At 68.2% G+C, this 57,406-nt stretch carries 48 protein-coding genes and 1 pseudogene (1 of these 49 cut by a window edge); 26 read left to right on the plus strand and 23 right to left on the minus strand.

Going from position 1 to position 57,406, the window contains the following annotated elements; translation table 11 throughout:
* The 9 genes from JYK02_RS00450 to JYK02_RS00490 all read right to left on the minus strand — a co-directional run.
* A partial coding sequence (locus tag JYK02_RS00450) for a serine/threonine-protein kinase (protein ID WP_207047883.1) occupies positions 1-806 on the minus strand: 806 nt, incomplete at its 3' end.
* A 137-nt stretch (positions 807-943) separates the two neighbouring features.
* On the minus strand, positions 944-3,940 hold the full coding sequence (locus JYK02_RS00455) for a choice-of-anchor D domain-containing protein (RefSeq protein ID WP_207047884.1): 2,997 nt from the start codon (positions 3,938-3,940) through the stop codon (positions 944-946).
* Between the two features lie 237 nt (positions 3,941-4,177).
* Positions 4,178-5,065 carry an alpha/beta fold hydrolase gene (locus JYK02_RS00460; RefSeq protein WP_207047885.1) on the minus strand — a complete coding sequence of 296 codons (888 nt, stop codon included), beginning with the start codon at positions 5,063-5,065 and terminating at the stop codon, positions 4,178-4,180.
* Between the two features lie 54 nt (positions 5,066-5,119).
* The gene (locus tag JYK02_RS00465) at positions 5,120-5,311 is read right to left on the minus strand and encodes a hypothetical protein (protein WP_207047886.1); all 192 of its coding nucleotides are present in this window, start codon (positions 5,309-5,311) and stop codon (positions 5,120-5,122) included.
* Between the two features lie 201 nt (positions 5,312-5,512).
* Positions 5,513-7,432 (minus strand): AAA domain-containing protein, encoded by a 1,920-nt coding sequence (locus tag JYK02_RS00470; RefSeq protein WP_207047887.1) that lies wholly within the window; start codon positions 7,430-7,432, stop codon positions 5,513-5,515.
* A 66-nt stretch (positions 7,433-7,498) separates the two neighbouring features.
* A complete protein-coding gene (locus JYK02_RS00475; RefSeq protein ID WP_207047888.1) occupies positions 7,499-8,782 on the minus strand; it encodes a chitosanase in 1,284 nt (427 codons plus the stop codon).
* 65 nt (positions 8,783-8,847) lie between these two features.
* Entirely contained in the window at positions 8,848-9,726 is an 879-nt protein-coding gene (locus JYK02_RS00480) for a hypothetical protein (protein ID WP_207047889.1), read from the minus strand.
* Between the two features lie 8 nt (positions 9,727-9,734).
* Positions 9,735-10,277 (minus strand): DUF350 domain-containing protein, encoded by a 543-nt coding sequence (locus JYK02_RS00485; RefSeq protein ID WP_207047890.1) that lies wholly within the window; start codon positions 10,275-10,277, stop codon positions 9,735-9,737.
* A 55-nt stretch (positions 10,278-10,332) separates the two neighbouring features.
* Positions 10,333-12,864 (minus strand): ELWxxDGT repeat protein, encoded by a 2,532-nt coding sequence (locus JYK02_RS00490; protein ID WP_207047891.1) that lies wholly within the window; start codon positions 12,862-12,864, stop codon positions 10,333-10,335.
* A 269-nt stretch (positions 12,865-13,133) separates the two neighbouring features.
* Here JYK02_RS00490 and JYK02_RS00495 point away from each other — a divergent pair, with 269 nt between their 5' ends.
* The 12 genes from JYK02_RS00495 (at position 13,134) to JYK02_RS00550 (ending at position 26,993) form a co-directional block, all read left to right on the plus strand.
* Positions 13,134-14,606 (plus strand): circularly permuted type 2 ATP-grasp protein, encoded by a 1,473-nt coding sequence (locus JYK02_RS00495; protein ID WP_207047892.1) that lies wholly within the window; start codon positions 13,134-13,136, stop codon positions 14,604-14,606.
* Positions 14,603-15,595, plus strand: a complete 993-nt coding sequence (locus tag JYK02_RS00500; RefSeq protein ID WP_207047893.1) for an alpha-E domain-containing protein — start codon at positions 14,603-14,605, stop codon at positions 15,593-15,595. The genes JYK02_RS00495 and JYK02_RS00500 overlap by 4 nt, the downstream gene beginning before the upstream one ends.
* An 11-nt stretch (positions 15,596-15,606) precedes the next feature.
* On the plus strand, positions 15,607-17,373 hold the full coding sequence (locus JYK02_RS00505) for a class II glutamine amidotransferase (RefSeq protein ID WP_207047894.1): 1,767 nt from the start codon (positions 15,607-15,609) through the stop codon (positions 17,371-17,373).
* 189 nt (positions 17,374-17,562) lie between these two features.
* Complete coding sequence (locus JYK02_RS00510) at positions 17,563-18,387, plus strand: AfsA-related hotdog domain-containing protein (protein ID WP_207047895.1); 825 nt, start codon at positions 17,563-17,565, stop codon at positions 18,385-18,387.
* Positions 18,384-19,031, plus strand: a complete 648-nt coding sequence (locus JYK02_RS00515) for a methyltransferase family protein (protein ID WP_207047896.1) — start codon at positions 18,384-18,386, stop codon at positions 19,029-19,031. Before JYK02_RS00510 ends, JYK02_RS00515 begins: the two co-directional genes overlap by 4 nt.
* On the plus strand, positions 19,019-19,990 hold the full coding sequence (locus JYK02_RS00520) for an NAD-dependent epimerase/dehydratase family protein (RefSeq protein WP_207047897.1): 972 nt from the start codon (positions 19,019-19,021) through the stop codon (positions 19,988-19,990). Before JYK02_RS00515 ends, JYK02_RS00520 begins: the two co-directional genes overlap by 13 nt.
* A 14-nt stretch (positions 19,991-20,004) precedes the next feature.
* Positions 20,005-22,701: a PEP/pyruvate-binding domain-containing protein gene (locus tag JYK02_RS00525; RefSeq protein ID WP_207047898.1), complete on the plus strand. Its 2,697-nt coding sequence runs from the start codon at positions 20,005-20,007 to the stop codon at positions 22,699-22,701.
* Positions 22,698-23,591 carry a hypothetical protein gene (locus JYK02_RS00530; protein ID WP_242588278.1) on the plus strand — a complete coding sequence of 298 codons (894 nt, stop codon included), beginning with the start codon at positions 22,698-22,700 and terminating at the stop codon, positions 23,589-23,591. The genes JYK02_RS00525 and JYK02_RS00530 overlap by 4 nt, the downstream gene beginning before the upstream one ends.
* 158 nt (positions 23,592-23,749) lie before the next feature.
* The gene (locus tag JYK02_RS00535; RefSeq protein WP_207047899.1) at positions 23,750-24,697 is read left to right on the plus strand and encodes a hypothetical protein; all 948 of its coding nucleotides are present in this window, start codon (positions 23,750-23,752) and stop codon (positions 24,695-24,697) included.
* Positions 24,698-24,802: 105 nt separating this feature from the next.
* Positions 24,803-25,840, plus strand: coding sequence for a glycoside hydrolase family 43 protein (locus JYK02_RS00540; protein ID WP_207047900.1), 1,038 nt, complete (start codon positions 24,803-24,805; stop codon positions 25,838-25,840).
* A 147-nt stretch (positions 25,841-25,987) separates the two neighbouring features.
* Positions 25,988-26,497 (plus strand): hypothetical protein, encoded by a 510-nt coding sequence (locus JYK02_RS00545; protein WP_242588279.1) that lies wholly within the window; start codon positions 25,988-25,990, stop codon positions 26,495-26,497.
* 10 nt (positions 26,498-26,507) lie between these two features.
* Entirely contained in the window at positions 26,508-26,993 is a 486-nt protein-coding gene (locus tag JYK02_RS00550) for an SMI1/KNR4 family protein (RefSeq protein ID WP_207047901.1), read from the plus strand.
* Here JYK02_RS00550 and JYK02_RS00555 read toward each other — a convergent pair whose 3' ends face one another.
* Positions 26,994-28,367: an ArnT family glycosyltransferase gene (locus JYK02_RS00555; protein WP_347402397.1), complete on the minus strand. Its 1,374-nt coding sequence runs from the start codon at positions 28,365-28,367 to the stop codon at positions 26,994-26,996.
* A 125-nt stretch (positions 28,368-28,492) separates the two neighbouring features.
* Here JYK02_RS00555 and JYK02_RS00560 point away from each other — a divergent pair, with 125 nt between their 5' ends.
* The gene (locus JYK02_RS00560; RefSeq protein WP_207047902.1) at positions 28,493-30,583 is read left to right on the plus strand and encodes a thioredoxin domain-containing protein; all 2,091 of its coding nucleotides are present in this window, start codon (positions 28,493-28,495) and stop codon (positions 30,581-30,583) included.
* A gap of 30 nt (positions 30,584-30,613) precedes the next feature.
* Here the strand turns inward: JYK02_RS00560 and JYK02_RS00565 are convergent, their stop codons facing one another.
* The 3 genes from JYK02_RS00565 to JYK02_RS00575 are packed head-to-tail and all read right to left on the minus strand — an operon-like array spanning position 30,614 to position 33,661.
* Positions 30,614-32,149, minus strand: a complete 1,536-nt coding sequence (locus JYK02_RS00565) for a transglutaminase-like domain-containing protein (RefSeq protein ID WP_242588280.1) — start codon at positions 32,147-32,149, stop codon at positions 30,614-30,616.
* Positions 32,150-32,193: 44 nt separating this feature from the next.
* Positions 32,194-32,670 (minus strand): GNAT family N-acetyltransferase, encoded by a 477-nt coding sequence (locus tag JYK02_RS00570; protein WP_207047904.1) that lies wholly within the window; start codon positions 32,668-32,670, stop codon positions 32,194-32,196.
* Positions 32,561-33,661 carry a D-alanine--D-alanine ligase family protein gene (locus JYK02_RS00575; RefSeq protein ID WP_207047905.1) on the minus strand — a complete coding sequence of 367 codons (1,101 nt, stop codon included), beginning with the start codon at positions 33,659-33,661 and terminating at the stop codon, positions 32,561-32,563. Before JYK02_RS00575 ends, JYK02_RS00570 begins: the two co-directional genes overlap by 110 nt.
* 168 nt (positions 33,662-33,829) lie before the next feature.
* Here JYK02_RS00575 and JYK02_RS00580 point away from each other — a divergent pair, with 168 nt between their 5' ends.
* The 6 genes and pseudogenes from JYK02_RS00580 to JYK02_RS00605 all read left to right on the plus strand — a co-directional run bounded on the left by JYK02_RS00580 (position 33,830) and on the right by JYK02_RS00605 (position 40,502).
* Positions 33,830-35,128, plus strand: a complete 1,299-nt coding sequence (locus JYK02_RS00580; protein WP_207047906.1) for an HD domain-containing protein — start codon at positions 33,830-33,832, stop codon at positions 35,126-35,128.
* Between the two features lie 17 nt (positions 35,129-35,145).
* Positions 35,146-36,681, plus strand: coding sequence for an MBL fold metallo-hydrolase (locus JYK02_RS00585; protein ID WP_207047907.1), 1,536 nt, complete (start codon positions 35,146-35,148; stop codon positions 36,679-36,681).
* A gap of 313 nt (positions 36,682-36,994) precedes the next feature.
* Positions 36,995-38,170, plus strand: a complete 1,176-nt coding sequence (locus tag JYK02_RS00590; RefSeq protein WP_347402398.1) for a DNA cytosine methyltransferase — start codon at positions 36,995-36,997, stop codon at positions 38,168-38,170.
* A 5-nt stretch (positions 38,171-38,175) separates the two neighbouring features.
* A complete protein-coding gene (locus tag JYK02_RS00595; protein ID WP_207047908.1) occupies positions 38,176-39,042 on the plus strand; it encodes an NgoMIV family type II restriction endonuclease in 867 nt (288 codons plus the stop codon).
* Between the two features lie 9 nt (positions 39,043-39,051).
* The gene (locus JYK02_RS40870; protein WP_207047909.1) at positions 39,052-39,489 is read left to right on the plus strand and encodes a very short patch repair endonuclease; all 438 of its coding nucleotides are present in this window, start codon (positions 39,052-39,054) and stop codon (positions 39,487-39,489) included.
* 217 nt (positions 39,490-39,706) lie between these two features.
* Positions 39,707-40,502, plus strand: a pseudogene (locus tag JYK02_RS00605) (IS5 family transposase).
* A gap of 47 nt (positions 40,503-40,549) precedes the next feature.
* On the opposite strand, the gene JYK02_RS00610 reads toward JYK02_RS00605, so the two are convergent.
* From JYK02_RS00610 to JYK02_RS00625, 4 genes are all read right to left on the minus strand, one after another.
* Positions 40,550-41,431 carry a protein NO VEIN domain-containing protein gene (locus JYK02_RS00610; RefSeq protein ID WP_207047910.1) on the minus strand — a complete coding sequence of 294 codons (882 nt, stop codon included), beginning with the start codon at positions 41,429-41,431 and terminating at the stop codon, positions 40,550-40,552.
* Entirely contained in the window at positions 41,385-43,220 is a 1,836-nt protein-coding gene (locus JYK02_RS00615; protein WP_207047911.1) for a DEAD/DEAH box helicase, read from the minus strand. Before JYK02_RS00615 ends, JYK02_RS00610 begins: the two co-directional genes overlap by 47 nt.
* Positions 43,217-44,359 carry a hypothetical protein gene (locus JYK02_RS00620; protein ID WP_207047912.1) on the minus strand — a complete coding sequence of 381 codons (1,143 nt, stop codon included), beginning with the start codon at positions 44,357-44,359 and terminating at the stop codon, positions 43,217-43,219. Before JYK02_RS00620 ends, JYK02_RS00615 begins: the two co-directional genes overlap by 4 nt.
* Positions 44,360-44,553: 194 nt before the next feature.
* Positions 44,554-45,376 (minus strand): IS5 family transposase gene (locus JYK02_RS00625; RefSeq protein WP_431603459.1). Its coding sequence is split into 2 segments (ribosomal slippage): positions 44,554-45,027 and positions 45,029-45,376, totalling 822 coding nucleotides; the frame shifts between segments, so codons are not numbered across the junction.
* Between the two features lie 266 nt (positions 45,377-45,642).
* On the opposite strand from JYK02_RS00625, the gene JYK02_RS00630 reads away from it, so the two are divergent.
* Positions 45,643-46,335, plus strand: a complete 693-nt coding sequence (locus JYK02_RS00630) for a hypothetical protein (RefSeq protein ID WP_207047913.1) — start codon at positions 45,643-45,645, stop codon at positions 46,333-46,335.
* 344 nt (positions 46,336-46,679) lie between these two features.
* Here JYK02_RS00630 and JYK02_RS00635 read toward each other — a convergent pair whose 3' ends face one another.
* The 4 genes from JYK02_RS00635 to JYK02_RS00650 all read right to left on the minus strand — a co-directional run bounded on the left by JYK02_RS00635 (position 46,680) and on the right by JYK02_RS00650 (position 50,737).
* Complete coding sequence (locus tag JYK02_RS00635; RefSeq protein ID WP_207047914.1) at positions 46,680-47,420, minus strand: GlsB/YeaQ/YmgE family stress response membrane protein; 741 nt, start codon at positions 47,418-47,420, stop codon at positions 46,680-46,682.
* Between the two features lie 11 nt (positions 47,421-47,431).
* The gene (locus JYK02_RS00640) at positions 47,432-49,312 is read right to left on the minus strand and encodes an FTR1 family protein (RefSeq protein WP_207047915.1); all 1,881 of its coding nucleotides are present in this window, start codon (positions 49,310-49,312) and stop codon (positions 47,432-47,434) included.
* 145 nt (positions 49,313-49,457) lie between these two features.
* The gene (locus JYK02_RS00645; RefSeq protein WP_207047916.1) at positions 49,458-49,946 is read right to left on the minus strand and encodes a dihydrofolate reductase; all 489 of its coding nucleotides are present in this window, start codon (positions 49,944-49,946) and stop codon (positions 49,458-49,460) included.
* The gene (locus tag JYK02_RS00650; protein ID WP_207047917.1) at positions 49,943-50,737 is read right to left on the minus strand and encodes a thymidylate synthase; all 795 of its coding nucleotides are present in this window, start codon (positions 50,735-50,737) and stop codon (positions 49,943-49,945) included. Before JYK02_RS00650 ends, JYK02_RS00645 begins: the two co-directional genes overlap by 4 nt.
* 103 nt (positions 50,738-50,840) lie before the next feature.
* Between JYK02_RS00650 and JYK02_RS00655 the strand changes: the two genes are divergently transcribed.
* From JYK02_RS00655 to JYK02_RS00665, 3 genes are read left to right on the plus strand one after another with little or no spacing between them, the layout of a single operon-like run.
* Positions 50,841-51,401 (plus strand): cob(I)yrinic acid a,c-diamide adenosyltransferase, encoded by a 561-nt coding sequence (locus JYK02_RS00655; RefSeq protein ID WP_120528091.1) that lies wholly within the window; start codon positions 50,841-50,843, stop codon positions 51,399-51,401.
* A 2-nt stretch (positions 51,402-51,403) separates the two neighbouring features.
* Positions 51,404-52,429, plus strand: coding sequence for a tRNA epoxyqueuosine(34) reductase QueG (queG, locus tag JYK02_RS00660; RefSeq protein ID WP_207047918.1), 1,026 nt, complete (start codon positions 51,404-51,406; stop codon positions 52,427-52,429).
* On the plus strand, positions 52,402-53,352 hold the full coding sequence (locus JYK02_RS00665; protein ID WP_207047919.1) for a DMT family transporter: 951 nt from the start codon (positions 52,402-52,404) through the stop codon (positions 53,350-53,352). Before queG ends, JYK02_RS00665 begins: the two co-directional genes overlap by 28 nt.
* 11 nt (positions 53,353-53,363) lie before the next feature.
* Here the strand turns inward: JYK02_RS00665 and JYK02_RS00670 are convergent, their stop codons facing one another.
* Positions 53,364-54,170, minus strand: coding sequence for a hypothetical protein (locus tag JYK02_RS00670; RefSeq protein ID WP_207047920.1), 807 nt, complete (start codon positions 54,168-54,170; stop codon positions 53,364-53,366).
* A 94-nt stretch (positions 54,171-54,264) separates the two neighbouring features.
* On the opposite strand from JYK02_RS00670, the gene JYK02_RS00675 reads away from it, so the two are divergent.
* Positions 54,265-55,155 (plus strand): MTAP family purine nucleoside phosphorylase, encoded by an 891-nt coding sequence (locus tag JYK02_RS00675; RefSeq protein ID WP_207047921.1) that lies wholly within the window; start codon positions 54,265-54,267, stop codon positions 55,153-55,155.
* Positions 55,156-55,262: 107 nt separating this feature from the next.
* A complete protein-coding gene (locus JYK02_RS00680; protein ID WP_207047922.1) occupies positions 55,263-56,312 on the plus strand; it encodes a YihY/virulence factor BrkB family protein in 1,050 nt (349 codons plus the stop codon).
* A 36-nt stretch (positions 56,313-56,348) separates the two neighbouring features.
* Here the strand turns inward: JYK02_RS00680 and JYK02_RS00685 are convergent, their stop codons facing one another.
* The gene (locus JYK02_RS00685) at positions 56,349-57,173 is read right to left on the minus strand and encodes a M48 family metallopeptidase (protein ID WP_207047923.1); all 825 of its coding nucleotides are present in this window, start codon (positions 57,171-57,173) and stop codon (positions 56,349-56,351) included.
* A 148-nt stretch (positions 57,174-57,321) separates the two neighbouring features.
* On the opposite strand from JYK02_RS00685, the gene mutM reads away from it, so the two are divergent.
* A protein-coding gene (mutM, locus tag JYK02_RS00690) for a bifunctional DNA-formamidopyrimidine glycosylase/DNA-(apurinic or apyrimidinic site) lyase (RefSeq protein WP_207047924.1) crosses the window boundary here: on the plus strand, positions 57,322-57,406 show its 5' end (the start). 818 nt of this gene lie beyond the right edge of the window; only the first 85 of its 903 coding nucleotides appear in the window; it begins with the start codon at positions 57,322-57,324; the stop codon falls past the right edge of the window.

The raw sequence follows: 57,406 nt of genomic DNA on the forward strand, positions 1-57,406 counted from the left end.
CTGAACCGGTCGTCGCGCTTGCGCGCCAGCGCCTTGAAGACGATCGGATCCAACGACTTCGGGATGCCGGGCACCGCCTCGGAAGGGGGGACGATCTTGTGCCCCACGACGGCCTTGAGCGTGGCCATCTCCGTCTCGCGCTTGAACAGGCGCCCGTTGGTCAGCAGCTCGTAGAACACCGTCCCCAGCCCGAACACGTCCGAGCGCGCATCCAGCGGCTCACCCCGCGCCTGCTCCGGGGACATGTACGCGTGCTTGCCCTTGATGGTGCCCACCACCGTCTGCGACAGCTTCCCCTGCGCCTTCGCCACCCCGAAGTCGATGAGCTTCACGCCGCCGTTGAAGCCCACCAGCACGTTCTGCGGCGACACGTCCCGGTGGATGAGCGACAGCTTGCGGCCGGACGGACTGCGCGCGTTGTGGGCCGCGTCCAGCCCCGCCGCCGCCTCCGCGATGATCCGGCAGCGCAGCCCCAGCGGGAAGCCGCCCGGGTGCGCCGACGCGCGCGGCACCAGCGAGCCCAAGGGCTCCCCGTGCACGTACTCCATCGCGATGTAGTACTGCCCGTCCACGTCCCCCATCTCGTAGATCTGCGCGATGTTGGGGTGGTTGAGCAGCGCCGCGATGCGCGCCTCGTCCAGGAACATCTGGAGGAACTCGTCGTCCTCCGACAGGTGGGGCAACAGCCGCTTCACCACCAGCAGCTTCTGGAAGCCCACCGGCCCCTTCTGCCGGGCAAGGTAGACGGCCCCCATGCCGCCGGTGGCCAGCTTGCGCAGCAATTCATAGCGGCCGAACGTTTCCACTCCAACCGTGACGATAGCCGCGTCAGCGCGGATCGCAAAAGCCCGAGCATCCCCAAAAACGCGAACCGGGCCGGCCCCCTGGAGGAACCGGCCCGGCCGCGCTGCGTCACGACTCCGTATCGCCTCCGGTCCCCCGGCTACGGCGTGGGGGCGCAGACGCTGCGGTAGCGGATCTCCACGGACTGGCCCGGGGTGGGCACGGAGCCCTGGGCGAAGACGACCGCGTTGCGGCCCGCGTCGTAGGTCCACTGGTCCGCACCCAGGGTGCGGCCGTTCACGCGCACGCTCATCTCCTGCGTGCCGTCCGGCGTGGCGGTGAGCGGGAAGTCCGCCTGCGGCTCACCGGCCTGCTGGATGATGGGGTCCAGGAACCCGCGGTAGTCGCTCTCGCAGACGGAGCCCACGGAGCCGCCCGTGCCCTTGGCCACCGCGGCGAAGCGGGGCGCGCTGCTGCTCGCGGTGGAGCAGGAGCCGTTGGGGATGAGCGCGTGGAGGTTGCTGCGCTGGGACATGCCCGTGCCCTTCAGCGTCTGGAGGAACTGGATGTAGCTGTCGGGCTCGAAGCCGGAGTGGTCGTCCTCATCCGCCAGCACCACCACCGCCATGCGCGCCGCGGCCCGGACGAAGCCCAGGTTACCGTCGTTGGGCTGCGGGGTGCGGACGTCATCGGCCTGCTCGGACAGCGGGGCGGACAGGGCCTGACGCGTCGTCTCCAGGCCCTGCACCAGGTTGTGGCAGAGGCCCACGTCCAGGTTGGACTGGATGGTGGCCGCCGCGTTGGCGCTGTTGCCGGACACCACGCGGGCGCGGCTGCCGTCCACCGGGAAGAGCCGGCCGGCCTCACCGCCGTTGGCGCCGCCGCCGCACACGCCCGTGCGCTGCACCAGGCCCGTGCTGGTGACACCGACGCGCACGTCCACGTTCAGCTCCTTCGCGCGCTGCAGCCAGCCCGGAATCGCGTTGCGCAGGCGCTGCTGGTAGGTGTCCATGGTGGTGGTGTTGGAGACCACGAAGAGCACGTCCAACTGGCTGTCGGTGCCCTGCGTGAAGCGGTCCACCTGGATGCCCTCGTGGTTGGTCTCCGCGAGCAGCGGCACGAGGAAGCGGTTCGCCTCCGTGTCGGCCTGGAAGTACAGTGGGCTGTAGTGCTGGCCCAGCACGCTGCGGGCGTAGTCCACCTCCATCTCGAAGCCCTCGCCGGGCTGGAGCGTGATGGGCGCCGTCACCGGCGTGAGCAGCGAGAACTGCTTGGACGTGCCGTTGCCGATGGTGGCGTCCGCCACGGTGAGCGGCTCGCTGCAGCGGTTGGACAGGAACGTCTTGCGCGGCTTCGCCGGGCAGTCGTAGCGGATGGGCCCGAAGTCCACGAAGGACGGCGTGGCCACGAGGCAGGACGGGTTGGACACCGCGTGGATGGGCAGCGTCACCGTGGGGTAGGCGGGGTTGTTGACGGTGAGCATCAGCTCGCCGTTGAACTCGCCACCCGTGGTGGGCGCGCGGAAGGCAATCATGGAGCTGAAGGCCGTGTCGTAGAGCACCACGCCGCCCGTGATGGGACCGCCGGGCATGGAGAACACGCCGCCGCCGTCATTGGACAGGTGCACGTCCTTGATGGCGCACTCGGCCCGGCCCGGGTTGCGGAAGTAGAAGCCCAGCACCGCGCCACGGCCCGGCACCACGTTGGCGAACTCCAGCTTCGGCTGGGGCAAGAGCTCATACACGCAGGGGCCGGAGGCGCGAGCGCGGCCCGTCAGGACGATGGCGCGCTCGGGCGTGAACAGGTCGTTGGACTGCACGTAGAGCGTGGCGCTGAAGGTGCCCTCGTTCTTCGGCTCGAAGTAGACCTTCAGCTCCAGCGCGTCGTCGCCGGGCTGGATCTGCAGGCCGTTGGCCTCCAGCGCGGGCCAGGTGCCGCCCTTCCACGCGTAGTTCTGCGTGCCGCGCGTGGGCGTGCCCACGTCGAACTGCACCGCGTCGCCGTCGGCGCGCACGCCGGTGAAGGTGAGGGGGCCGTTGCTGCCCGCGTTGGTGATGCGGATGACCTGCTCCAGCTTGCCGCCCACCGGCAGCTCGCCGAAGTCCAGCGCCACCGGGGCCACGGCCAGCGTGGGCCGGCCACCGCGCGCATCCAGCATCACGCGGGACTCACGCGCCTTGTCGGACGCGTACGCCACCGTGAGGTTGCCCACGTTGGGGCCGGAGAAGCGCGCCGCGAACTCCATGCGCATCTCCACCACCTCGCCCGGCTGCACCGTGGTGCCCTCCGGCTTGGTCAGCGGAGAGAAGGCCCGGTCGCTCGTCGCCAGCGCGGAGATGGTCACCGGGCGCCAGGTGATGTTGCGCGCGCGGGTGAAGGACTCGGTGCGCTCGTGCACCGGGATCTCGTCGAAGGGCACGGGCGCCGGGTCGAACGCGAAGGCGCTGGCCACGGAGTTGCCCTTCAGGTCCACGACGGACGGGGTGCACGTCTCGCAGGAGACGACCTCCAGCCGGGCGCCCATCGACCCCAGCGCGCGGGGCAGGTACTTCGTCTTCACCACCTGGGTGCTGAGCGGCGGCACCGTGATGGTGTCCGGCGTGAACGGATCCGCCTGGTCGCCCGCGACCTTCAGCGTCAGCGGCAGGTCCACCGGGTTGGTGACGGTGACCTCCAGCGTGCGGTCGCTGTCCACCTCCAGCGTCTCGTAGTCCAGCACCGGCGGGCTCACGCCAATGCGCGTGGGCGTGCCCAGGCCCTGCACGGGCAGCTGCTGCAGCGCGCCCACGTTGGCGTCCGTCGTCACGCGCAGGGTCTCCTCCACGGGCCCCTCCTTCAGGGGGTGGAAGCGCACCTTGACGACGTGCGACTCGCCCGGCGGCACGCGGCCGCCACCGTCCGTCAGCTCGACCTGGTACGACGGGTTGTTGCCAATCCCCAGCGCCTCCAGCGCGGAGAAGGGCACGTAGCCGACGTTGCGGATGCGGACTTCCTTCTCACGCCACTCGCCCACCGGCACCTCGCCGAAGTCGAGCGCGTCCACGTCCAGCACCGCCGTGGCCTTCACCCCGCGCGTCTGGTCCTCCTCGTGACACGCCATCGTCCCCGCCACCAACGACGCCAGCAGGACGACCCGACCCCTCCACCCCATCACCATTGTCCGCTCCCCACCCTTCCCCACCACACGCACACGGATGCCCGGGACACGTGATCCATCGCGGGCCTCCCCTAATCAAGACCCGTGCCGGGGAACGCCGTTGCCCTGCGCGCACCTGAATTCAGGGACTTGGCGCATCCTCCAGCGGCCAAGTGAGCGCTGGAGGGAACCGGGTTGCCCTGGAGGGTGAAAGGTTTTTCCCGACCTTTTGCCAACCGGCACCCCCAACTTTTCAGGTCATGCAGATGACGCTTCGGCAGGGCGTCCAGCGATGAACGCCGCGATCGCGGCGGCGATGGCCGCGGGCTGCTCCAGGTGCACGTGGTGGCCGCCTTCGAAGAAGCGGGGTGGGGAGGCCAGCGTGCGCAGGGTGGCCAGCCGCGCCTCCAGCAGCTCCGGGGCGGGGGACAGCCCCCGGGTGCCGCGAAGCAACTGCACGGGGCAGGTGACGGCGGCCTCCAGCGCCAGCCACTGGGCCTCATCGAAGCCCTGGCCGAAGCGGCGGCGGTGGCGCGGATCAAACGTGAAGGCGAAGTCGCCCTCCGGCGTCCGGCGGGTGCCGTGGCGCGCGAAGAGCAGCGCCGCGTCCGGGGAGAGGGTGGGGTTGGCCTGACGCAGGCGCTCCGCGGCGGCCTCCACCGTGGGGTAGCGCTTGCGGTTCGGCGGCCGGCGCGAGTCGTCCAGGAACCCTCGCAGGCGCTGCAGGGCGCCCGTGGCCGGGCCGCCGGAAGGGCCCAGGCTCTCGATGAGGGTCAGGCTGAGCACGCGCTCCGGGCGCGCGGCGGCGTACGCGAGCGCGACGATGCCGCCCAGCGAGTGCCCCACCAGGTGCACCGGCGGCAGGGCCAGCCCATCCAGGGTGGCCTCCACGTCCAGCAGGTGGTCGCTCAGGTGGTACGCGGCGCCGGGGCCGGCGTGGCCGCTCTGGCCCATGCCGCGAAAGTCGAGCAGCACCGTGCGCCAGGCTTCGGGCAGGTGCTCGCAGAGCGGATCAAAGCTGTGGGAGTGGTCCAGCCAGCCATGCAGGAACAGCACGGCGGGCGTGCCGTGGGGACCGCGCTGCCGCACGTGCAGCGGCAGCCCTTCTGCGTCGACGGTGAGGGATTCGAATGCGGCGGCGGGCACGGGTGCCTCCTCGTACCCTCACGCCTTACTCCGTCCCCCCGGGTGCTGGCGACCCTACGCGACGGTGCTGGACGAAGACGCCGCCGGGCGCGGCGGGCCGCCGGTGTCCGGCTTGCCGAGCACCATGGCCAACTGCCGGGCCTGGCCCTCCGTGGCGCAGCGGTACTCCTGGGTCTTGCCGTTGGGCCGGTCGATCCGAATCACCCAGACGTCATTCTCCTTGGTCACCACAGGCGCTTGAGACATGCATTCCCTCCGTGCGCGGCAAGAGAAGCAGTCTTCATGCCGACGTCACGGATAAAGCCAAATGCCTGATTTCTGGCCCTCCGCGGCGCCAGGCAGGCAGGCGGGTGACAAAAATCGTTCAGCGATGCGACAAATTTCGGGCGCCCGGGTCGCACTCCTTGCGTAGTTCCACGGGGCAGCCCGGTGTCGTTGGAATGACAATCATTGCTCGGCCGGGTCCGGCCACTCCCAGGCGGAGCGGTAGCCGCCGTCCGTCTGGGTGCCTTCGATGAAGCGCGCGTAGAAGGGGTGGCTGCTGAGGGTGGCGGAGTCGCCCACGACGAACAGGTGCCGGCGGGCGCGGGTGAGGGCCACGTTCATGCGGCGCAGGTCGTTGAGGAAGCCCAGTTGCCCCTCGCTGTTGGAGCGGGTGAGGCTGACGAGGATGGCGTCCTTCTCCCGGCCCTGGAACGCGTCCACGGTGTCCACCTCCACGTCCGGGTGCACGGCCTCCAGCGCCTCGCGCAGGTGGCGGGCCTGGGCGCTGTAGGGCGCGATGACGGCCAGCTCGCGCGGCGACAGGCCCTTCGCCAGCAGCTCGCGCACGCGGGCGATGACGTAGGTGGCCTCGCCCGGGTTGAGGAGGCTGTGCGTGGTGGGCTCCACCTCTTCGTCGAAGCCCTTGCCCGCGGTGTCCAGGTAGAGCACGGGCGGGGCGTCCACCTCCGCGCCTGGCTGGAGCACGCCGTCCAGCGTGCGGTCCGCCACGGACGGGTGGGCTCTCAGCTCGCCGCCGTACATCTCCTTGGAGGGGAAGGCCATGATGGCGGCGTTCATCCGGTACTGCTCGCGCAGCATGCGCTTCACGTCGTCGCCGTGGTCCTGGAGCAGGCGCTCGAAGAGGCTTACGCCCAGGCCCGCCTTCGCGGCCTCCTGCGACAGCACGGTGGGCGGCAACTGCTGCGGGTCTCCGGCGAGCACCACCTTGGGCGCGCGCAGGAAGCCCAAGAGGGCCAGCGGCTCGGTGGCCTGGGTGGCCTCGTCCAGGAGGGCGCGGTCGAACTCCTCGCCCGCGAGCACGCCGGAGCCCAGGCTCGCGAGCGTCACGCACACCACGTCCGCTCGCGCGAGCACGGCCTTCACGGCCTTCTTCTCCAGCTTGCGCGCCTCGTCCATCAGGTCCTTGGCTTCGGCGGTGGAGGAGCGGGCGTTGGAGAAGCGCTCGCGGCTGCGTCCCTGGCTGCGCTGGCGGCGCGCGTAGCCGAAGAGGTCGAAGGCCTCGTCGAACAGGTCGCGGCTGACGACGCGGTCCGGGTGCTCCTCCACGACGATGTCCAGCGTGTGCTCCTGGAGGCGGGCGGCGACGCGCGCGGGGTGGCCCACGCGAAGGGCGCGCAGGCCCTGCTCCAGGCACAGCTCCAGCAGGTGATCCACGGCGGCGTTGCTGGCCGCGGTGCACAACAGGCGCTCTCCGCGCGCGACGGCCTGGGCCGCCACCTCCGCCAGCACGGTGGACTTGCCGGTGCCGGGCGGGCCGTGGACCAGGAAGAAGTCCTCCGCGGCCAGGGCGCGCTTCGCGGCGTCCTGCTGCTCGGGGTTGAGCGGGCGGGTGGGGGTGAAGTCCTTGGTGTTGTCGAAGCGCGGGGGCTCGTTGCCCAGCAGCACCTCGCGCTTGTGGCGCTCCTGGCCCTTGTCCATCGCCTTCACGCGCTGGAGGCCCGCGCGCACGCGCTCGTAGGTGACGTCGTTGGGGACGACGTCCAGGCGCAGCAGGCCCTCGGAGATGTACGCGGGCGGCTCGCGGTCGAAGGCGAGCTGGATGCGGGTGGAGGTGGCGCGCGACACGAGCGCCTTCGCCGGCTCCTTCACCTCCGCGCGGCGGGGCAGCACCGCCACGAGGTCGCCGTTGGACACGCGCGTGGGCAGCCGCCCCCGGTCCGCGCGGGCGAGCGTCAGGAGGATGCGGCCGCCCAGGCCCACCTCCTCCTCGACGGTCTCCAGGTCCAGCACGGACAGGCCCTGCTCCTCGCGCTCGCGCAGGGAGAGCCCCTGGGCCAACGCGGTCGTGCGGGCCTTCTCGGCCTCGCGCTCCTGGGCGAGCAGCGAGCCAAGCTTGTCGAAGAACGAGACGTCACGGGCCATGGCCCCGGGTCATGCCACCCCGGGGCGCCCGCCGTCACGGCCCGTGTGCGGGACTGTCCTGTCGGCCTACTGGCAGGAGTACGTGAACGAGGACGGCGTGCTCCAGGTGCCGTCCGGGTTGATGTTGCGCACGGTGTAGCCGCTCGCCGGGTAGGCCGTGGTCCAGCAGTCGCGGGCGCGCACGTCGTTGCGCAGGGCGACGCCCAGGTCCCAGTTGCCACGGCGGCGCTGCTTCTCGTACGCGGCCACGCGGTCCACCGCCTCCACCCAGGTGGAGTCACTCGCCAGCACGTCGCGGCGCTTCTCCAGGAACTTCTGGAGCCACGCGCTCTCCGTGATGCCGTTGTAGCCCACCACCGGCGCCACCTGTCCGCTGTTGCCCAGGGCCGTGTTGGCCTGGCGGATGAGGTCCTTCATGCCGTCGAAGCCGTGGTTGATGGACGCGTCGTACAGCGCGGCCTTCGTCAGCGCTTGCGTGAGGCCCCACTTCGCGGCTTCGTTGAGGGTGGGCGTGTAATAGAGCGCGTCGTTCACCTGGTCCTGGCACTGCTTGAAGTCCGCCTTCGTCGCGGCGGTGTTGAAGCTGGCCGCCCAGTCCGCGGTCCAGTTGCCCACGGCATCCAGCTCCGCCGTGGACGCCTGCGACTGGCCGGTGGACAGGAAGCGGTTGTTGATGACGGTGAGGCCATTCCAGTACTTCGCCAGACGGTTGCCATTGGCCTCGGTGCGCAGGGCCCGGTAGCACTGCACCACCTGGATGGCATCACCCGTGCCGGTGCAGAAGCCCGCGCGTCCGTTGGTGTAGCCGCGCCCGTCGCCGATGTTCTCCGAGTAGGCGTAGTCCAGCGTGGGCGTGTCGTTCTCCCAGATGCTCGTGAGCGCCTCCGCCACCTTCTTCTGGTTCGCGGTGAGGCCCGTGCCGCCGGGGGACGTGCCGCCGCAGCTATCGGACTGGACCTTCACGTTGGCCGCGGTGAAGGACACGTTGGAGTTGGTGGAGTAGTTGAACGTGTACGACGCGCTGACCGCCACCGTCAGCGACGACGTGCGCGTGAAGGTGCACGTGCGGCCCGACTGCGTGTGCGTCCAGCCGGGTTGATCATCGTCACACGTCACGCCCGTCGGCACGTCGAGCGCGATGACCGGGTTGGCGATGGCCACCGTGCCCGTGTTCTTGAACACGAGCGTGCCCCAGTAGTCCGGACCGTCGTACGTGTTCGTCGTCACCGAGTGCGTGCACGCGCCCAGCGCCTGCTCCACCGTGGCCAGCGCCGTCGCGTCCTCCGCCGCGCCACAGCCGCTGGCCAGCGCCACCAGTCCCACCGTCATCCACGTCCGTGAACCTGTCATGTGCCTGCCCCCACTTGAAAATGGATAGAACAGGAATACAGGTAAGTGGCGTGAATCGCCAGTGCTCAGCCCTGGGTGTCCGGTAGCGGCAGTGGTAGCACGCGCCACAGCTGCGGCTTGTCGTACTGCGGAGGAATCATCCCCAGCGGCCAGCCCTCCGCCGTGAGCTCCGCGTACTGGTAGCCGCGCCCCGCGAAGGGGATGCGGGTGCCGGTGCCGGGCAGCCCCACGCCGATGGCCGCGTGCGCGAGCGCGTCCGAGTAGAGCATCACCGCGTCCACGCCCACCTGCCGCAGCAGCATCAGCGCGAGCACTGCCTTGGAATCGCAGTCGCCCCGGTCCTGCGCGGGCACCAGCCCCGGCGGGACGATGCCGAAGGGTTCGTCACCAGGTAGCTCGTAGCGGATGCGGCGCACGAAGCCGAGGATGAGCTCGGTGGCCTGCGCCGCGTCCAGGTCGCGCTCGCGGATGGAGACGGCGAAGCGCTCGCCCAGCACGCGCACCGGCTCCGCGTTGCTGCGCATCAGCTCCGCGTAGATGCAGCGCATGTCCGTGCCGCACCCGGGCGGCGCCACGTAGGTGAAGCGCTCCGGGCCCATGGCGCGGTAGCGCAGCCGCACGCTGTAGTCGCGGTGCGCCTGCTCCAGCCCGCGCTCCACCGCCTCGCCCAGGCCATAGCCCAGTTGCTGACGGGCGGGCTCCATGCCCTCCACGCGCCAGTCATAGGTCTTCGCGCGCTCCGGCGGCGTGTCCTCTGGCACCAGCACCACGCCCAGGTCCTTCAGTGCCTCCTGCGGGTCGGCCGGGGGCGCTTCCACCTCCGGCTTCGGGGGCTCGGCGACCCGCCCCGCCTTTCGCGCCAGCACGCCCTCGAAGCCCATGAAGGCGAAGAGCGCCCCCACCAGCACCAGCGACAGCAGCAGCTTCCACGAGCGCGAGAGCATGGAAGGGCTCAGGCGGGCGCGCGCAGCATTCCGGTGGGGAGCTGCGGGAAGGGGATGAGGCCGTTGAGCGCGGCCTGGAGGCCGGGCGCGGTGAGCAGCGCGATGACTAGCAGGAAGGCGCACAAGAGGAGCGCGGCGGCGATGTTGCCCTTGCGCACCTCCGCCAGCTCCTCGATGCCGGGGGTCATCTTGTCGAACAGCCGCACGCCCAGGGCCAGCACCGCCACGCCCACCGCGAGCGACAGCCCCACGTGCACCAGCGCCAGCCCCAGCAACTGGAGCACGGACATGGCGGAGACGGGCGGGTTCTGCACCGCCAGGTCCACCGCGTCGCTGGTGGCCTTCAGCGCGTGCTGCACGAGCAGGCCCAGCGACACGAGGCTCGTCGCGTGCACCAGGCCCGCGGCGACGTTGCCCTGGCGCAGCTCCTCCACGGGGTGGCTGTCCAGCAGGCGGCCCAGGCCGCGCATGCTCAGGCCAATGCCGAGCGCGGCCACGAGGCCACCGAGGACGACCTTCACGAGTCCGACGACGAAGAGGGTGAGGTCCATGGCGGGCGCGCGGAGGACTGTAGCGGAAGTCCCCCGCGCCGCCACGGCTCTTGGCTCACCCGCGCGGCCGGCCGTCCTTCACACGGCGGCTGACCGTCCAGGCGAGGGCGAGCAGCGCCACCCAGCCCAGGGCCGAAGAAGGGCCGCTGCCCACCGAGCAGCCCATGCCCTGCCGCATGTCCGACGTCGGGTCGTACTGCACGGTCAGGTGGAAGTTGCAGAGGGACGCGTTGCCGGCCGCGTCGATGGCGGTCACCTGCACCGAGTGCAGGCCCGGCGCGAGCGGCGTGCCCACGACGGGGCTGTAGGAGATCTCCGTCGCGGAGACGGCGTCCTCGGCGGTGGCGAGCGGGTACTCCGCGCGCGTGCCGGACATGACGGCGGAGGTCAGCGTCTGGTCCACCGGGCAGCTGAGCAGCGGCGGCCGCGAGTCGCGCACCCGCACCTGGATTTCGCAGGTGGTGCTGTTGCCCGCCTCGTCGGTGCTGACGACCTCCACGCGGGTGAGGCCCAGCGGGAACAGGTCCCCGGACGCATGCGAGCTGCGGACGCTGACCTGGCTGGAGATGGTGTCGGTGGGAGTGGAGTCCGGCCAGTACGCGTGCGCGCCCTGGGGCCCTTCCGCCTCCACGCGGACCTCGCTCACCTTGCAGGCCCCGGTGGGCGGCTGGCCGTCGCGGATGGTGACGGGGAAGGAGCAGGTGGTGACGTTGCCCGACGTGTCCTTCGCCGTCATCGTCACCTGCGTGGTGCCCATGGGCAGGACGCTGCCGTTCAATGGGCTGTAGGTGACGAGCACGTCCCGGCTCGTCTCATCCTGGATGTTCGGGGTCGGGTAATAGAAGGTGAGGCCCTGCGGCGAGCGCGTGCCCACGGTCAGCTCCGTGGGGCAGCCGTTGATGGCCGGGCCCGTCAGGTCCCGCGACGTCACCGAGGTGGCGCAGTACGCGAGCCGGCCCGTGGCGTCCGAGGCCTGCCAGGTGACGAGCGTGGGCCGGTGGAGCGGCAGCAGGCTGTAGGACGGATGGGTGGTGCGGATGGTCACCTGGGTCGGGCTGCTCACCATCGCCGGGGTCAGGTCCTTCACCCACGTGCCCTCGGCGTGGTCGGAGGCCACCTCCCGGGCGACCGGGCACACGAAGGTCGGCGGCGCGGCATCCCGCTCCATGCGCCAGAGGGCGCGCGGCGTCCAGGCATCCCCGGCCGTCGTCAGCAGCGCGCCCTGGTGTGACACCAGCCCCGTGGGCAGCGCGGAGGTGTTGCCCGACGGCAGCCGCGTCAGCCGGGACGTGCTCGTGAGGGTTCCGTCCGTGTGCCACAGCTCGCTCGCGCCTGGCGCCGTCGTCACGATGAAGGCGAGCCCGCCCTCGAACGGCGTGAAGCCGCGCACGGCCTCGAGCCCGGACTCGGTGGGGCGCGGGATGCGCACGGTGCCCGCGCTGGTGCCGTCCGTCACCCACAGCGAATCACCGGAAGCGCCGCCCCGGCCCAGGATGAAGACGCGGTTGTCCACCGGGACGAGCGTCAGGCCCGGAGGCCCTTCGAGCATCGACCGGGGCAGCGTCTTCACCGGCAGGGTGCCCGCCTCGGTGCCATCCGTGCGCCACAGCTCGATGCCTTCGGGCGTGCCGGTCACGAGGAAGAGGAGCGTGTCACCCAGCGCGGTGAAGTGGTGGAGGCTGGGCCCGGTACCCGTGGGCGCGAACTCCGCGACCATGACGGTGCCCGCCTCCGTGCCGTCCGACTTCCAGAGGGCACGGCCGTGCTGGCCGTCCTCGGCGGTGAAATAGAGGGTGCTGCCCACGGCGGTGAGCTGGAGCGGCAGCGAGTGGCCCGTGCCGGGGCGGATGTCGCGCACCAGCCGGGTGCCCGCCTCGGTGCCATCCGTGCGCCACAGCTCCCTGCCCTCGGCGCCCTCGGCGACGAAGAAGACCGTGTTCCCCGCGCGCACGAAGCCGCCGGGACGCGACGAGTAGGTCCCCGGGAGGATGTCCTTCACGGGCACGGTGCCCGCCTCGGTGCCGTCCGACTTCCAGAGGTCGAACTCCGTCTCGCCCATCCCCCCCGACGCGAAGAGCACGGAGTCCCCGGCGACGAAGACCGGCGCCTGGAAGGCGACCCCGTCGAGCGCTCCCGGGTTGAGCTCGCGCGTGACGTGCGTGCCCTCGCGCGTGCCGTCGCTCGTCCACAGCTCGCGGCCCACTCCCGGCGACGTCGCGGTGAAGAACAGGCGTTGGGGCGTGGCGCGCAGCGAGCCCGGGTCGATGCTCGTGTTCGGCGGCAGCAGCTCCCCCTGCACGGAGCGGGTGCCCGCGAACGTCCCGTCCGTCACCCAGAGGTCCTGGACATAGGGGCCGGTGGCGTCGCGTGGAATGGCGAGGAAGTACAGGCGCCCGTTCAGCCGGGCGGTGGCCTGCGTATCGGGCCGGTTCATCTCCGGCTCAAGGCGGGGCGCGGAGGTGAGGTCCGCCACCCGGCGCACGCTCATCGGATCCGCGGCGACGGGCTCGCCCTGCGCGAACGCCGGGGTGGCGCCCACGACCAACGACAACGCCGACAGCCACGCACGACCGCTGACCTTCCCCATGCCCGCCCTCCCACGCCCGTGCCGCCGCTCACCCGTACCCGGGGCGCACCGTCATCACGCACCCGCCCGGCTACAACCCAGGGCCCGCTCGACTGTTCGCCAGCCAGCGTCCAGACCGGTGTCACACCTGTTTCATGTGTTCACCACCGGCCGCGGCCCCTGCGAAGGCGTACGCGGTCGGCCCGCTTCTGTCACACGCCTGGGGCCCCTCACTACAGTGTGGCTGACGCAGGGCGTCGCATGTCTTCGGCAACGAGACGAGGTCCATCATGAGACAGCTTCAGGTCCGAGGACTGTTTGACGGGTATGCCATCCAGCCGGGCACCTGGGACGAGCTGCTGGGCACGGGCGACGCTCCCCGGGAGGACGTGCTGCGGTTGCTGGAGCGGCTGGGCGCGCGCTCGCCGGCGGAGTTCTCCCGGATGCAGGCGCTGGCGGAGCGGGCGCTGATGAACCAGGGCGTGACGTTCTCCGTGTACGCGGATCAGCGGGGCACGGAGCGCATCTTCCCCTTCTGCCTCATCCCCCGGGTGGTGACGGCGTCGGACTGGGCGCAGGTGGAGCGCGGGCTGGAGCAGCGCGTGCGTGCGCTGGGCCTGTTCCTGGATGACGTCTACGGCGAGCAGCGCATCTTCGAGGGGCGCCCGGAGCTGCGCGACATGGTGCTGGGCACGCCCCAGTACCTGCCGAAGCTGCGCGGGGTGAGGCCCGCGGGCGGCGTGCGCATCCACATCGCGGGCATCGACCTCATCCGCGACGGGCAGGGCACCTTCCGCGTGCTGGAGGACAACCTGCGCACGCCGTCCGGTGTGTCCTACGTGATGGAGGGGCGGGTGCTCTCCAAGCGCGTGCTGCCGGAGGTGCTGGAGCGCACGCGGGTGCGGCGCGTGGACCACTATCCGGCGAAGCTGGCGGAGACGCTGCGCGCGTCGTCGCCGGTGGACCCGGACCGCTCCACCGCGGTGGTGCTGACGCCGGGCCCGTACAACTCCGCCTACTTCGAGCACAGCTTCCTCGCGCGCACCATGGGCGTGGAGCTGGTGCACGGCGCGGACCTCTTCGTGGAGGACGACCGCGTGTGGCTGCGCACCACGCGCGGGCCCAAGCGCGTGCACGTCATCTACCGCCGCATCGACGACGCCTTCATCGACCCGGAGGCCTTCCGCCCGGACAGCATGCTGGGCGTGCCCGGCCTGATGCGCGCGTGGGCCGCGGGCAACGTGGCGCTCGCCAACGCGCCGGGCAACGGCGTGGCGGACGACAAGGCGGTGTACGCGTTCGTGCCGGAGATCATCCGCTACTACCTCGGTGAGCCCGCGCTGCTCGCGCAGGTGCCCACGTACGTATGCGCGCGCGAGGACGACCGCCGCTACGTGCTGGAGCACCTGGAGGAGCTGGTGGTGAAGGCGGTGGATGAAGCGGGCGGCTACGGCATGTTGATGGGGCCGCAGTCCACGAAGGAGGAGCGCGAGGACTTCCGCCAGCGCATCCTCGCCCAGCCGCGCCGCTACATCGCGCAGCCGCGCGTGGAGCTGTCCACGTGCCCCACCTGGGACGCGGCCAGCGGCACGGTGGTGGCCCGCCGCGTGGACCTGCGGCCGTACATCCTCACGTCACCTCAAGGACCGTGGGTGCTGCCGGGAGGCCTGTCGCGCGTGGCGCTGCGCGCGGGCTCCTACGTGGTGAACTCCAGCCAGGGCGGCGGCTCCAAGGACACCTGGGTGCAGAAGGAGGGCGCATGATCGCCCGCATCGCGGAGCACTGCTTCTGGCTGGGGCGCTACCTGGAGCGGCTGGAGAGCGTCGCGCGGGTGCTGCAGATGACGGATCAACTGGCGCTGGACGCGGACGTGCCCGCGGACCAGTGCTGGGTGCCGGCGCTGGCCATCTTCGGGGAGCGGGAGACGTTCGCGCGCAAGCACGGCGCCCGGGCGGAGGCGGACGGTGAGAAGGTGCAGGGCTTCCTCACCTGGGAGGACGACAACTTCTCCAGTCTGGTGGCCACGGTGGTGATGGCGCGGGACAACGCGCGCACCATCCGCGAGGTGGTCAGCCGCGAGTGCTGGGAGGTGACGAACGAGCTGTACCATTTCCTCACCGGCGAGGCGGGCCGGGCGGAGTACGCCGCGTCTCGCTTCGGCTTCTACCAGCACATCCGGCGCATGGTGCAGCTGTGCCTGGGCTTCCTGGACAGCACCATGCTGCACGACACGCCCCAGGAGTTCATCTGGCTGGGCGTGATGCTGGAGCGCGCGGGGCAGACGTCGCGGCTGGTGGACGTGCACCACCACGTCTTCAGCCAGATGCGGCACACGCACCGGGTGGTGGAGACGGCGCTGTGGCTGTCGCTCTTGCGCGCGTGCTCCGGCTTCGAGCCCTTCATGAAGAGCCACCAGGGCCGGGTGACGGGCGACGCGGTGGCGGCGTTCCTCTTGTTCGAGCCGCGCTTCCCGCGCTCGGTGCGCCACTGCCTGGAGTCCGCCTGGCGCTACCTGGGGCACCTGTGCCCGGTGGTGGGCCGGGGGCAGCCGGGGGAGGAGTGCCTGGAGCTGCTGGTGCCCCTGGTGGAGCAGCTGAAGCCGGAGACGCTGGCGCAGGAGGGCGCGTCGGTGCACGCGCTGCTCACGCGCATGGTGGAGGGCACGGACGCGCTATGCACGGAGATCTCCCGCGCTTTTTTCGGCAAGGCACCGGTGCACGTGCAGGTGGGCACCCAGGAGATGGCCGGATAGAGTCCGCCGCCATGTTGAACCTGCTCGCGCTGTCCTTCGAGGGAGAGCTCGCCCCTGGCTTGGACCTGCGCTGCCTCGCCCCTGGCGCCAAACCGCCGGACGGCTGGGGCGTGGGCTACTACCCGGGCGGCGAGTTCGCGGCCACGGTGCTCAAGGAAGCCGCGCCCCAGCTCCACAGCCGCCGCAGCGAGCTGGTGAGCACATGGGATCCGCTGGAGTCCTCGCTGCTCCTGTTGCACCTGCGCACGGCGACGTGGGGCCCCCTCACGGAGGCCAACACGCAGCCCTTCGTCCGCAGCGCCTGGGGCCGGGACTGGCTGCTCGCGCACAGCGGCAGCCTGGAGCAGCGGCTGACCATCGCGCCGGGCGCACGCTTCGAACCGGTGGGCTCCACGGACTCGGAGACGCTGTTCTGCCGCTTCCTGGACTGGATGCAGGAGCAGGGCTGGCGCAGCCTGGGGGACGTGGACGCGCCCCGGCTGCGCGCGTGGCTGGACGAGATGAACCGGCTGGGGCCGCTGACGCTGGTCGTCTCGGACGGCAGGGATTTGTGCGTCTACGCGGACCGCACGGGCGCGACGCAGGCGTGGCTGTGGCAGGTGTCGCCGCCGTACGAGCGGCTGGTGCTGGGCGACGACGACGTGGAACTGGACCTCACGCGCCGGGGCGCCAAGAGCCGCAAGGGCGTCATCGTGGCCACGCAGCCGCTGGAGTCGCGCACGGAGGTGGCGGCCAACTGGACGCAGCTGTCGCCGGGCGCGCTGGTGCTGGTGCGCCAGGGGGCCATCCGCGTGGAGGTGCTGCCCCCGGAAGCGCACGGGCAGGGGACGGTGGCGCCCGCGATGGCGGCCGAGTTCGAGGCGCGAAGCCGCCTGCGCCGCCCGCCGGAGATGCCGGTCCAGGTGATGGACGTGGTGCACCGCACCGTCTACCGCTACGACAAGCCGGTGGAGCGCAGCTCGCACCTGCTCCGGCTGACGCCGCTGCATGACCGGCTCCAGTCGCTGCTGTCGCACGACGTGAGGCTATCCGTTGGGGTGGTGCGCTCGGACTACGAGGACGTCTTCGGCAACCGGGTGCGCCGGGCGGTGGTGGACACGCCCTACACGGAGCTGGTGATGGAGGCGCGCTCGCGCGTGGAGCTGCGCGATACGGATCCGTTGGGCTACCGGCCGCTGCACGTGCGCTCGGTGCTGCCGCTGGTGTGGATGCCGTGGCAGGCGAACATGCTTCAGCCGTACCTGCTGCCGCCGGAATTGCCAGACACGCAGCTGGAGGAGTTGCTCGAGTACGCGATGAGCTTCGCGCGCCGCAACGACTTCGACCTCTTGGACACGCTGCTGGACATCAACTACTCCATCTACAAGGAGTACCAGTACGCGCAGGGCACCACGACGCTGAGCACCACGGCCTTCTCCGTGTACTCGGCGCGCAGGGGCGTGTGTCAGGACTTCGCGAACGTGTTCATCTGCCTCGCGCGCCTGTTGGGTGTGCCGGCGCGCTACGTGTGCGGCTACCTCTACACGGGCCCCAAGCACGCGAACGCGGTGATGGCGGAGGCCTCCCACGCGTGGGTGCAGGTCTATCTGCCGGAGGTCGGCTGGAAGGGCTTCGACCCCACGAACGGCATCCTCACGCAGACGCACCACGTGCGCGTGGCGGTGGGTCGCCAGTACTCCGACGCGACCCCCACGACGGGCACCATCTACCTGGGCGGTGGGGGAGAGAAGCTGGAGGTGCTGGTCCGCTGCGAGCCGGTGTCTCCGGAGGGGCAGTAGGCCGCGAGCCACACTGGCTGTCGCAAACCAAGACGCATTTCGCGACGTGTCATGGCGGTTCATGAAACAGTCCCGGAAGTCCTCTCGGGTCTGTTTCCCCTCTGTGGGAAAGCGGGCCTTCCCCGGTTCTCGTATTGAGACATCGTGATTCCTAGACTGTCTTTCCCCCTCAGTTGGAGAAAGGCAGACATGGATTCCGATTCAAGCCATCCCGAGCGGCGCGTGCGGGTGGCGTCGCCGGAGGCCGTTCCCTTCCTGCTCGTCCCCGAGCCCCTTCTCCCGGACGTCGAGCACCCCTGTCGCATCCCGGTGAAGGACGTGGAGGAGGCGGAGTTCCTGGCCGCCGTGCTTCAGGAGCACTGCGGCCTCTACCTGGGCACGCGCGCCTCCGAATTCCCCGCCCTGGCCGACTGGGCGGACGCCACGCCGCTGGGCGTGCGCGTGGGCGACGCCTGGAAGCGGGACCCGCCGGAGAACGTCTCCGCGCTCCTCTCCCGCATCCCCGTGCGCAACCCCGTCTCCGAGGGCCGGCAGGCCTTCAGTGAAGCGGAGCAGGCCAGGCCGCTGGCGCGCATCGACCCGGTGCTGGTGCACAAGCGTGACCCGGCGAACGTGCTGCTCGCCAACGCGTGCCGGGTGGGCGCGCTCCAGCAGTTCAACTGCTTCACCGAGTCCCCGGAGTTCATCTTCGACCATCCCTCCGGCCACGTGCAGGGCATGCTGCTCACGGAGCTGGCGAGGCAGGCGAGCATCGCGGCCATCCACGGCGTGGGGCTGCCTTTGGACTGGTCGCTCATCATGACGCGACTGTCGTTGGAGTTCCGGCGCTTCGTGCGCAACGACGTGCCCATCATCATCCGCACCTTCGTCAGCTTCCGGCTGCCCGAGTGGGCGGAGCCGGTGCGCAGCGTCGGCAAGCGCAGCCGCATGTGGATCGCCGTGCAGGGCTGGCAGGAGGACACCTTCTGTTTCTCCGGGCTCATTGGCGCGCTGAGCGCGAAGGAGGCGTCATGAAGAACCTGCACCGTTGGATGCCCACGCTGCTGCTGGTGACGGGCGTGGGATTGCTCATTCCGTTAGGCATCCGGCAGGTCCTGCGCACGCCGGAGGACACCCGTCCCATCGCGGGCCTGATGCTGGGCCTGTACCTGACGTGGATGCTGGTGGAGAGCCGGGTGACGCTGCGGGAGACGCGCAAGCCCACCGCGGAGCGGGACAGCGCCACGCTGGAGCTGTATGCGATTGCGCGCCTGGCCACCATCCTGCTGGCAGTCGCGTTCCCCACGCTGGAGTTGGGGCCCGCGCCGCGCGCGCTGGGGCTGTTCTGTTTCATCGCCGGGGTGTCGCTGCGGCTCACGGCCATCCGCACGCTGGGGAAGGCCTACTCGCACCGGGTGCGGCTGCCGGACGCGAGCCTGCTCGTCACGGAAGGCGTGTACCGGAAGCTGAGGCACCCGGCGTACACCGGCATGTTGCTGGCGCACGTGGGCTACCTGCTCGTGTTCCCCGCGGTCGTGGGCATCGCGGTGTTCGCGCTGATGTTCATCCCGGCGGTGCTCCTGCGCATCCGGCACGAGGAGCGGCTGCTGTTGGGCTCCTTCCCGGGCTACGCCGAGTACGCGGCGAGCCGCAAGCGGCTGGTCCCATGGGTCTGGTAGCGCCGCCCGGAGGCTTCGGCGTCGTGCTCACGGGCGCGACCGGAATGGTGGGGCAGGCCTTCCTGCGCCAGCGAGGAGCGCATCCCGTGCACGCGCTGGTGCGCTCACCGGACGGTCGTGACTTTGGAGACGGCGTGCATGTCGTGCGGGGAGACCTGCACGGCATCCCGGAGGCGCTGTTTCCTCCGTATCCCTATGTCGTCCTGCACCTGGCCATGAAGCAGCGGGACACCAACCACACGGGCTTTGAGAGGACCAACGTGGATGGCACGCGGCGGCTCCTGACGCGGCTCCGGGGGGACTGCCGGGGCGTCCTGCTCGGCAGCTCCATGTCTGTGTATGGCCCGGGGCCGCACCGGGGCGTGAAGGAGGAGCATCCGCTGCGTCCCATCACCGCGCTGGCCCGTTCGCGCGTGGCGGCGGAGGACGTCGTCACGGAGCACGCGGTGCGGACGGGGATGCATGCGGCGCTGCTCCGGCCGCGTTTCCTCCTCGGGCGCGGGGACCGGTTCGTCCTGCCCGCGATGGTGAAGCTCCTGAAGCAGGGCGTGCAGGTCGGGGACGACAGGGTGGGGTGCTCGGTCATCGATGTGGATGACCTGGCCCGAATCCTCTGGCGGCTCGCGAGCCGGATGGTGGAGACGCCGCATCCCGAACAGCAGGCGCTCAACGTCGCCTATGCACGACCGCTCCTGCGCGGGGAGTTCCTGGGCACGGTGGCACAGCGGCTGGGGCTGGAGCGTCCCGCCGTGAAGGTCCGAGTCCCCGGAGCGCTCCTGCGAGTCATGCGGGAGGTCCCCAGCCGGCGTGCCCGGGCGATGGCGGAGCGTCTGGAGTTGCTGACCCATTCACAGTGTCTGGATGTCTCGCGGCTCGTGAAGGTGCTCGGGCCGGAGGACCTGTTGTCGAGGTCCCCGGTGGAGGCCCTGCGAAGCGCGCTCAATGACTTTCCTTCCTGAAGGAACCCCCACCCATGTCTTCCCCCCTCCCGCTCGTCTCCATGACCGAGGCCGGCGATCCGCGGCACGTCGGCCAGAAGTTCGCGCGCCAGCAGCACCTGGCGAAGCACGGCTTCCCGGTCCCCGAGTTCTTCTGCCTCACCACCACGATGTTCCAGGAGGTGGCGAGGCCCCTCCAGTCCGCCATCGACCGGCTCACCACGGCGGTGGACCGCACCTCCCATCAGGACATCCGCCGCGTCGCGGAGGAGATTGAACAGCTCTTCCTCCAGGTCCCCCTGGGCGCGGACCGCGAGGCCGCCATCCTGGCTGCCTTTGATCAGACCTTCGGCAAGGACGGCATGGTGGCAGTGCGAGCCTCCGTCGTGGGCCGGGCGTTGGAGGAGAGCGAGGATTCGGAGACGGATCCGTTCGCGGGCGTGAGCTCTACGTTCCTCTACGTGCGAAGGGACACGCTGCTGGACCGGATCCGCCGCTGCTGGGCCTCCGCCTACACACCGGAAGGGCTCATCTACCGGCTGGCGCAGGGCCGCGACGTCCGAGGGCTGATGGTGGCGGTGGGCGTGCAGCGGATGATCCCAGGCCGCCGCTCCTTCGTGGCCTTCACCTGCGACCCGAAGACGACCGAGCGGCGCACGCTGGTCGTCGCGGGGCACGGCATCGGCGAGGGCGTGGTCCAGGAGAAGGTGGGCGTGGACCACTACTTCATCCACCCGGAGACGGGGCACATCGACCGGGAGCTGGGACACAAGGCGGACATGCTCTGCGAGAACCCGGCGCCGGGAGGCGAGCTGGTCCGCCGGCCCGTGCCGGAGCCCCTGAGGGACGCGCCGTGCCTCACGGATGAGGAGCTGAAGCGGCTGGCCGCGCTGGCGAAGGACATCGAGCACAGCTTCGGCATGCCCCAGGACATCGAAGGCACGTTCACGGAGGACGGCACGCTGCATGTGTTGCAGGCACGGCCCATCGCCTTCGACTTCCGGAAGATCCGCGTGTGGGGTTGCGGCAACGTGTCGGAGAGCTTCCCGGGCGTCACGACGCCGCTGACGTACTCGCTGGCGAGCTACTTCTACGAGGTCATCTTCTACGACCTGCTGCGCCGCATGAAGGGCGCGGACGCGAGGGCCCTGCACGACCAGACGCCGGCCTTCCAGAACATGCTGGGGTTCATCGACGGGCGCGTCTACCACTCGCTGTCGAACCTGATGCACGTCAACGGCATCAACCCGTTCATCGCGGCCACGTCCATGCGGGACCTGGAGGACGTGCTCCAACGGGACGCATCGCTGGTCATCCGGCTGCCGGGCCACCGTGAGAGCTTCCCCAGCACCGCGAGCTACGCGTACGCGCTGGGCCGTTCGGCGTTGGGAGCGCTGAGCGTCACCGCGACGTTCCAGCGGGACTTCGAAGCGTTCGAGAAGTGGTGGAAGCAGACGCTCGCGGGGCTGCGTGCGTTGCCGGTGGAGAAGGAGGACCCGCTGGTCCTCATCCATCACTTCCGGCGGGTCTGGACGGAGGTGGGGAACTGGTGGGGGCTGACGCTCATCAATCACTGGTACATCAACACCTGCTTCGGGCTGGCGCGAAGGCTGTTGCTCAAGTGGACCGGAGAGGACCCCAGCGCGCTGTTGGTGGGCCTGATGTGCGGGGCGAAGCCGGACGCGGGAACGCACGCGCTGCTCTCCGCGGTGGCGCTCGCGGAGAAGGTGCGCGCGGACGCAGCGCTGGCGAGGCGCTTCGACGAAGAGGACGCGGAAGCCCTCTGGAAGAGCATCGACAAGGGGGACGTGCCACCCGAGTTCGCCCGAGCCTTCCGCGAACACCTGAGCGAGTACGGAGACCGGGGCGTCCAGGAGCTGAACGTGGAGCGCCCGAACCTGCGGGACACGCCCTGGGACCTGGTGCGGGTCGTCCAGTCCTACGCGCGCACGTCCGTCACGCGAGAGGAGCTGAGGGCGTCAGACAGGGCCAGGCGCACGGAGGCGGAAGCGCAGCTAGGCACACTCCTCCAGGGGCATCCGCTGAAGAAGCTGGCCATCGAGCAGTTGCTGGAGAAACTGCGGACGGTGATCGGCCTGCGAGAGGACAGCCGGTTCTGGAGAGGCCAGCTCTTCGGTTTCAGCAAGCAGGTGTTCGCGGCGCTGGGACAGCGGATGGCGGAGCGGGGCGTGCTGAATGCACCGCCGGACGTGCATTACCTAACGATGCGAGAGGTCCTGGACCACTTCGAGGGCCGCAGCGTCACGAGGAACCTGGGCGAGCTCACGAAGCTGCGCAGGCGAGAGCAGCAGGACAACCAGGAGCGCCAACCGCCGCGAGACTTCACGACGGTGGGCAGCGTGGCGGACGGCGTCCCCAGGGTGGTGGAGGCCGCGAGCGACAATGCCTCGCTGTTCAAGGGAATCGGTTCAAGCGCGGGAATTGTAGAGGGCAACGCACGCATCGTGCTGGACCCGGGTGCAGTGGGCACGCTGGGCAAGGACGACATTCTCATCGCGAAGGAGACGGACCCCGGCTGGCTGTTCCTGATGCTGGCGTCCGGAGGCATCGTCGTGGAGCGAGGAAGCATGCTCTCGCACACAGCCATCGCGGGCCGGAAGTTCGGAATCCCCACGGTGGTGGGCGTGGCGAACGCGACGACGAGAATCCCTGATGGAGCCAGGGTCCGGGTGGATGGTTCCACGGGGACGGTCACGCTGGTGGCGGCATGAGCAGGACCGTCATGGAGCGGGCCAGGGCAACGCTGCGCTTCTCGGTGCAGCGCTACCCGCCGCTGTTCTACCTGCTGGTCATCACGCTCTGGTGCGTGAGCCTGGACGGGATCTTCGGAGTTCTAGACGGAGCACCGGGGCTGAGGTTCTCCCCGGACCTGCTGCACGTCGCGCTGAGCATCTTCGGCGTGGGCTACTTCATGCGCATCGTGGATGAGTTGCGGGACTACGAATACGACCTCGTCCACAACCCGAACCGGGGCCTGGCGAAAGGGGACGTGACTTTCGGGGACCTGTACGTGGCGCTGGGGCTCAACGCGGCCGTGTTGCTGGGCACGAACCTGGCGGTGTCGTGGGTGAGGGCCGCCATCCTGGCGGGAATCATGGTGCACGCGCTGGTGCTCTGGGTGCTGGAGAAGCACTGGGTCGCGTACCAGCGCAGCATGTTCCTGATGATAGGAATTGCCATCCAGCTCCACGTAGGCCACGGCCTCTACGTCTGGGTAGCGCACGCGGAGCGCACCGGAAGACCCCTGAACCCCCAGGGGCTCCTCGCCATTTTGGCGATGGTCTTCCTGTACCTGCACTGGGAAGTGATGCGGAAGGCCGCGTGGCCCGGGACCACGAAGCTAGGGGAGAAGCTCTACAGCGACGAAGTGGGGTCCACTGCCAGCGCGGTGATTGCTTTCACGGTGATGGCCGGAGCGGTGGGTCTCTTCCTGTGGCTGACCAAAAGCTGGCTCTTCCTGCTGCCCCTGGGAATGGCGGTCATCAACCTGACGCTGTTCTTCAAGAACCGCAGGCCCCGCGCCCTGTCAGGAAAGCTCGCGGCCCGGAGCTACTTCGCGTTTCTCTTCGTCATGCTGGCGCGCGCCACACTCGGAGCCTGACGGGGGGTTGAGCTGGCTCGTGTGATGTGGAGATGGGCTGAGCCGAGGCCACATGATAAGCATGGGTCAGGCAAGAACCATCAGTCTTGAGTGACTAGCGCACTTGACCTCTTTGAGGCAGTCGACCTTTACTGCGTCGGCCGACATCAGGGGGAGACATGAAACGCTTTTGGCTTTTCGTGGTGCTGTTTGCCAATGGATGCGCAACGTCGGTGGTTCTGCCGGAACGCGGTGCATTGGGCGCGGGGGTGTATACGGGTGTTGAGAACGTCGAAGACTACAATCTCTATATTCCACAGTCATTGCTGAGGGCGGAAACCTTTGCCGAGGCCAGGGCTTGTGCTGTTGCCTTCAATGATGCCTCAAAAGAGGGTAATCGCTGCGGTGGAGTTGAGGGTACTCTGCGAGTTGGTCAGTTGGCGGCTGTGGGAATGGCAACCGTCTCAGCAGGTGTTAGCGGGCTGGTGGAGAGCGATGCCGCGCAGCGACATTGGAGGATGGCCGCGATTGGCAGCACCGCGGTGTTGGGCGTCCTGACGGGCTTCGATCTGTGGTTGAACTGCGGCGAGCGAACGTGGGTACAAAAGACACTTGCAACGGAGCGTCTCGCCAAGCTCAATAATGCTGGACGACTTGCATCTTGTGGAACTCGGTTCTCCGCGTTTGAGCGAGTTCGTCGGGATGCTGAGCTGAAGGTGGGAGAACTCAAAAATCAGATGGAGGCACAGAAGTCATCGCTAGTGGCAAGTGGAAAGCAAGATCAGGTTAATGCATTTGTTGCGCGTGTTGATGGACTTAATAATGCATTGGAGGGGCCCAAGCCGGTGGCGGAGGACATTCGACAGGCGGTGAATGATTTGAGTGCGACCGCGACGCAGCTCGGTGCAGGTGGAAAGCTTGACGAGCTGAAGAAGGATTTGACGGCAAAAGCTGAAGAGGCGATCCCTCTTGTCGCTGTTCTCTGCCGGGACGTCGCGAAGGCTGCCGGAAATGATGGCCGACAGGTGACCGCAGGTGACTACATGGATGCGGCACATAAGGAACTGGTGGAGTGCCTGACAGGCCGCTTCACTCAATTCGGAACAGCGCCGGTGGTGGGGCCGTAGTCGCATCCTTCGTGCCCACTCAAGTTGAGTTTGGAAAACTCGAAATAGGTTGCTATTCAGCTTAATCAGAGAATCTAGTACGTGACGTCAAGGAGGATCTTCCCCATGACGTCACCCCGCCGTTGCGCCCTTGGCGCGTTCGTTGTCTGCTTCAGCATCCCCATGTTCGCGGGTGCTGCGCCCCGGCCCGTGTTCGCTCCGGGCGGCGGCGGGTTCGCCGACCCGACGGTGGTCAGCCACAACGACCAGTTCTACGGCATGTCGACGGGCGGCCTTGTTCCATCGGCCCAGGGCAACATCGGCACAGGTCCCTGGGCGGCGGAAGGGCCGGCCCTGACGGCGAAGCCTTCGTGGGCCACGAGCGGCGTCATGTGGGCCCCGGACCTGGAGCGGATCAGCGGGAACGAGTGGGTGATCTACTTCGCCGCTCCCGTGGACGGACTGGACGACAACCAGCGCTGCATCGGGGCGGCCACCGCCAGTTCGCCGCTGGGGCCGTTCACTCCGGTCTCGGGCGGGCCGCTGGTCTGTCCGGGACTGGCGAATACGCCTGCCCCGGATGACAACGTGCCGGGCCGTCCGCTGACGAACGCCGGTGTCATCGACCCGTCTGGCTTCAAGGACAGCGATGGCACGCGCTTCCTGCTCTACAAGACGCAGCAGTTGCCCTCGTCGCTGCGCATCGTCCGGCTCAATGCGGCGGGTACGCACGTGGCCAGCGGCGCGACCAGCCGGCAGTTGCTGCGCTCGGACCGCATCGTGGAGAACCCGGTCCTGGTGAAGCGCGCTGGGGACTACATCCTGTTCGCCTCGCGTGGGCCGTACAACAAGTGCACCTACGAAACCATCTGGATGCGGGCACAGGGCCTGGGCACGAATGCCTTTAATACCGTCACGCAGCACCTGCTGCTCACGGACGGCAACACCGGTGGCGTGTGCGGTCCTGGCGGCGCGGACATCGCCGCGGCGCTCGACGGCGGACAGCGCATCTTCTTCCACGGCTGGCTGTGCGGCAGCGATCCCTGCCCGGTGAACTTCGACGCGCAGACCGACGACGGAGGCCGCCGGGGCATGTACCTGGGCGTGCTGGGCTGGGACTCCAACGACAACCCGGTCGTGAACAAGTTCCTCAGCCCGGAATGATCCGCTCCGCGATGGGAAACGCGCCCGCGTGGCGTTCAGTAACGCTCCTGCTTGGAGCGTTGCTGCTTTCGGCATGTGCTGAAGGGCCCACGCCCACGGCCCCTGGGTCGGTCCGGAAGTGGGTGGGGCCGCTGGTGGCGGTGCCTGGTGGCGGTGCCTGGTGGCGGGCAGTTTCGCACCGTCGTCTACTATGGCCCGTGGCAGTGCAGCTCGCAGTTCATGACCTACTGCCGAGAGAAGTGCGCTGGGAGCGGCCATGCTCTCCAGGGCTGTATGTGGCTCGCGGACGTGAAGATGGACTTTGAAGGTACGGTCGTTCGCGCTGGGAGCCGGTTCGGGATGACGAACTGCTGCTGCAACTACGGAACGCTCAGCCCTGCCCTGAACAAGGCCGCCCGCGACAAGTGGGACGACAGCCGTCCTGCGTTCCGAGAGCAGTGGGCAAAGCGGTTTGGAGCATGGCCTTCGGAGAATGGAACCCCCTACGAGGGGCATCACATCCGGGACCTCTGGCATGGTGGCAATCCCACGGACTGGGACAACATCATCCCGTTTCCAAAGGACATCCATCAGACGCTCTTCAAGCTCTACAACCAATGCTACGCGAACTCGCCTCCATGGACGACTGTGGGGACGGACTACCCCTATGGAGAGTAGGCACAAGGCAATGAAAGCGCTGCTTGGGGAGATATCGCGCCGCCACGCTCCCAATCCCCCTGCGACGCTGGAGCAATTGGACACGTTCGAGCAGCGCGTGGGCTGGCGCCTGGATCCGGACCTGCGTGCTTTCTACCTGCATTGTGATGGGGCCAAGTTGTTCGCCCAGCGGGACCCCACGTTCGGCTTCGTCGATCCCGCCTTCACGTTCCTGGCACTGTCACGGATTGCTCGCGCGCGAGTGGTCATGCGCGACGAGGACACGGAGCAGGCGGGCCCGCCGTCCTGGTATGCCATCTGCGAGGTCCGGGACAGCAACTACATCCTGCTCGACGTGAGCCACCAGGAAGCGGGGCGCTACGCCATTCGAGATGGCTACAACGAAGCGTTCCCTGACCCTGAATATTGCACGCGGATCTCCAGCTCGTTTCAGGAGTTCCTGGCTGGAGCGCTTCGGTCCCAGGGGCGTTGGTTCTGGCTCCGCGGCGAAGAGTAACTATGGCTGCACGGCGGGTTTCAGCGTCCGCAGCCGCCACACCGTGAATGTGTGCAGCCTGCGGCTCCGGAAGACGCCCGTGAGCTTCACGGGACCCTCCACCGCCCCAAAGCGTTGCACCAGCTCCGCCGGAGGCGCCGCGCCATTCTCCGAACACCACAGCACGTCCTGCCCGGGCTTCAACTCCAGCTCAGGCCAGACGTCGTACTGGCTCTTGCGCCGTGACGGGCCCACCGTGTCCGTCTCCGCGCCCGTCGCGTACGCCACCTGTGAGGCCAGTTGGTACGTGGGTGCGTAGACCGCCGTGGGACCTGGCGTCATGCCTGGGAACAACTGCTCCGGCGTCCTCAGTCGCTCCAGCACGCCCCAGCCGTGCGTCCTCGCCAGCACCACGTCGCGCTCGAACGTCAGCAGCGGGAACAGCAGGTGCGACGTCACCGCCAGCACCACCGCCATCCCGCTCCACGCCGCTGCCCGCTGCCACACCGGCCGCATCCCCGCGACGCCGATGCAGGCCGCCACGTACGCCGCCGCCGGCCAGTTCGCCTCGCCCCGCGTCTTCGCCGCCGCGTAGCCGAAGAACAGCAGCGGAATCACCGCCGCCATGCGCAGCAGGAACTGCTCCCTCGGCCCGCGCACCGCGTACACCAGCGCCAGCGGGAAGAGCACCGGCCCTCCCATGGCGAACTGTCCCGCGACGTACTCGCCGAACGTCGCCCAGCCTCCGCTTCCTCCCAGGCCGTGGTTCAGCTGGAACTTGAAGCCCACCCAGTCATGGCTCGCGTTCCACAACACCACCGGCAGGAAGCACAGCAACCCCAGCCCCGCGGTGAGCCACGCCCCCGCCGGCAACCTCCGTGCCCGCAGCGCCGCGACCATGAACGCGAGCCCCAGCAACACGGACGGGTACTTCGACAGCAGCGCCAGGCCACACGTCAGCCCCGCCAGGACCCACTTCTCGCGGTACAGCGCCCACAACCCCAGCGCCCAGAACAGCAGCATGGGCGAGTCCGGCGTGGCCCAGACTCCGGAGAGGATGCCTACCGGCACTGCGCTCCACAGCGCCACCGCGCGCCAGGCCGCGTCCCTGGAGCGATACACGTCCAGCGCCAGCCCCCACACCGCCACGCCCGTGCCCAGCCCGCACAGGAGCGCCGTCCCCCGGATGCCCAGCGCGGCGATGAGCCACGCCACCATCGGCGGATGGTCGAAATATCCCCATGCGAGATGCCGCGCCCATTGCCAGTAATAGGTTTCGTCGAAGTAGACGTCCGTTCCCAGCGCCAGCGCGAGCCGCACCCCTACACCCAGTGCCACCAGGACGAGGCACGTCTTCATTCCCGGGCCGGGGCTGGAGTGGGCGGACGCACGCACGCCCCCTGACAAATCTCACCGGGAGGCCGTTGGCCAGCAGGGAGTGAGGCCATTTCAGCTTGCCCCCGCGCACCCAGGCTCACAATGTGAAGGGCCTCGAAGCCGCGGCACACCGGGAGCACCCCATGGACGACCATCCCCCCTCTGGACATACCAACCGTCTGGCCCAGGAGCCGTCGCCGTACCTGCGCCAGCACGCCACGAATCCCGTGGACTGGTACCCCTGGGGGGACGAAGCCCTGGCCCGCGCCCGCGCGGAGAACAAGCCCATCCTGCTCTCCGTGGGCTACTCCGCGTGTCACTGGTGCCACGTCATGGCGCATGAGTCCTTCGAGGACCCCGACATCGCGCGCCTGATGAACGACGGCTTCATCAACATCAAGGTCGACCGCGAGGAGCGCCCCGACCTCGACCAAATCTATCAAGGCGTCGTGCAGCTCATGGGGCAGGGTGGTGGCTGGCCCCTCACCGTGTTCCTCACGCCGGACCTGCGCCCCTTCTACGGTGGCACCTACTTCCCCCCGTCGGACCGCTACGGCCGCCCCGGCTTCCCGCGCCTGCTCTCCGCGCTGCGCGACGCGTGGGTGAACAAGGCCAGCGACATCGAAGAGCAGGCCAGCCGCTTCCAGGAGGGCCTGGGTGAGCTGTCCACGCACGGTCTGGACGCCGCCCCCGCGCACCTGTCCGCGGAGGACATCGTGGCCATGGGCCAGTCCATGCTCAAGCGCATGGATCCGGTGAACGGCGGCTTCGGCAACGCCCCCAAGTTCCCCAACCCCATGAACGTCGCGCTGCTCCTGCGCGCGTGGCGCCGCGGCGGCGGCGAGCCCATGAAGGCGGCGGTGTTCCGCACCCTGGAGCGCATGGCCCTGGGCGGCATCTACGACCAACTGGGCGGAGGCTTCCACCGCTACTCCGTGGACGAGCGCTGGCTGGTGCCCCACTTCGAGAAGATGCTCTACGACAACGCCCAGCTCGTGCACCTGTACTCGGAGGCGGAGCAGGTGGAGTCACGGCCGCTCTGGCGCAAGGTCGTGGAGGAGACCGTCGAGTACGTCCGCCGCGAGATGACCGACCCGGCCGGCGGCTTCTACGCCACGCAGGACGCGGACAGTGAAGGCGAGGAGGGGAAGTTCTTCGTCTGGCGCCCCGAGGAGGTCCGCGCGGCCCTGGCCGTGGGACAGCAGGCGGACACCGTGCTGCGCCACTTCGGCATCAAGCCCGGCGGTAACTTCGAGCACGGCGCCACGGTGCTGGAGGTCGTCGTCTCCGTGGAGCAGCTGGCGAAGGAGCAGGGCCGCCCCGTGGAGGCCGTGGAGAAGGAGCTGGCGGAGGCGCGCCGCGTCCTCTTCCTCCTGCGCGAGCAGCGCGTGAAGCCGGGCCGCGACGACAAGATCCTGGCCGGCTGGAACGGGCTGATGATCCGCGGGCTCGCGCTGGCGTCGCGCGTGTTCAACCGGCCGGATTGGGCGAAGCTCGCGGCGGACGCGGCGGACTTCGTGCTCGCGAAGATGTGGGACGGTAAGCGGCTGTTGCGCTCGTACCAGCACGGCCAGGGCCGCATCGACGGCTTCCTGGAGGACTACGGCGACTTCGCCGCGGGGCTCACCGCGCTCTACCAGGCGACGTTCGACGCGAAGTACCTGGACGCGGCGGACGCGCTCGCGCACCGCGCGGTGGAGCTGTTCTGGGACGAGGAGAAGCAGGCGTACCTCTCCGCGCCCCGCGGACAGAAGGACCTGGTGGTGGCGGCCTTCTCCCTCTTCGACAACGCGTTCCCCTCCGGCGCGTCCACGCTGACGGAGGCGCAGGTGACGCTGTCCGCGCTCACCGGCGACGTGTGCCACCTGGACCACCCGGAGCACTACGTCGCCAAGCTGCACGACCAACTGGTGCGAAACCCCATGGGCTACGGCCACCTGGGGCTCGCGGCGGACTCGTTGGTGGACGGCGCGTCCGGCGTCACCTTCGCGGGCACGCGCGAGACCGTGGCCCCGCTGCTGGCGTCAGCGAACCGCACCTACGCGCCGGTGTTCTCCTTCGGCTGGCACGACACCAGCGCCCCGCCGCCCCCGCGCCTCCAGGAGCTCTTCGAGGGGCGCGAGCCGGTGGATGGGAAGGGCGCCGCGTACCTCTGCCGCGGCTTCGTCTGCGAGCGGCCCATCACCGAGGCGGGCCTGCTCGCGGAGCGCCTGCTGGCGGCCCCGGGCCACTGAAAAGCGCGGCCTCGGGGACGCGAGCGCGGACTACTTCACGTCCGTGACCTGCAAGGAACCGATGAGGGGCGTGATCTCCGCGTTCCCCTCGTAGCCCACGTAGAAGTGGGTCGCGTCCGCGACGGGCTGGTTGAAGGTGGGGTCGAGCTGGGTCCACTCGCCCACGTAGGCCTCCACCCACTCGTGCCAGTACAGCGCGGGCACGCCGTCGGAGTTCACCATGTAGATGACGCCGTCCACGCGGCGGGCGGGGATGCCGGACGCGCGCAGCATCGCCACCGTGAGCAGCGAGTGCTCCGTGCAGTCGCCCTTCTTCTGGCGCAGCACGTCCGTGGCCCGGTCCGCGCTGGCGCCGTAGTCCTTCTGCAGGTTGCTGTACACCCACGCGGACAGCATCCGCGCCGCCGTGTACGCGTCCTTCTCCTCGCGGATGATGCTCTTCGCCTGCGCCTTGATGGCCGGCGCGTCCGCCTCCACCGCGAGCGTGGACTTGAGGTTCTCACCCTTGTCGGGGTCCGCCACCGGCCGGGGCAGACGGCCCTTGGGCGAAGGCGGCGCCGCCAGCAGCGTCACCTCCACGCGGCCGTCCGGCAGCCGGTTGTACTTCTGCCGGTACGTGTCCTGCTGGAACTTCTCCGGCAGGTTCTTCATCACCAGCTTCACCTGCCCGGGGACCTCGCGCGCCTTCGCGGGCAGCGGCTGCGGCAGCACCACGCGCGTGAGGCCAAACACTTCCACCAGGTCCAGCCGCTTCGCCACGGACTCGGACTCGGCGCGCGCCTGCATCGTCTGGCCGAAGTCCACACGCACCATCTTGCCGTCCGTCGTCAGGAAGGCCGCCACCGGCACCTTCTCCTTGTCCGACAGCGTGCTCACCCGCGACAGCTTCACCTTCACGCCGCCCAGCACCTGCTCCTCGGGCGCCTCCACCGTCGTGACGGTGCGGTAGCCCTCCAGGTCCGTGCCGTCCAGCGCCACGCCCTCCACCTTCTGGCCGCGAAGCAGCGCCACGCGCGCCTGGTCCGCGTCCTCCACCGTCTCCTTGGGCAGGGGCAGCGGCTTGAGCACCTCATCCGGCTGGCCCGGGCGCTTGCGCACCACGCGCAACGCATCACCCGTCACCGTGCCGATGAGCTCGTTGTCCCCGCCGTCGCCCTTCTGCGTGACGGTGAAGGACAGCAGCTTGCCGCCCGGCTTCGCTTCATAGACGCGCACCTCGCGGTGCACGCGCTCCGACACGCGCGTGCCCACCTGCGCCTTGAAGATGAGCTCGTTGATGCTCTGCACCTTGTTGCCCGGCAGCGCCGTCAGGTCGGTGAAAAACCAGCCCACCTTCTTGTCCATCAGATACAGGCCGAAGTACTCGCCGCCCTTGGGGCGCGGGGCCTTCAGCACGTCGGACACCTGCTCCTGCGCCTGCGGGGCGCCGGGCGTCTTCGCCTGGGCCTTGGCCGCCGCGGCCTTCGCCTGGTTCTTCAGCGCGGCGGGCGCCTGGGCCCAGGCGGGGGAGGGTGCCCCTGTCAGCAGGGCGAGCAGGCTCAACAATCCCAGACGGGTGCGTCGCATCGGTCGGTTCATGGAAGGCATCTGCCCGCTCCTGGCGGGTGTGACTACAGGCGCTTGGTCAGGATGATGAGGTCGTCGCCCTGCTTGTAGAAGTCCTTGATGCGGGCTTCCTCGCCGTACTTCATGGACGCGTAGAAGCCGCGCGTGGGACCGTAGGCCTCCGTGGCGCTCGTCTCCACGCGGATGATGCGCGACTTGCGGCGGCGCAGGTCGGCCTCCATGGCGGAGATGAGCCCGGCGCCGATGCCCTGGCCCCGGACTTCCGGCGCGGAGGCGATCCAGTACAGGTCGAAGGTGTTCTCCGTCATCGGCGTGGGGCCGTAGCAGCAGTAGCCCACCAGCCCGCCCCCGTCCTGACCGCGGTCCGCCACCAGGATGGTGTAGTCGCGGTTGCCCGCCGTGAGCGCGATGTCAACCAGCTCGATGGCGCAGTCCTGCTCCTCCTGCGAGAAGGTTTCGATTCGCCGGATCAGCGCGGCGAGCGGCTCCCGGTCCTTTCTTTCGAGCGTGCGGATTTCCATGGGTCCTTTCAATCGCGACCTCCACGATGCGGGAGGCCAGGGCCGCGTAGTCCATGCCGGCGGCCTGCGCCGCCTTCGCGAACCCCGCGCCCGGGTGCAGGTCACAGTTGGGGTTGATGTCGATGACGTACGGCACACCCTCGGGGGAAACCCGAAGGTCCACGCGTCCATAGTCCTGGCAGTCCAGCGCTGCAAATGCTTCCAGCGCCGTCTGGATGCAACGCGCTTCCTGCACTGCGTCGAGCCGGCAGGGCCCGGTGGGCGAGTCCCGGTACTCGGGGGACGCCTCCTCCCACTTGGCCCGGTACGACACGATGTTCGGCCGGTTGTCGAACGCGCGGCCAAAGTGGATCTCCGTCAGCGGCAGCGCCTGACGGGGATTGTTGCCCAACAGCGGGACGTAGACCTCGCGTCCCGGGATGAACTGCTCCACGAGCGCGGGCTGGTGGAAGGTGCGCAGCACGGACTCGCACGCCCGCACGAGCGCCGAGCGCTCCGTCACCACGGAGTCGAAGTCCATGCCCACGCTGGCGTCCTCGCGCGCGGGCTTCACGATGAGCGGCCACGGCAGGTCCACGGCCAGTGCATCCTCGCGCTTCTTCACCAGGAACGAGGCGGGCGTGGAGACGCCGTGGGCGCGCAGGATGTCCTTGGCCTTGGGCTTGTGCAGCGCCAGGCCCAGCGACAGGGCGGACGAGCCGGTGTACGGCAGGCCCAGCGCGTCCAGCAGGCAGGGGACGGCCATCTCTCCGCGGCTGTCGGCGGCCAGGGACTCGCAGAGGTTCACCACGAGGTCGGGCTGGAGGAAGCGCAGGGCCTCCACGAAGTCCAGCTTGTCGCCTTCGATGGCGAGCGGCTCGGCGTTCACGCCGTCCCGGCTGAGCGCATGGGCCAGGCTCTCGGCCACCCGGACCACGTCCTCGCGGGCTTCGCGCCCGGGGTCGTCCTCGAGGAGGTCGTGGTCACGATTGTGCAGCAGGATGATGTGCATTCGGAGTGACCCGAGGGTTAGCACGTCCCCAGGGACCTTCCCAGCCTGTGACATGGTGGCCGGTCGGTCCCTCACAGGGCTACCGCCTGCCAGGGTATGCGCTACGGTGGGTGACCTGTAGGAGCAGTTCCGGGCCTCTTGTGTGTGCAGGGGCCCGGCAAGGACGACATGCGGATTCGCGACCCCATCCACGGCGTCATCCCGGTGAGCGACCCGGAGAAGGCCGTCATCGACAGCCGCTTCTACCAGCGCCTGCGCTACGTGCGGCAGCTGGGCTTCGGGGACATGGCCTTCCCCGGCGCCACCCACACCCGCCACGCCCACTGCCTGGGCGCCATGTACGTCGCCTCGCGCGTCTTCAACGCCGTGGCCAGCCGCTCCGAGCTGCCGGACGATGTGCGTGAACATTTCTGCACCGCCGTGCGCCTGGCGGTGCTCTGTCATGACCTGGGGCACATGCCCCTGTCGCACGCGTCCGAGCGCATCGCGCCCCGGCGCTCGCTGCTGCGGCTGCCCGGCTGGCTGGACGCCGTGGCGGAAGGAGAGCAGGCGACCCACGAGGACTACACGGCGAAGCTGCTCCTGGACAGCTCGCTGACGGACATCATCCAGAAGGAGTTCGGCCCGCGCGGCATCACCCCCATGGCGGCGGTGGCGCTGATTACCGGCGCGAAGCCGCCGAAGGACCCGGGCTTCACGCACAAGGGCGTGGACTGGACGCCGCTCTTGCGCGCCATCGTCTCCGGCGAGCTGGACGCGGACCGGATGGACTACCTCTTGCGCGACTCGTTCTACACGGGCGTGAACTACGGCCGGTACGACATGGATTGGATCGTCTCCAACCTGAACCCGGCGGTGAAGGACGGGCGCGCGGTGCTGGCCCTGTCGCGCGCGGCGGCGTTCGCGTTCGAGGACTTCCTGCTCAGCCGCTACCACATGTTCGTGTCGGTGTACCTGCACCACACGTCGGTGAACTTCGACCACATGCTGCGCCGGTACTACGAGGAGACGCCCGGCGAGTTCGAGATTCCCCACGACCCGGAGTCCTTCCTCCTCTGCGACGACGCGGCGCTCTGGTACACGCTGCGCCGCTCGAAGAACCGGTGGGCGGAGCGCATCAGCCGGCGGCAGGGCTTCAAGCTGCTGGCGCAGTTCACGGAGCGCGACACCGGCTATGACCTGGAGGTGCTGAGCAGCGCGCTCACCAGCGGCGGCTTCGAGCACTACACCGTGCAGTCCAAGGGGGCGCTCAGCAAGTACGTGGGGTCCAACGCGACCGGGGCCAGCCCGGGATTGTTCATCCTGGACGTGTCCACGGGCAGGCTGACGGAGGTGGCGCGCTACACGCCGCTCTACCAGCGCTACAGTGGCGCGGTGCGACTGACGCGGCTCTATGTCCGGCCGGACCAGGCGGAGCGGGCGCGCGAGATGATGGGCCGGCTGCTCGGCCAGACGACGCAATCCTGAAGGACGACGGTGCAACCATGAGCGAGCCCCTTCCCGGCATGGGCCTCTTCGGGCCCCACACCCCCGTGGAGCCCCGGCCCTCCTCGGTGGTCATCCTCTACCGCCGCGCGCATGCGGGCGTGGAGGTGTTCTGGGTGAAGCGCGAGCGCGCGCTCACCTTCGCGGGCGGCTTCCAAGCCTTCCCCGGCGGCAAGCTGGACGCCGACGACCACGACGTGCCCGTGCAGGGCGCGCAAGGTGAAGAGGCCGCGCTGCGCTCCGCGGCGGCGCGCGAGCTGTTCGAGGAGGCCGGCGTGCTGGTGGCGGAAGGCGCGCGGGCGCTGTCGCCGCAGGTGCTGGAGGAGGGACGGGCCGCGCTGCTCGCGGGCACGGTGAAGTGGAGCGAGTGGCTGGTGCGCCACACGCTGTCCCTGCGCGCGGAAGACCTCAAGCCCGCGGGGAGATGGGTGACGCCGCCGGCCATCCCGGTGCGCTTCGACACGCGCTTCTACCTGGTGGAGCTGCCGCAGGGCGCCGCCGCGAGCATCATCCCCGGTGAGCTGACCGAAGGCGCGTGGATCCGCCCGGAGGACGGGCTGTCGCGCTGGAGCGACGGCACGGCGCTGCTGCATCCGCCCGCGCAGCACGCGCTGCAGGTGCTGTCGGAGTTCACGGACGAGTCCGACGCGAGAGCGAAGCTGTGCACGCCGCCGTACTGCCCGGGCTACGTGGCCCAGCGCATCGAGTTCCAGCGCGGCGTGCGCGTGGTGGCGCTGGAGACGCCCACGCTGCCCCCGGCGACGCACACGAACGCGTACGTGCTGGGCACGGGCGACCTGCTCATCGTGGACCCCGGTTCATCCGACGTGAAGCAGTACGCGAAGCTGCTGTCGCTGGTGTCGGGCCTGAAGGCGGAAGGCGCCCGGCCGGTGGCGGTGGTGCTCACGCATCACCACGGCGACCACGTGGGCGGCGCGTTCGCGGTGAAGGAGCGGCTGGGCATCCCGCTCTGGTGCCACGCGCGCACGGCGGACCGCCTGGACTTCCCGGTGGAGCGGCTGCTGGAGGACGGCGAGGTGCTGAACCTGGACGGCTCCATGCCGCAGCGCTGGCACGTGCTGCACACGCCGGGGCACGCGCGCGGGCACCTGTGCCTGGTGGACTCGCGCAGCAAGTCCGCCATCGTGGGCGACATGGTGGCGAGCGTGGGCTCCATCGTCATCGACCCGCCCGAAGGCAACATGGTGGACTACCTGGAGCAGCTGAAGCGGCTGCGCGACTGGCCCATCACCACGCTGTACCCCGCGCACGGCTCGCCGGTGCCGGACGGCCCGGGCAAGCTCAACGAGTACCTGCGCCACCGCGCCCAGCGCGAGGCCCTCATCCTGGACGCGGTGCCCGCGACGGGCGCGACGCTGGCGGAGGTGGTGGCCACGGCCTACGCGGACACGCCGCCCCTCCTGCACCCGGTGGCGGAGCGCAGCGCCCTGGCCTCGCTGGAGAAGCTGGTGGCCGAAGGACGCGTGCGCGAGGAGTCCTTCACCTGGTTCCGCGTGGGGGGCGTGGGTGGGTGACGCGGACGCTAACAATGTTGCGCGAGACTCTTTCGGAGTTACCCTCCATGGCTCAAGTGAACCTGCATGTGGGCCGATACCCTTCATCCGCCATCTCGAAATAGCAACTGTCATCCGGGATACTGGCAGCACAGTCCTGCGTGGGGGACGACGCATCTCACCTCGCGGCCTGGGTTGCATGAGTCCGTCGCTAAGCAATGCTCCTGGTTCATTTCCTGCAACCCGTGCGGTTCACGGGGGGCGGATGGATGGTGGAAAGAGAACAGCGCGGGCCATTCCGGTACAGCGATCCTTATTGCTCGAGGAAGGACCAGTGTCGGCTCGAAATCAAGACCAGGGCCTCACTCCCGTTTGGGCGGAACTGTCCAATAACGGTGTGGATCATCGGCGACAAGCTCCAGGCGATGTGATCCCATCCTCACGCATTGAAGAGACTCACGACAATTATGCCCGGCCTCATGTTGAGGACCTCGGCGACCCGGACGGTGACCCAATGAGCGCCTTCACAGCGCTTGAGCTCTGCGCTGGTGGTGGAGGACAAGCACTCGGTCTTGAGCAAGCAGGTTTTGAGCACGCTGCGGTAGTTGAGATCGATGAGGCTGCATGCCGGACGCTTGCGCACAACCGGCCGGCTTGGCGCGTGTTGAATCGGGACATTCGAACACTATCTGGGAAGGAGTTTCGAGGCGTCGATCTCGTTGCTGGCGGGGTTCCGTGCCCCCCTTTTTCCATCGCAGGAAAGCAGTTAGGTAAGATGGACGAACGGGACCTTTTCCCTGCCGCCTTGCGCTTGGTGGATGAGATCCGGCCTCGAGCTGTCATGTTGGAGAACGTGCGTGGGTTATCGACGGAGAAATTCGCCCCCTATCGCGCACAGATTGTCGAGAAGTTGGACGACATGGGCTACTCCGCCTTCTGGCAAATCTTGAACTCCTCGGACTATGGAGTAGCGCAGCTTCGTCCCCGGTTCGTACTAGTTGCCCTCCGCAGGAGGCTGGCCACTAGCTTCTCATGGCCAAAACCATTGGAGAGACGAACTACCGTTGCAGAGGCGATTGGCGATCTCATTGCGTCTCGCGGCTGGCCAGGTGCTTCGGCGTGGAAGAGGGGGGCGCAGTCCATCGCTCCGACATTGGTCGGTGGCTCGAAGAAGCACGGTGGCCCGGACCTCGGCCCGACGCGCGCAAAGCAGCAGTGGATGGAACTCGGAGTAGATGGGATGGGGGTGGCAAACGAGGCTCCCGGCCCAGACTTTCCAGCGGACAAACGTCCGAAACTTACAGTTGAAATGGTGGCCCGCCTTCAAGGATTTCCAGACGATTGGCAATTCCAGGGCGGGAAGACGGCCGCATATCGCCAAGTTGGGAATGCGTTTCCGCCGCCTGTCGCCGCTGCCGTTGCACGATGCATTTTCACTGTTCTGCAGGCCGACAAGCGGAAGAAGCCCGCTGAGATGGCTGCGCGTGAATTGTGTTTCGACTTTCTGTGAACGGCATGACGACTGGGCTCTTTACGACCGCTCGCCTGAAGTTCCATGCAGATCTTCTTGCTCATGTCCTCACGGCTGACGCAAATGGTGTGCCTGCGAACGCGGACAAGGACAGCAAGCGTAGCGTCAAGATCGCTTCGAGTATCAAGCGCCAGATCGAACTTGGGACAGCCGATGCCCGCGAACGCATGGCGGGGCAGAGTTCAGGTAACAAGTTTGAGGAACTCTGCTCTGAGTTTCTCCGGACGACGTTCTTAGGCCTTCAACACCTTCGGCCCGGCGCTTGGCAAGTTCGCCAAGTTAGTGGACGCAACCGGAATGAAATCGCAGCTTACGAGCAGTATGCGCACCTTGCGGCTCTTCAACGTGCTGCCGACAAGGACCCTGAACTTAAAGCCGCGCTTGGCAATGATTACACGGTCGCGCCGGACATCATCATCACGCGCGAGCCTGAGCCCGATACAACGATCAATGTACTACAGTTGATCGTGGATCCTAACGTCGCCCGTCACGCCGCACTCCGCAGGCTTAACAACGGCCTGCCGCTCCTTCATGCAAGTATCTCTTGCAAGTGGACGATCCGCAGCGACCGCTCCCAAAACAGCCGCACTGAAGGTTTAAATCTCATCAAAAACCGCAAGGGGCGGCTTCCTCACGTGGTTGTAGTCACTGGCGAGCCTTTGCCAAGTCGTCTTGCATCCATTGCCATCGGCACCGGTGAGATAGACTGCGTGTACCACTTCGCGTTACCCGAACTCGAAGCTGCAGTTAGACTAGAGGGCTTCGAAGATTCTGAGGAAATCCTGCAGACAATGGTCGCGGGTAAACGATTACGCGACATTGCCGATCTGCCCCTCGACTTGGCCGTCTAGAACCACTTCGTGGACAAGATCAGCAAGAAGCGTCGAAGCGCCAACATGAGCAGAATCAGGGCGCAAGACACCCTGCCAGAGGTGGTCGTCCGCCGCATTGCCCATGCGGCGGGCTATAGGTTCCGCCTCCACCGTCGTGATCTCCCAGGCAGGCCGGACTTGGTGTTTCCGGGGCTTCGAAAAATTATCCAAGTGCATGGGTGCTTTTGGCACCAGCACGAGCGCTGCATTGATGGGCGTGTTCCCCGCTCGAACAAGGGCTATTGGGGGCCAAAATTAAAACGGAACAAGCAGAGAGATGTTGAGGTTGAACAAGCACTAACGAAGCTTGGCTGGTCCGTACTCACAGTCTGGGAGTGCGAAACCGCAAAGCCTGACCTTGTAGCCGAGCGCGTGCTTCAGTTTTTGGGCGCATGCAGTGGCACTGGCAAATTCATGCAGAAGTGAGCTTGCCCGGGTTTCGTAGCACTCCCTCGCTGCTGCCCAGCTCATAGCTTCAGTTCACTCATGCAGCCACCGCCCTCCGTGAACGCTTACTTTGGAGCAACTGCGGCAGCCCGCCTGTTAGAGCCTATTTCGGTAAGGAAGAAGGTCGGCCTCCTGCCGGGTTAAAGGGGCAGGAGGCCGCGGCCATGGGGTAGTGAAGAAGGACGACGGCTGGCGGGTGCCAGACGAGCTGTGGCGACATATCGAGCCGCTGCTGTCGGCCAGGCCGGAACACCCGCTGGGCTGCCACAACCCACGAGTGCCCGACAGGCAGGCCCTGGATGGGATTCTCCTGGTGCTGCGCACGAGGATGCAGTGGGGCGCGTTGAAGGACACGGGCCTATGCCATCCGTCCTCCGCCTATCGACGCTTCCGGGAGTGGTTGGCCGCGGGCGTCTTCCGCGAGTTCTGGCGCCAAGGGCTGATGGCATACGACGGCCTAGCGCGGATTGATTGGCGGTGACTCGTGTTGGATGTCACCCAGGGCAAAGCGCCGTTGGGCTGGAGAAAACCGGCCCCAGCCCCACGGACAGAGCGAAACGGGGCACCAAGCGGAGCTTGCTGATAGACTCGCGTGGCGTCCCCTCGGCCTCGTGGTCGCTGGCGCCAACACGAACGACTTCAAGCTGGCGCGCTCCACGCTTGAATCGATTCCAATCCGAAGGCCCCTTCCGAGGTAGAGCCGTCGTTAGACGTTGTGCGTCGACCTGGGGTATGCCTTCAGGCCCGTGCGCGAGCTGGCCCAGGAGTATGGCTTCACACTCAGGGCGCCGAGGCGACGCTCCCACGTGAGGCCCAAGTGCGCATGACGTCGACGCCCTTTGCGGCGATAGGTCGTCGAGCGAACCCACTCATGGCTCAATCGCTTCCGACGTCTGCTGATGCGCTGGGAGAAGCGAGAGGACACCTGCGTCGCGATGGCGCACTTCGCGCTGGGCATCATCACCTGGTTCCACTCGCTCCTCCTGAAATAGGCTCTTAATCTCGACTTGGCCACAGGATTAGCTATGCCTCAGTGAGCTCAGCCTGGCCAACGCGGTTCACCGGCAAGTATCGCGAGTGGCGGCTGGTGCAGAGTACCGAGCATCGCTGGAATTCCAGGAACCAAAGCTTCTGTAGGCACATCCAGCCTCACCGATTCCCAACGCACGCCGGGGGTACGGTCAATCGGCGCAGACGCGGCGACCCACTCGCGGTCGACGCTGGCGATCGACGCGGGCTGTAAGTCCGAATCCAAGCGCACTGCGACGAGCACCCAAGCGGCGTCCCGGCGCATCGCCTCAAATTCGTTCCGGGAGAGATAGACCCTAAGCCGCCCGCGTCGCGTAGTCGACTTGACCTCTAGGTGGAAGGCCGCACTGCCCACGGTGACTTCCACGTCGTACCCGTAGCCGTCGGATTCGAGCGAAACGTGCCGCACCCGCGCCATCGGCGCGGAGGCCAACAGCTCTATCAATCCGTGCTCGCCCGCGGATCCAATTCGCAGACGCTCCGCCAAGTCGGCCTTCCCCGAGGCATGCCGGATCGCCGCTAGGGTCTCTTCGGGCGACAGACCGAAAATTGCAGAGGCGCGGCGCGCATCCTCCGGGAGATCGGCGGCCGTGCTCACAAGAGCGTCCGCATCCTGGAACCAGAAAGAGGCTGAAATTGCCGCTTCGAAGAGAGCTGCCTTCCCCGCCCGTCCCGCAGCAATCTCATCGAGGACTCCTAGCGCCTCCAGCCAGGAATAAGCCGCCTCATATTGTGTGGGCGTAAGGTCATTGAACGCTGTGTGCGACATGAACAGAGCACGCGTCCGCTGTGCGTCCGCTCGCGGCAAGTGTTCCAGCCACCGCGACGCCGCGCGCAAAACCGTATCAGATGGAACCGGCACGCAGATGCCCCATAAGTGCCTGAAGATCATGCTGATCGAGGCCGCCGCTGATGACTGGTTCTTCGTCCAAATCCGCTAACTGCTGCACGGCATGATCATCGAGGATGCCGCCCATGAATTGCAGCTTCACATCTAGCCGCTGGTTCACGACCTCATCGATCGTCTTGGCACTGCTGAGAACGGTTATCCGCGTCTCAGCAGTCGGGGACAGCCCAAGCCGGTGAATCCGGTCGAGGCTTTGCAAGAAGCGGCCGGCCGCAAAGTCCCGGTCCACGTACACCGCATCGTGACATGTATGGTGCAGGCTTATGCCTTCACCGAGCGTTGCCGGGTTAGACAAGAGGACCATGCACTGCGGATCGCGTCGGAATCGGCTGATTTGTTCTTGCCGGTCGTCAGTGCCGCCGTGCACTACCACCGGTGAGTACTCCTTCAGAATTTGCTTGAGCGTCATGACGCTGCGGATGAAAGTGGACCATACCAGCGTCTTCCTCCCCGCCTTTGCATTTTCGGCCACGATGGCGAGCGTCTCGCGATACTTTGGCGACATCTCGTAGCTTGGCAGGTCACGCATGAGTTCGAAGAGCGGCGAACCCTCAGGTACTGTCAATGGCGGCACCTGATAGTTTAGCGGTTCGTATGGAGTCGTACCGGCGGCGAGCAACGTAGGGCTAATCGCCGCCATCAACAGGTAGACCAGGATCCGGCCGAGCGCCGCAAACTCATCCTGAGAAGTCGATGCACGGGCGGAATAAAGGCCGACGAGCGCATCGTAGATCTCTCTGTGCAGAGGCGGCATCTCGATCACTCGCTTGCGGACCAAAACCGGCGGCAGTCCCAGTTCACTTTTCGTTGTGCGGGTGAACAGAGGTCGGAGAACCCTGCTCGCGTACGCGAGATCGTGTCCAGCAACCGCTTGTGTGACCAGCTGCCGACCGTATCCAGGCCATACGAACGCGAGCAGGTTCTCCAGATCCTTCGCACCGTTCGGCGCGGGCGTGCCCGTGAGGATCAACCGGCGGCGCGCCCGCGGCCCGAGCGCCATGCAGGCAGCGCCGTACGCCCCTTCCGCACCAAGCTTCATTCGATGCGCCTCATCAAGGATGAGCAACGATGGAAGTGCGGAAATCCACCCGGCGAGAGCATTACGAGTCCCCTGAACCCGGAGGCGTTCGTAATTGACAATCACGGCATCGGCCGCGGGATCGATGCCCGTGTCGAAAACGTGTATGCGAAGCGGTTTGGCCAAGCATTCCGTATTTTCGTACTGCCACGCTTCGTAACAAGATTTTGGCCCGACGATCAGTAGCCGGCTAACTTGGCCTGCCTGACGAAGGGCCTCAAAAACCGCCAGCGCGACTCGAGTCTTCCCTGCACCGGGCACTGAAAAATTCGCGCCGTGGCGCAACGAAAGAAGCTTCGCGATGTCGCGCCTCTGAAACGACGTCAACTCACCTAGCCAGCCCTGCCCGAGCAGCGCCGACACCTCTTCTGGCGAAGTCTGGCGGTCAGCGGCTGTGTCGTCATCCCTGAGCCGCTCTCCCGCCGCTTGCGCGTCGAGGGTAGTGTCCGTCGCGAGCGCGGCGAGGCCGGGGTCCCACGCGACGCTGTCGGGATGAGGCCACATGGCAAGCTCCCCGAGGTTCATCAAAAGATCTTCGACCGCAACCTCCGCTAAGCCTTGCGATAGCGAGCGCGCCGTTCGGTACCGGCTGAGCAAACGGTGGAGGTCGTCCTCTAGTCCCTCACGCGCCCTGAATCGCGCCACCACTGCGTCATCGCCAAACCCAATCTCAAGGCTGGGACTGGACTCACTCATCGCTCGTCCTTCATAGATTCGAGCAACCAGGCAACACCATCGCCCGGTTCGGGAAACGTACGCCGTGCCTGCTTGGCGAGCTTCTGCAACATACTGCGCAACCGGATGACGGCATCGTCGAATGCCGTCTCGTCGAGAGCGCGCTTCGCGCTCGCTTCGGCGAGTTCAGCGATACACAGTTCGATGTTGTCGCAAGCGTCGGAAAGCCGCTCTGGCGCGGCGAGCTTACGCTGCAGAAGGCGCGCGTCCCGTCCAGCGGGATCCAGGGCCCGATCGAAGGCCTCTTTCGCAGCCTTGATCTGCGCCGCCGCCTTTTCGACGGTCGCGGGAGGGGCTTTGCCGCCCGCCTGAGCCAAAGCTTTAGCCTGGAGAAGACTGTCTGTCAGGGCCTTCGTGATCTTGGTCGTAGGAGCAGCATCAGGGACGGAAACCCCAGGGAGCCCAGGAACCTTGAGCTTTGAAGGTCCTTTCACGTCGGGCTTCATCGGCTCGGGAAGCTTAGGGGCGAGGTACTTGTCGTAAAAATCCGCCTGCGCGAGCCGAACGTCGGTCTTAGCGTAGCCGAGCACAATCATTGCCAGCCGCGATTCCTTCAGCGCCTCTGCCGCGTTCTTGTCCGTCGCCGCTACTTTCACGTATGCCCGGTGTAATTCGCGAAGCTTTTCTTGGTGGTCCTCGAAGTCGACCCACCGAAGCGAGGGACCCTCTGGGGATGTGCTGCTACGGCCGATAGCTTCGCGGATGACCGTGTAGATCCAACGATCCTGCTCAAGCGTCGGCGTTTTGATCCGAAACTCTCTCGCGATGTCGTCTGGACGCCGGTTCTGCTTGATCTGCTCGTCGATCGCTAGGAGCCGATTGATGTACGAATAGTCTCGTTTATGCTCTTTTCTCAGCTGAAGCGCGAGTTCGACCGTGTTGATGTCGTCCCAGCTCGCATCGTCGGGAAGCACGCCGACGCGAATGTATTTTTCACCCAGCTCGCGGAGAGCCGCGCAACGCGTATTCCCGTTGACCAACAGGCCGCGCGTGGTGATCAGGCCAGGATCTTTCTGGCCGAACTTCTCAAGGTCGTCCCGAAGCGCGTCGAACTCGGGATCCTTTTTCTCTGGGTTCGACGGCTGGCACTTCAGCAACATTTCGAGGTAGCCTTGGCCAGCTTTGCCATAAGGGTCTGTCTCGAGTTCCCGATCCCGAACAGGATCGAGACTGCGCTGCGCCCTGATCCGGTGCGTGTGGGGATTGTAGTAGAGTAGGTTGACTGGCATTGAAATGACGTAGGGGTGAATTTGCTGCCCGCGCCATTCGACCGTTGTTTTTTCGGCGTTAGAGCCTATTTCGGTAGGAGCGAGTGGAACCAGGTGATGATGCCCAGCGCGAAGTGCAGCATCGCCACGTAGGTGTCCTCTCGCTTCTCCCAGCGCACCAGCAGACGTCGGAAGCGGTTGAGCCAGGAGTGGGTTCGCTCGACGACCCATCGTGGCGAAGGGCGTCGACGCCGTGCGCGCTTGGAACTGGGCTGGGAGCGTCGTCTCGGCGCCCGGAGAGTGAAGCCATACTCCTGGGCCAGCTCGCGCACGGGCCTAAAGGCATACCCCAGGTCGACGCACAGCGTCTGACGACGGCTCCGGTTCGGCAGGGGCCTCCGGACTGGAATCGATTCAAGTGTGGAGCGCGCCAGCTTGAAGTCGTTCGTGTTGGCGCCAGCGACCACGAGGCCGAGGGGGACGCCGCGCGAGTCTGTCAGCAGGCTCCGCTTGGTACCCCGCTTCGCTCTGTCGGTAGGATTGGGGCCGGTTTTTTCCCCCGCCCAGCGGCGCCTTGCCCTGGGTGCCGTCCAGCGCCAGCCACCGCCAATCAATCTTCGCGAGACCGTCATAGGCGAGCAGCCCCTGACGCCAGAACTCGCGGAAGACGCCCGCGGACAACCATTCCCGGAAGCGTCGGTAGGCCGAGGACGGATGGCACAGGCCCGTGGCCTTCAATGCGCCCCACTGCATCCCCGTGCGTAGCACCAGGAGGATTCCATCCAGGGCCTGCCGGTCGGGCACTCGTGGGTTATGGCACCCCAGCGGGTGCTCTGGACGGGCCGGCAGCAGCGGCTCGATGCGTCGCCACAGTTCGTCCGGCACCCGCCAGCCGTCGTCCTTCTTCACTACCCCATGGCCGCGTCCTCCTGCCTCTTCAACCCGACAGGTGGCCGACCTTCTTCCCTACCGAAATAGGCTCTTAGCCTTCTGCGCCTGAGCCCGGCGTTCGTCGATCATGGAACTGAGATCTTTGACTTGCCGCGGCATGTTCGACGTTGTGTCCATCTGAGCTTTCCCTTCGCTCAACATCGTTGTCGCTACGCTATCCTAGCACCGGCTGTGACGGGAGAGGACACAGGAGGCGGTATGCATGACGCGCGAGCGGAGCGACCTTGGCCACGGACAGATGGAACGACCCCAAGCTCAAAGCCGGGACCATGATCAAAGGGGCGCTGTGGCTCGTCAACGAAGTTGGCGAGGGAAACGTCTTCACCAAGGAGCAACTGCGGGCAGCATTCCCAGGCATCGCGCAGGTGGATCGGAGGATCCGAGACCTCCGCGGTTACGGTTGGGTTATCTACACAAACACGGACGACGCGGCGCTGAGGCCAGACGAGCAGCGGTTCGTGAAGGCTGGTACCGCAGTTTGGAAACCTGACGAGCGTCGGAAAGCGCGGGCCGCCGGTGTTTCGGCGAAAGAACGCCGAATTGCGTTCGCCGCGGACCAGTTTCAGTGTGTCGTCTGCGGGGTCGCAGGAGGCGAGACTTATCCCGACGCGCCTAGCGACTCCGCCGTACTGAGCGTTAGCCGTAAGACGATTCTCTTGCCGGGAGGCTCCACGGAGGAGCAGATGCTCACCGAGTGTAAGCGCTGCCGCTCGGGAAGCCAGGCGGAGGAGACTATCGACACGGGAAGGCTGTTGTCTGACATTCAGAATCTCGACGCGCCAGAGCGCACCCGGCTCCTCCGCTGGATGGAGTGGGGCCGACGGGGCCCGACGCCGCTCGACCGCGCGTGGAACGCTTACCGGCGGCTTCCCGCTGCATCCAGGAACGAGATTTTTAAGCTGCTAAAAGGCCGATGAAGCGAATCACGGCTCTTGGAATTTGGGTCGCCTCTTCTGTCAAATCGAAGGGTATCGCAACTATAACTCCTCGCCCGCCCCCATCGTGACGGGAGACAGATAACGTCCGGAGGTGAGCGCTCAAATTGACGCGGGAGGAGCGTGTGGACATGGAGTTGAAGGAGCTGACATCAAAGCTGATGATCGTCGCTTCTCTAATGCCTATCAGGCGGGCAATCTGCACCTGCGACAGGCCCTCGTCGTGAAAGGCCCGCGCGATGGCCTGTCGCAGCTTCTCCGGGGGATGTCCTTCGCTCATTCCTAGAGATGATCAAGCCTCGACGATCGCCTCAAACGAGCCCTTCTCAGAAGCTGCCCATGAGGCCCAACTGGGGGCCCTTGCTGGTGTATGTGGCCACGGGCATCACCTGCACGGACGGGGCGGGGGCCGACTGCATCGCGGCCTCCAGGCGCCAGACCTTGCCGTGAGACAACTCGAAGCCCGCGCTCGCGCCCACCACCGGCAGGATGAAGAGGGCCGCGTTGACGGCCGGGGGCGCTTCGCTGCCACCGCTGTTCACCAGGGTGAGCGCCAGGAACGTCGCGCCCCAGCCCACCATGCTGCCGGCCACCGTGGGGCCCACGCGTCCGCGTCCGCCCATGAACCGGCCGCCCGCGTACGTGCCCACCGGGATGCCGATGATGCCTCCCGCCGCGGCGCCCGCGACGGCCATCACCAGGCACTCGTCACAGCCCACCGTGGCGGAACCCAGCAGGTAGCCCACCGAGCCCAGGATGGTGGCACCCACGACGCCGCCCGCCGTGCCGCTCAGCACCTCCACCGCCACGCGCGGCACCGGGTCCTTCGCGGGGGGCGCGGCCTTCACGGAAGGAAGGGCCTCCGGCGTGACGGAGGTGCGCGTGGGGACCTCCTCCGGCGGGACGTCGGGCGGCGGTGGCACGTCCGGGTCCGGCGCGCCCACCAGGGGCGGCGGCGTGAGGCTCCCGGCGGGAACCTGGGCCGGCTCGGCGGGGGCCTCCTGGGCGGAGGCCAGGCCCGACACGAGCAGCAGGGCGAGGAGTGGGAACAGACGCGGGAGCTTCACCAGGACCCACGCTACCGCAAGGGCGGCGTCGGCGTCGCCCCGTCGCCGGAGGCGGGCGTCTCCACGCGGGGCCGGCGGCGCAGGGCCCGGTACACGAGCGGCGCCACGGCCAGCAGCGCCTGCGGCACCAACGACAGGGCGTCCGGATACAGGCCCAGCATGTCCACGTAGATGAAGCGCACCGGCACCAGCGGCAGCGCGCCCACCTCCTGCAGCGAGTGGATGCCCTTGCCCAGCAGCATCACCGCCGTCACCACCATCACCACCGTGGAGAGGTTGAAGAGCGTCTTCATGGGCAGCCGGTAGCCCATGCGGTTGACGAAGAGCACCAGCACCGCCAGCGCCGCGACGCCCGCCACCACGCCCCAGGCCACGCCCGCCGCGGAGTCCACCGCCAGGCCCTGGAGGAAGATGGCCGTCTCGAAGCTCTCACGCAGCACGGACGTGAACGCGATGACGAACAGGCCCACCGTGCTGCCCCGGCCCAGCGCGCCCTGCATCTTCTGGCGCAGCTCGCCCATGAAGTGGCTCACGTTGGCGCGCGCGTTGAGCCACAGCGCCGCGTACAGCAGCATGGCCACCGCGACGAGCGCGGTGACGCCCTCCAGCCACTCGCGCTGCGCGCCGGCCAGCAGCTTGCGGCCGATGATGTACGCGATGGCGCCCGCGATGAGCGCGGACACCCAGCCCGCGTGCACCACGCGCACCTGGTCCATGGCCTTCATCTTCTTGAGCGCGGCGAGCAGCGCCGTGACGATGATGGTCGCCTCGAAGCCCTCGCGCAGCAGGATGAGCAGCGTGAGCCACGCGACGGACAGCACGTCCGTGGTGCTGCCGGTGGACTTGCGCGCCTGGTCCAGCAGCGACAGCAGCTCACGTCCCTCGTCCTGGAGGTGCGGGCTCTTGCGCTCGGCGGCGAGCCGCGCCTGGAGGAAGGCCTCCTCCAGCTTCTGGGTGAGCACCGGGTCGCGCCCGCGCAGCTTGGGCTCCACCGGCTCCAGGCCGTTGAGGTACGCGTCCAGCAGCGCCACCTTCGCCGCCGCGTAGTCGCCGTCCGCGCCCAGCTTCAGCGCGTCGCTCACCGCGGCGCGCGCGTTGAGCAGCACCTTCTCCTCGTCCGCGTCCGGCATGTTCTGGCGCAGGCACGCCACCTTGTCCGCGCCGAACGCCTTCGCCAGCTCCGCGTCCGTGGACGTGGCCAGCCGCTCCAGCGACACGCTGGGCGGCTCGCCCTGGCACGGCGGCTGGCGCAGCGTGAAGACGAAGAAGGCCAGCGACCAGCGATCGTCCTCGGTGAGCGTGGGGTAGGCCGGCATCGCGGTGCCGGGCACGCCGAAGCTGGTGGTGTTGAACGCCTTGTACGGCGTCAGGCCGTCCTCCATCAGCTCCGGGTCGTGGAAGCTCGCGGGCTGCGGCTCCATGGTGGCCGCGATGGACACCTCCGCCTTGCCGTCCGCGCCGTGGCACGCCGAGCAGTTGGCCTGGTACAGCTTCTTGCCGTGCTCCAGGTCCGGCGCCACGCGGGGGCTGCGCGCCAGGCCCCCCGCCAGCACCAGGTTCTCCACCAGCTCCCCGCAGTCGCGGCTGACGCCCTCCGGGTCCGTCGCTTCGTTGACGCGCGCCTGGATGGCCTCCACGCGCGGCACGAACGTGGCGGCCGCCGGGCCCAGCTCCTTCGCCGCCGCCAGGGCTTCCGCCGCGAAGCTCTTCTGCTCCGTCAGCTCGAACTCCGACTTCGACGACACCGCGGCCGGGTAGTCCGCCTGGAGGTACTGGAGGATGCCCACCAGCCGGTGCCAGGTGCGCCCCTCGTCGGACGCCGGCGCTTCGGCCCGGGCGGAAGAGGACAGCGCGAGCAGCAGGCACAGCGTGAGGGAGGCGGCGTGTTTCACGTCCGCCTTCTACCAACCGCTCCCCGGGCGTTCAATTCTGAGAATCAAGATCAATTAATGGCGCCCCCTCCAGAACCGAAGGGGGCGCGGGGGTCAACACTCCGGGTGCTCCCGGGGATGACTCAGGGCAGCACCCGGAAGCGGACTAACCCTGACGCTCGTAGGTGAAGAAACCGAAGGGCAGGTCGCCTTCCGGGTGCCGTTCCTCCTCCACCAACCTCCATCCAGAGAGGTCCACGGGCGGGAAGAAGGCGTCGCCCGCGAAGTCCCGCTCGATGCGGGTGAGGTAGAGCCGGTGCCACAGTCCTTGCGTCTGTGCGTAGAGGTCCGCGCCCCCGGCGATGAAGACCTCGCTGTCGCCTGCCGCCCGGGCCAGCGCGTCGTCCACGGTGTGCGCCACGTGCACGCCCTGGGGGGCGGCCCAGTCGCGCTGGCGGGTGAGGACCACGGTGGTGCGGCCGGGCAGGGGCCTGCCGATGGAGTCGTACGTCTTGCGGCCCATGACGAGGGTGTGCCCCATCGTCAGGCGCTTGAAGCGCGCCAGGTCCTGCGGCAGGCGCCAGGGCAGGGTGTTGCCCTGACCGATGGCGCGGTTCGCCGCCATGGCGACGATGGCGGACACGCGCGGGCTCATACGGCCACGGGCGCCTTGATGGCGGGGTGCGGGTCGTAGCCCTCCAGCGTGAAGTCCTCGTAGCGGAAGGCGAACAGGTCCTTCACCTCGGGGTTCAGGCGCATGCGCGGCAGGGGGCGCGGCTCGCGCTTCAGCTGCTCCCGGGCCTGCTCCACGTGGTTCAGGTACAGGTGCGCGTCACCGATGGTGTGGATGAACTCGTGCGGGGTGAGGCCCGTGGCCTGCGCCACCATCAGCGTCAGCAGCGAGTACGACGCGATGTTGAAGGGCAGCCCCAGGAAGATGTCCGCGCTGCGCTGGTAGAGCTGGCAGGAGAGGCGCCCGTCGGCCACGTAGAACTGGAACATCACGTGGCAGGGCGGCAGCTTCATGGAGGGCACGTCCGCCACGTTCCACGCGCTCACCAGGTGGCGGCGCGAGTCCGGGTTCTTCTTCAGCCCGTCCACCAACTGCTTCATCTGGTCCACGTGGCCGCCGTCCGGCGTGTTCCACGAGCGCCACTGGTGGCCGTACACGGGGCCCAGGCTGCCGTCGGCGCTGGCCCACTCGTCCCAGATGGTGACCCCCACCTCCTGGAGCGAGCGCACGTTCGAGTCCCCCCGGAGCATCCACAGGAGCTCGTGGATGATGGACTTCAGGTGGAGCTTCTTCGTCGTCACCAGGGGGAAGCCCTGGGTGAGGTCGAAGCGGAGCTGGTGGCCGAAGAGGCTCAGCGTCCCCGTGCCGGTCCGGTCGCCCTTCTTCGTCCCGTGCTCCAGGACGTGCTCCATCAGACTCAGGTATGGCCGCATGGGGCTTTTTCCTTAGGCGGGGTGCAACGGGTGATCAAAATATTGATCGCGGGTCACCTCCGCACGGCGGTGCATCTGTTGCATCGCTATAAAAAGGGCTGCCATGAAGATCTATACGAAGACCGGCGATGCGGGAGAGACGGGCCTGTTCGGCGGTGGCCGCGTGGCGAAGGACGACGCGCTGGTGGACGCGTACGGTGAGGTGGACGAGCTCAACGCCACGCTGGGCCTCGCGCGCACCTCCCCGCTGCCGGCGGACCTGGACCACCTGCTCCAGCGCATCCAGGACCAGCTCTTCACGGTGGGCGCGGTGCTGGCCACGCCGCCGCACACCAAGGCGGCGGCCCACATCCCGGAATTGCACCCGGAGTGGGTGGAGGAGATGGAGCGCCACATCGACCGGTACGAGGAGGAGCTGCCGAAGATGACGCACTTCATCCTCCCCGGAGGCGCGCCCGCGGCCGCGGCGCTGCACCTGTCGCGCACGGTGTGCCGCCGCGCCGAGCGCCGGGTCGTGACGCTCTTGCGTGAGGACAAGGCGCCGCCCGCGGTGGCCATGTACCTGAACCGCCTGTCGGACCTGCTCTTTGTCGTAGCCCGGCTGGTGAACTTCCGCGCCGGCCTGCCGGACGTGAAGTGGATCCCCGAGAAGCCGACGAAGTAACCGTGTACGCGACGCAACTGCCCACTGCCCGCTTGAGGCAGCTCGCCCAGGACGTGGGCTTCGACCTCATCGGCTTCGCGCGCGCGGAGCCCATCCCGCCGTCGTCGCTGATGTCGTGGCTGGAGGCCGGCTACGACGCGGACATGGACTGGATGGGGTCGCGCGCGGAGGAGCGGCTGGACGTGTCCGTGCTGCTGCCGGGCGCGCGCACGGTGCTGTCCTTCGCGAACAACTACTACCGGGACGACGCGCCGTCGCAGGGCTCGCCCATCGCGCGGTACGCGAGGGGCCGCGACTACCACTCCACGCTGCGCGACCGGATGAAGGCGTTCCGCAAGACGATCAACGCCTGGTACCCGGGGCTGGGCACCTACGGCGGCGTGGACAGCGGGCCCATGATGGAGAAGGTGTGGGCCGCGCGCGGGGGCCTGGGCTACGTGGGCAAGAACGGCTGCCTCATCACGGAGTCGCACGGCTCGTGGGTGCTGCTGGCCACGCTCATCCTGGACGCGGAGGTGGACGCGTATCCGGACGGACCGGTGGCGGACCGCTGCGGTTCCTGCCGGCGGTGTCTCATGGCGTGTCCCACGGGCGCGCTGGTGGGCAACCGGCAGGTGGATGCGCGGGCGTGCCTGTCGTACCAGACCATCGAGAACCGCGACCGCGACGTGCCGGAGGCGTTCCGGCTCAAGTTCGACAACCTCATCTTCGGCTGCGACATCTGCCAGCAGGTGTGCCCGCTGAACAGGAAGCCGGTGTTCGCGGAGGATGACCGCTTCGTGCCCCGCGCGGTGGCGTCGCTGGGCACGCTGGAGCTGGCGGCGCTCACCCCCGAGCAATACAAGGAACTCATCCCCGGCACGGCGCTGGCGCGCGCGCGGTACGACGGTTTGAGGCGCAACGCTGTCTATGCACTGGGTGTCGCACGGCAGGCGCACGCCCGGCCGCTGCTCGAAAAACTCAGCGGCGACGACAGTGAGCTGGTACGCAGCGCCGCACGATGGGCGCTTCTGCAACTGGAGCCGTGACGCCTTCCTCCGCGACGCCGCCGCTCGGGCGGGTGTACGCGGCGCTGACGGTGCAGGTGCTGATCAGCGCGGGCACGTACCTGGCCGCCAAGCGGGCGATGACGGAGCTGTCGCCGTTCACGGTGGTGCTGTGGCGCTTCCTCGTGTGCGGCGCCGCGTTCGTGACGCTGCTCGCGGTGACGCCGGGGCGCAAGCTGCCGCCGCGACATGCGTGGCCGCGCATCGCGCTGCTGGGGCTGATGGGCGGGCCGGTGAACCAGACGCTGTTCTTCTCCGGCCTGTCGCGCTCCACGGCGGCGCACGCGGCGCTGTTCTACGCGCTCACGCCGCTGGGCGTGTACGTGGCCAGCCTGGTGCTGGGCCGGGAGCGGGCCTCCGCGCGGACGACGGCGGGCATCCTCACGGCGCTGGTGGGCGTGGTGGTGCTGCTCCTGGGCCGGGGCCTCGCGAGCGCGCGGGGCACGCTGGAGGGAGACCTGCTCATCCTCGCGGCGGTGGTGGCGTGGGTGGTCTACACGACGGAAGGCAAGCCCCTGGCCTCCGAGCACGGGCCGCTGCGAGCGACGGCGTGGACCATGACCGTCGCCACGGTGTTGCAGTTGCCGCTCATCCCGTTCGTGCTGGAGCCCGAGGCGGTGTGGGCGTCCAGCGCCGCCGCGAAGGCGTCCATCGTGTACGTGGGGCTGATGACGTCCGTGGTGGCGTACCTGCTCTGGTCCTACGCGCTGTCGAAGGTGCCCGCGTCGCGCGTGGCCATCTTCTCCAACCTCCAGCCAGCGGTGACGGCGCTGGTGGCGTGGCTCTTCCTGGACGAAGCGCTGCACTGGGAGCTGGCGCTGGGTGGCGCGCTGGTGCTCGTGGGCGTGCGGCTGACGCAGACCGCGCCCGTGAAGGCCGCGCCCGTGGTGGTGCGCACGGGCTGAAGGGCTCGGCCTCAGTCGCCGTTGGGGTCCCAGTCGGAGATGTCCTTCTTGGGCTCCGGCGGGATGGCGGGACGCGGCGGCTCCGCGATGCGGGGCGGCGGCTCTTTCTTCGGCGGCGGAGGCGGCGGCAGGTCCTCGTCTTCCGTCCGGCTCGGCTGCGCGGGCTCGGCCACCACCGGCTTCGGCTCGGGCTTGCGCGGGGGCGGCTCCGCGCGGGGCGGCGGCTCCGCGAAGGCCTCGATGTCCGGGGCCTCGGAGCGCTTGGGCTCCGGCTCCGGTGCCACGGCGGGCGAGGGCGGGGGCGGCGGCGGACGCGCGGGCTCCGTGGCTCGCGCCGGGACGGTGGCCTGCGGACGCGGGGCGGGCTTCGCGGGCTTCTCGTCCGACGCGCGGTAGCCCTTGCGCTCCGGCGGCGGCTCCGGCGGATCATCGTAGGAGTCGCGCACCGGCCGCGCACGCGGCTGCTTGTTCTCCTCGTCGCCGAACGGGTCCTCCTCGCGGCGGCGGTCCTTCTCCTGGATTTCGCGCAGCTTGGCCGCTTCCGTCTTGCCCGCCCGGCGCTCGGGCGCGGCCTCCGGTGCGTCCGGCGCCCGGTTGTTCAACGCGTTGAACTGACGGGCACACTGCGTGCGCTTGTCCAGGCAGCTGTCGAAACAGCGCGTCAGCTTCTTGATGGCGGAGCCGTTGCCGCCGTACTCGATGGTGCAGTCCTCCTTGCACGTGGTGGCGTCCTCCTCGCAGCCGGGCGGAACGGGGCCGGCCAGGGCAGGGGAGCCGAACAGGACGCTGAGGACGACGAGGCGCGGAAGAAGACGCATGGCAAATGTGAAGGCTACCAGCCTTCCGCGCTTCCCGGGCGAGCCCCCCGCGATATCGTCAGGCCACGCCCGGCGACCGGGCGAGAGGAGACGCATGCCGGCGGTCAAGGTGGGCATCATCGGGGGCCAGTCCCTCTACCAGGCCCTGGGACTCCAGGGGCGCGGCGAACACCTCTCCGTGGAGACGCCCTTCGGGCCCCACAGCACCCCGCTCATCGCCACGGAGCTGGACGGCGTCCCCACCGTCTTCGTCTTCCGCCACGGCCAGGGCCACGTCCACAACGCCACCCGCGCCCCCTATCGCGCCAACCTCTTCGCCCTGAAGACCCTGGGCGTCACCCACGTGCTCGCCACCGGCACCGTGGGCAGCCTGCGCGAGGCCATCCAGCCGCTCCACCTGGCGCTGCCGGATCAGGTCATCGACCGGACCTACCGCCGCCCCTGCACGTTCTACGACGACGTCGCCGTGCACGTGGAGCTGGCCCAGCCCTTCTGTGCCACCCTGCGCCAGACGCTCATCGACGCGGGCCAGAAGAGCGACACCGTGGTGCACCCGTCCGCCACCTACGTCTGCATCGAGGGCCCCTCCCTCAGCACCCAGGCGGAGAGCCAGCTGTACCGCACATGGGGCGGGGACCTCGTGGGGCTCACCGCCATGCCGGAGGCGCGGCTCGCGCGCGAGGCGGAGCTGCACTACGCCCTCATCGCGTTGCCCACCGACCATGACTCCTGGCGCCCGCAGCCCGTGGGCCAGGAGCCCGAAGCGCTCCTGCCGCAGTTCGCCCAGCGGCTGGACGCCGTCACCGCCCACGGCGCCGTGCTCCTGCGCCGCGCGCTGCCCCGCATCGCCAGCGCGCCCACCACCTGCCGCTGCGCCAGCGCGCTCGCGCTGGCCATCTTCACCGACCGCACGCGCATCCCCGCGGAGGTGAAGAGCCGCCTGCGTCCGCTGCTGGGCCGCTACCTGCCCTCCGGACTCGTCTAGCGTTCAACATCTGGCGCTTCCGGCGGCGAGCGCCTGCCCGGCCGCCTGCTGCCGAATGGCCACATCGTTCGCACATTGGCTCCCCACAGACCCGGAGGGGGAACCACATGGGGCTGCCACGGCTCAAGTATCTGACGTGGAGGGAGTTCGCGCGGCGCTTCTGGAAGGAGATTGAGGAGGACACCGTCACCGACGTGGCGGCGCAGCTGTCCTACTACTTCATCTTCTCCCTGTTCCCGTTCCTGTTCTTCCTCGTCACGCTGGTGGCGTACCTGCCGTTCGCGCCCGGCGCCGTGGACGCGATGATGGACCGCATCCGCCCGCTGGTGCCCGGCGACGCCATGGGCCTGCTCAGCCAGCACCTGACGTCCGTCGTCGGGGAGACGCGCCCCAAGCTGCTCACCGTGGGTCTGCTCGTGGCGCTGTGGTCCGCGTCGCGCGGCGTGGATGCCCTGCGCAAGGCCCTCAACCTGGCCTACGACGTGTCGGAGTCCCGGCCCTTCTGGAAGACGCAGGGCCTGGCGCTGGTCGTGACGCTGATGGGCGGCCTGCTGATCCCGCTGTCCTTCGCCATCCTGCTGCTGGGCGGGCGCGTGGGGGCGTGGGTGGCGGACAAGCTGGCGCTCATCGACGAGTTCCACCTCGTCTGGTCCTGGCTGCGCTGGCCCTTCACCATGGCGCTGGTGATGCTGATGCTGTCGCTCTGCTACTACCTGCTGCCGGATGTGAAGCAGCGCTTCAAGTACATCACCCCGGGCTCCGTCATCGGCACGCTGGCGTGGCTGGGCAGCACCTGGGGCTTCACCCAGTACGTGGAGCACTTCGGCAAGTACGACGTCACCTACGGCTCCATCGGGGGCGTGGTGGTGCTGCTGCTGTGGCTCTACCTCACCGGGCTCATCTTCATCCTCGGCGGGGAGCTCAACGCCATCCTCGAGCACGCGTCCGTGCAGGGGAAGGCCAAGGGCGCGCGCGACTTCGGTCAGCCCGCGCCCCTGGAGCCGCCCCTCAAGACGCCCGGCGCGGCCAAGAGCGCCGCCAGCGCCCGGAAGACGCGGCTCGCGCTGTTCAAGCGCAGGCGCCGCGTGGCGGAAGGCAAGGATCCGGAGCCCCCGGGCCTCCTGCCGGACGGGAACGACAACCCGTCCATGCACTGAAGAAGGCGCCGGGGCCCCGAGGCTCCAGTGCCGGGGCTACTGCTTGGGCAGCTTGGCCTGGATGGCCGGCAGCCCGCCCGGGCCGGTGCGGTCACCCTTGAGCCCCTGCTGCGCGATGATCTTCCGCAGGTGCGCGATGCGGTCCTCGTTGGTGGGGTGCGTGGACAGCCACTTCATCACGCCCGGCGTGGAGCCCTGCTCCTTCTGGAGCTTCTGGAAGAAGGTGATGAGGCCGTTGGGGTCGAAGCCCGCGCCGGCGGAGTACTTCGCGCCGTATTCGTCGGCCTCCGTCTCCTCGCTGCGGCCGTGCGCCAGCTGCAGTCCGCCACCCGCCAGCTGCGCGGCGATCTGCGCGGCGGTGCCCGGGTTCTGGCCCAGCGCCACCTGGGTGATGGCCTGCAGGCCGTAGGCGTTCACCATGGCGCGCGCGGAGTGACGGCCCACCACGTGGCCCGCCTCGTGCGCCATCACGCCCGCCAGCTCCGCCTCCGAGTCCGCCGCGAGCAAGAGGCCCGTGTACACGTAGAGGAAGCCGCCCGGCGTGGCGAAGGCGTTGACCGTCTTGGGGTCGTTGATGACGTTGACCTTCCACTTCACCCCGGAGCGGTCCTTGTTGGCCTGCGCGAGGATGGGCGCGGAGATGCTCCGGACGTAGTCCAGCACCGCCGGGTCCTCCACGTACTTGACGTTCTCCTTCGTCTCCAGCTCCTTCTTCACCTGGAGGCCCAGCTGGGCCTCCTGCTCGTCGGAGATGAGGACACTGGCAATCGCCTTCTCCGCGCCCACGCGCTGCTTGGCGCAGCCCGTGGAGAGGCCCGAGGCCAGGGTGAGGGTCAGGAGTGCGGTGACCATCCGTTGCATGGGCGAGTCGTCCCTTCTTGCTGAAGTGGTTGGAGGCTTTCGCGGCCCGTCGTAACCGCGCCCCCACGCTCCGGGCAAGCGCCTTCCCCGGGCGCCATCCACCGCGGGACATGCGCCGGAAACAGTCCGGTGGTATGCCCCCGCCCGGATGCCTGAGCTACCGGAAGTGGAGATCGCCCGGCGCAACCTGGAGCGCTGGTTCAAGGGCCACCGCATCGTGCGCGCGGAAGCGG

It is taken from the genome of Corallococcus macrosporus, from assembly GCF_017302985.1.
Taxonomy (GTDB): Bacteria; Myxococcota; Myxococcia; order Myxococcales; family Myxococcaceae; genus Corallococcus; species Corallococcus macrosporus_A.

Coding starts and splice junctions, on each gene's coding strand:
- JYK02_RS00455 (WP_207047884.1), bottom strand. CDS start 3,940: ATGGTGATGGGGTGGAGGGGTCGGGTCGTCCTGCTGGCGTCGTTGGTG.
- JYK02_RS00465 (WP_207047886.1), bottom strand. CDS start 5,311: ATGTCTCAAGCGCCTGTGGTGACCAAGGAGAATGACGTCTGGGTGATT.
- JYK02_RS00470 (WP_207047887.1), bottom strand. CDS start 7,432: ATGGCCCGTGACGTCTCGTTCTTCGACAAGCTTGGCTCGCTGCTCGCC.
- JYK02_RS00475 (WP_207047888.1), bottom strand. CDS start 8,782: ATGACAGGTTCACGGACGTGGATGACGGTGGGACTGGTGGCGCTGGCC.
- JYK02_RS00480 (WP_207047889.1), bottom strand. CDS start 9,726: ATGCTCTCGCGCTCGTGGAAGCTGCTGCTGTCGCTGGTGCTGGTGGGG.
- JYK02_RS00485 (WP_207047890.1), bottom strand. CDS start 10,277: ATGGACCTCACCCTCTTCGTCGTCGGACTCGTGAAGGTCGTCCTCGGT.
- JYK02_RS00490 (WP_207047891.1), bottom strand. CDS start 12,864: ATGGGGAAGGTCAGCGGTCGTGCGTGGCTGTCGGCGTTGTCGTTGGTC.
- JYK02_RS00495 (WP_207047892.1), top strand. CDS start 13,134: ATGAGACAGCTTCAGGTCCGAGGACTGTTTGACGGGTATGCCATCCAG.
- JYK02_RS00500 (WP_207047893.1), top strand. CDS start 14,603: ATGATCGCCCGCATCGCGGAGCACTGCTTCTGGCTGGGGCGCTACCTG.
- JYK02_RS00505 (WP_207047894.1), top strand. CDS start 15,607: ATGTTGAACCTGCTCGCGCTGTCCTTCGAGGGAGAGCTCGCCCCTGGC.
- JYK02_RS00510 (WP_207047895.1), top strand. CDS start 17,563: ATGGATTCCGATTCAAGCCATCCCGAGCGGCGCGTGCGGGTGGCGTCG.
- JYK02_RS00515 (WP_207047896.1), top strand. CDS start 18,384: ATGAAGAACCTGCACCGTTGGATGCCCACGCTGCTGCTGGTGACGGGC.
- JYK02_RS00520 (WP_207047897.1), top strand. CDS start 19,019: ATGGGTCTGGTAGCGCCGCCCGGAGGCTTCGGCGTCGTGCTCACGGGC.
- JYK02_RS00525 (WP_207047898.1), top strand. CDS start 20,005: ATGTCTTCCCCCCTCCCGCTCGTCTCCATGACCGAGGCCGGCGATCCG.
- JYK02_RS00530 (WP_242588278.1), top strand. CDS start 22,698: ATGAGCAGGACCGTCATGGAGCGGGCCAGGGCAACGCTGCGCTTCTCG.
- JYK02_RS00535 (WP_207047899.1), top strand. CDS start 23,750: ATGAAACGCTTTTGGCTTTTCGTGGTGCTGTTTGCCAATGGATGCGCA.
- JYK02_RS00540 (WP_207047900.1), top strand. CDS start 24,803: ATGACGTCACCCCGCCGTTGCGCCCTTGGCGCGTTCGTTGTCTGCTTC.
- JYK02_RS00550 (WP_207047901.1), top strand. CDS start 26,508: ATGAAAGCGCTGCTTGGGGAGATATCGCGCCGCCACGCTCCCAATCCC.
- JYK02_RS00560 (WP_207047902.1), top strand. CDS start 28,493: ATGGACGACCATCCCCCCTCTGGACATACCAACCGTCTGGCCCAGGAG.
- JYK02_RS00565 (WP_242588280.1), bottom strand. CDS start 32,149: ATGCGACGCACCCGTCTGGGATTGTTGAGCCTGCTCGCCCTGCTGACA.
- JYK02_RS00570 (WP_207047904.1), bottom strand. CDS start 32,670: ATGGAAATCCGCACGCTCGAAAGAAAGGACCGGGAGCCGCTCGCCGCG.
- JYK02_RS00575 (WP_207047905.1), bottom strand. CDS start 33,661: ATGCACATCATCCTGCTGCACAATCGTGACCACGACCTCCTCGAGGAC.
- JYK02_RS00580 (WP_207047906.1), top strand. CDS start 33,830: ATGCGGATTCGCGACCCCATCCACGGCGTCATCCCGGTGAGCGACCCG.
- JYK02_RS00585 (WP_207047907.1), top strand. CDS start 35,146: ATGAGCGAGCCCCTTCCCGGCATGGGCCTCTTCGGGCCCCACACCCCC.
- JYK02_RS00595 (WP_207047908.1), top strand. CDS start 38,176: ATGACGACTGGGCTCTTTACGACCGCTCGCCTGAAGTTCCATGCAGAT.
- JYK02_RS00610 (WP_207047910.1), bottom strand. CDS start 41,431: ATGATCTTCAGGCACTTATGGGGCATCTGCGTGCCGGTTCCATCTGAT.
- JYK02_RS00615 (WP_207047911.1), bottom strand. CDS start 43,220: ATGAGTGAGTCCAGTCCCAGCCTTGAGATTGGGTTTGGCGATGACGCA.
- JYK02_RS00620 (WP_207047912.1), bottom strand. CDS start 44,359: ATGTTGCTGAAGTGCCAGCCGTCGAACCCAGAGAAAAAGGATCCCGAG.
- JYK02_RS00645 (WP_207047916.1), bottom strand. CDS start 49,946: ATGAGCCCGCGCGTGTCCGCCATCGTCGCCATGGCGGCGAACCGCGCC.
- JYK02_RS00650 (WP_207047917.1), bottom strand. CDS start 50,737: ATGCGGCCATACCTGAGTCTGATGGAGCACGTCCTGGAGCACGGGACG.
- JYK02_RS00655 (WP_120528091.1), top strand. CDS start 50,841: ATGAAGATCTATACGAAGACCGGCGATGCGGGAGAGACGGGCCTGTTC.
- JYK02_RS00665 (WP_207047919.1), top strand. CDS start 52,402: ATGGGCGCTTCTGCAACTGGAGCCGTGACGCCTTCCTCCGCGACGCCG.
- JYK02_RS00670 (WP_207047920.1), bottom strand. CDS start 54,170: ATGCGTCTTCTTCCGCGCCTCGTCGTCCTCAGCGTCCTGTTCGGCTCC.
- JYK02_RS00675 (WP_207047921.1), top strand. CDS start 54,265: ATGCCGGCGGTCAAGGTGGGCATCATCGGGGGCCAGTCCCTCTACCAG.
- JYK02_RS00680 (WP_207047922.1), top strand. CDS start 55,263: ATGGGGCTGCCACGGCTCAAGTATCTGACGTGGAGGGAGTTCGCGCGG.
- JYK02_RS00685 (WP_207047923.1), bottom strand. CDS start 57,173: ATGCAACGGATGGTCACCGCACTCCTGACCCTCACCCTGGCCTCGGGC.